General features: G+C 71.0%; 57 protein-coding genes and 1 pseudogene (1 of these 58 running past the window's edge). 32 read left to right on the top strand and 26 right to left on the bottom strand.

Translation table 11 applies throughout. The features are described from left to right. The 4 genes from ABS78_RS08325 to ABS78_RS08310 all read left to right on the top strand — a co-directional run. On the top strand, positions 1-623 hold the 3' portion of the coding sequence (locus tag ABS78_RS08325; protein ID WP_293376979.1) for a nitroreductase. Its footprint begins 40 nt before the window's first position; only the last 623 of its 663 coding nucleotides appear in the window; the start codon falls outside the window, past its left edge; the stop codon is at positions 621-623. Then, positions 620-1294 (top strand): lysoplasmalogenase, encoded by a 675-nt coding sequence (locus ABS78_RS08320; protein WP_293376976.1) that lies wholly within the window; start codon positions 620-622, stop codon positions 1292-1294. The genes ABS78_RS08325 and ABS78_RS08320 overlap by 4 nt, the downstream gene beginning before the upstream one ends. A 72-nt stretch (positions 1295-1366) precedes the next feature. Beyond that, positions 1367-1849 carry a hypothetical protein gene (locus tag ABS78_RS08315; protein WP_293376973.1) on the top strand — a complete coding sequence of 161 codons (483 nt, stop codon included), beginning with the start codon at positions 1367-1369 and terminating at the stop codon, positions 1847-1849. Between the two features lie 151 nt (positions 1850-2000). After that, complete coding sequence (locus ABS78_RS08310) at positions 2001-2948, top strand: cyclase family protein (RefSeq protein ID WP_293376970.1); 948 nt, start codon at positions 2001-2003, stop codon at positions 2946-2948. A gap of 15 nt (positions 2949-2963) precedes the next feature. On the opposite strand, the gene ABS78_RS08305 is transcribed toward ABS78_RS08310, so the two are convergent. After that, positions 2964-3728 carry a hypothetical protein gene (locus ABS78_RS08305; RefSeq protein ID WP_293376967.1) on the bottom strand — a complete coding sequence of 255 codons (765 nt, stop codon included), beginning with the start codon at positions 3726-3728 and terminating at the stop codon, positions 2964-2966. Between the two features lie 174 nt (positions 3729-3902). Here ABS78_RS08305 and ABS78_RS08300 point away from each other — a divergent pair, with 174 nt between their 5' ends. After that, positions 3903-4778, top strand: coding sequence for a dienelactone hydrolase family protein (locus ABS78_RS08300; RefSeq protein ID WP_293376964.1), 876 nt, complete (start codon positions 3903-3905; stop codon positions 4776-4778). Positions 4779-4821: 43 nt separating this feature from the next. After that, on the top strand, positions 4822-6012 hold the full coding sequence (gene glp / locus ABS78_RS08295; protein ID WP_293376961.1) for a gephyrin-like molybdotransferase Glp: 1191 nt from the start codon (positions 4822-4824) through the stop codon (positions 6010-6012). Between the two features lie 148 nt (positions 6013-6160). On the opposite strand, the gene ABS78_RS08290 is transcribed toward glp, so the two are convergent. Continuing rightward, on the bottom strand, positions 6161-7138 hold the full coding sequence (locus ABS78_RS08290) for an XdhC family protein (RefSeq protein ID WP_363082906.1): 978 nt from the start codon (positions 7136-7138) through the stop codon (positions 6161-6163). Between the two features lie 88 nt (positions 7139-7226). On the opposite strand from ABS78_RS08290, the gene ABS78_RS08285 reads away from it, so the two are divergent. Next, positions 7227-8093: a bifunctional regulator KidO gene (locus ABS78_RS08285; protein WP_293376958.1), complete on the top strand. Its 867-nt coding sequence runs from the start codon at positions 7227-7229 to the stop codon at positions 8091-8093. Between the two features lie 113 nt (positions 8094-8206). On the opposite strand, the gene ABS78_RS08280 is transcribed toward ABS78_RS08285, so the two are convergent. Continuing rightward, positions 8207-9193, bottom strand: coding sequence for a malate dehydrogenase (locus ABS78_RS08280; RefSeq protein ID WP_293376955.1), 987 nt, complete (start codon positions 9191-9193; stop codon positions 8207-8209). Between the two features lie 61 nt (positions 9194-9254). On the opposite strand from ABS78_RS08280, the gene ABS78_RS08275 reads away from it, so the two are divergent. Continuing rightward, positions 9255-9695 carry an HIT family protein gene (locus tag ABS78_RS08275; protein WP_293376953.1) on the top strand — a complete coding sequence of 147 codons (441 nt, stop codon included), beginning with the start codon at positions 9255-9257 and terminating at the stop codon, positions 9693-9695. Positions 9696-9729: 34 nt separating this feature from the next. Here the strand turns inward: ABS78_RS08275 and ABS78_RS08270 are convergent, their stop codons facing one another. The 3 genes from ABS78_RS08270 to tadA all read right to left on the bottom strand — a co-directional run bounded on the left by ABS78_RS08270 (position 9730) and on the right by tadA (position 11676). Beyond that, positions 9730-10611, bottom strand: a complete 882-nt coding sequence (locus ABS78_RS08270) for an SDR family NAD(P)-dependent oxidoreductase (protein WP_293376951.1) — start codon at positions 10609-10611, stop codon at positions 9730-9732. 110 nt (positions 10612-10721) lie between these two features. Next, positions 10722-11204, bottom strand: a complete 483-nt coding sequence (locus tag ABS78_RS08265; RefSeq protein ID WP_293376949.1) for a DUF6265 family protein — start codon at positions 11202-11204, stop codon at positions 10722-10724. Between the two features lie 4 nt (positions 11205-11208). After that, the gene (gene tadA, locus ABS78_RS08260) at positions 11209-11676 is read right to left on the bottom strand and encodes a tRNA adenosine(34) deaminase TadA (protein ID WP_293376947.1); all 468 of its coding nucleotides are present in this window, start codon (positions 11674-11676) and stop codon (positions 11209-11211) included. Between the two features lie 12 nt (positions 11677-11688). Here tadA and ABS78_RS08255 point away from each other — a divergent pair, with 12 nt between their 5' ends. Beyond that, positions 11689-13242 carry a pseudouridine synthase gene (locus tag ABS78_RS08255; protein WP_293376945.1) on the top strand — a complete coding sequence of 518 codons (1554 nt, stop codon included), beginning with the start codon at positions 11689-11691 and terminating at the stop codon, positions 13240-13242. Here ABS78_RS08255 and ABS78_RS08250 read toward each other — a convergent pair. Next, positions 13199-13828, bottom strand: a pseudogene (locus ABS78_RS08250) (enoyl-CoA hydratase/isomerase family protein); the annotation flags it as partial. The gene ABS78_RS08255 and the pseudogene ABS78_RS08250 overlap by 44 nt on opposite strands. 85 nt (positions 13829-13913) lie before the next feature. Here ABS78_RS08250 and rsmD point away from each other — a divergent pair. Continuing rightward, positions 13914-14612 (top strand): 16S rRNA (guanine(966)-N(2))-methyltransferase RsmD, encoded by a 699-nt coding sequence (gene rsmD / locus ABS78_RS08245; protein ID WP_293376943.1) that lies wholly within the window; start codon positions 13914-13916, stop codon positions 14610-14612. A gap of 763 nt (positions 14613-15375) precedes the next feature. Further along, positions 15376-16005: a hypothetical protein gene (locus ABS78_RS08240; RefSeq protein WP_293376941.1), complete on the top strand. Its 630-nt coding sequence runs from the start codon at positions 15376-15378 to the stop codon at positions 16003-16005. Between the two features lie 119 nt (positions 16006-16124). Here the strand turns inward: ABS78_RS08240 and rfbD are convergent, their stop codons facing one another. Continuing rightward, positions 16125-17006 (bottom strand): dTDP-4-dehydrorhamnose reductase, encoded by an 882-nt coding sequence (gene rfbD / locus ABS78_RS08235; RefSeq protein WP_293376939.1) that lies wholly within the window; start codon positions 17004-17006, stop codon positions 16125-16127. A 180-nt stretch (positions 17007-17186) separates the two neighbouring features. Here rfbD and ABS78_RS08230 point away from each other — a divergent pair, with 180 nt between their 5' ends. Beyond that, positions 17187-18689 carry an MATE family efflux transporter gene (locus ABS78_RS08230; RefSeq protein ID WP_293376937.1) on the top strand — a complete coding sequence of 501 codons (1503 nt, stop codon included), beginning with the start codon at positions 17187-17189 and terminating at the stop codon, positions 18687-18689. On the opposite strand, the gene ABS78_RS08225 is transcribed toward ABS78_RS08230, so the two are convergent. Continuing rightward, positions 18646-19869, bottom strand: a complete 1224-nt coding sequence (locus tag ABS78_RS08225) for a serine hydrolase domain-containing protein (protein WP_293376935.1) — start codon at positions 19867-19869, stop codon at positions 18646-18648. The genes ABS78_RS08230 and ABS78_RS08225 overlap by 44 nt on opposite strands. A 102-nt stretch (positions 19870-19971) precedes the next feature. On the opposite strand from ABS78_RS08225, the gene ABS78_RS08220 reads away from it, so the two are divergent. The 8 genes from ABS78_RS08220 (at position 19972) to ABS78_RS08185 (ending at position 29004) form a co-directional block, all read left to right on the top strand. Beyond that, complete coding sequence (locus ABS78_RS08220; protein WP_293376933.1) at positions 19972-20739, top strand: crotonase/enoyl-CoA hydratase family protein; 768 nt, start codon at positions 19972-19974, stop codon at positions 20737-20739. Positions 20740-20837: 98 nt separating this feature from the next. Next, positions 20838-22160: an acyl-CoA dehydrogenase family protein gene (locus tag ABS78_RS08215; RefSeq protein WP_293376931.1), complete on the top strand. Its 1323-nt coding sequence runs from the start codon at positions 20838-20840 to the stop codon at positions 22158-22160. Between the two features lie 62 nt (positions 22161-22222). Next, positions 22223-22513, top strand: coding sequence for a type II toxin-antitoxin system prevent-host-death family antitoxin (locus tag ABS78_RS08210; RefSeq protein WP_293376929.1), 291 nt, complete (start codon positions 22223-22225; stop codon positions 22511-22513). 113 nt (positions 22514-22626) lie between these two features. Beyond that, a complete protein-coding gene (locus ABS78_RS08205; RefSeq protein ID WP_293376927.1) occupies positions 22627-24384 on the top strand; it encodes a class I adenylate-forming enzyme family protein in 1758 nt (585 codons plus the stop codon). A 32-nt stretch (positions 24385-24416) separates the two neighbouring features. Next, complete coding sequence (locus tag ABS78_RS08200) at positions 24417-25010, top strand: NADPH-dependent FMN reductase (protein ID WP_293376925.1); 594 nt, start codon at positions 24417-24419, stop codon at positions 25008-25010. Next, positions 25007-26149 carry a 3,4-dihydroxy-2-butanone-4-phosphate synthase gene (gene ribB, locus ABS78_RS08195; protein WP_293376923.1) on the top strand — a complete coding sequence of 381 codons (1143 nt, stop codon included), beginning with the start codon at positions 25007-25009 and terminating at the stop codon, positions 26147-26149. The genes ABS78_RS08200 and ribB overlap by 4 nt, the downstream gene beginning before the upstream one ends. Before the next feature lie 163 nt (positions 26150-26312). Then, positions 26313-28097 carry a M57 family metalloprotease gene (locus tag ABS78_RS08190; protein ID WP_293376921.1) on the top strand — a complete coding sequence of 595 codons (1785 nt, stop codon included), beginning with the start codon at positions 26313-26315 and terminating at the stop codon, positions 28095-28097. 223 nt (positions 28098-28320) lie between these two features. Beyond that, positions 28321-29004: a cell cycle transcriptional regulator TrcR gene (locus tag ABS78_RS08185; protein ID WP_293376919.1), complete on the top strand. Its 684-nt coding sequence runs from the start codon at positions 28321-28323 to the stop codon at positions 29002-29004. 147 nt (positions 29005-29151) lie between these two features. On the opposite strand, the gene ABS78_RS08180 is transcribed toward ABS78_RS08185, so the two are convergent. Beyond that, positions 29152-29325: a DUF465 domain-containing protein gene (locus tag ABS78_RS08180; RefSeq protein ID WP_293376917.1), complete on the bottom strand. Its 174-nt coding sequence runs from the start codon at positions 29323-29325 to the stop codon at positions 29152-29154. Positions 29326-29448: 123 nt separating this feature from the next. Between ABS78_RS08180 and ABS78_RS08175 the strand changes: the two genes are divergently transcribed. The 3 genes from ABS78_RS08175 to ABS78_RS08165 are packed head-to-tail and all read left to right on the top strand — an operon-like array spanning position 29449 to position 30763. Beyond that, the gene (locus ABS78_RS08175; protein WP_293376915.1) at positions 29449-30060 is read left to right on the top strand and encodes a UbiX family flavin prenyltransferase; all 612 of its coding nucleotides are present in this window, start codon (positions 29449-29451) and stop codon (positions 30058-30060) included. A gap of 2 nt (positions 30061-30062) precedes the next feature. After that, a complete protein-coding gene (locus ABS78_RS08170) occupies positions 30063-30551 on the top strand; it encodes a TIGR02444 family protein (protein ID WP_293376913.1) in 489 nt (162 codons plus the stop codon). Further along, positions 30548-30763, top strand: a complete 216-nt coding sequence (locus tag ABS78_RS08165; RefSeq protein WP_293376911.1) for a DUF465 domain-containing protein — start codon at positions 30548-30550, stop codon at positions 30761-30763. The genes ABS78_RS08170 and ABS78_RS08165 overlap by 4 nt, the downstream gene beginning before the upstream one ends. A gap of 26 nt (positions 30764-30789) precedes the next feature. On the opposite strand, the gene phnE is transcribed toward ABS78_RS08165, so the two are convergent. The 3 genes from phnE to phnC are packed head-to-tail and all read right to left on the bottom strand — an operon-like array spanning position 30790 to position 33412. After that, a complete protein-coding gene (gene phnE, locus ABS78_RS08160; protein ID WP_293376909.1) occupies positions 30790-31593 on the bottom strand; it encodes a phosphonate ABC transporter, permease protein PhnE in 804 nt (267 codons plus the stop codon). Beyond that, a complete protein-coding gene (gene phnD / locus ABS78_RS08155) occupies positions 31590-32621 on the bottom strand; it encodes a phosphate/phosphite/phosphonate ABC transporter substrate-binding protein (protein ID WP_293376907.1) in 1032 nt (343 codons plus the stop codon). The genes phnE and phnD overlap by 4 nt, the downstream gene beginning before the upstream one ends. Further along, complete coding sequence (gene phnC / locus ABS78_RS08150) at positions 32618-33412, bottom strand: phosphonate ABC transporter ATP-binding protein (protein ID WP_293376905.1); 795 nt, start codon at positions 33410-33412, stop codon at positions 32618-32620. The genes phnD and phnC overlap by 4 nt, the downstream gene beginning before the upstream one ends. Before the next feature lie 329 nt (positions 33413-33741). Between phnC and ABS78_RS08145 the strand changes: the two genes are divergently transcribed. The 3 genes from ABS78_RS08145 (at position 33742) to ABS78_RS08135 (ending at position 37100) form a co-directional block, all read left to right on the top strand. Continuing rightward, positions 33742-35013, top strand: coding sequence for a type III PLP-dependent enzyme (locus ABS78_RS08145; protein WP_293376903.1), 1272 nt, complete (start codon positions 33742-33744; stop codon positions 35011-35013). A 100-nt stretch (positions 35014-35113) separates the two neighbouring features. After that, positions 35114-36166 (top strand): deoxyhypusine synthase, encoded by a 1053-nt coding sequence (locus ABS78_RS08140; RefSeq protein WP_293376901.1) that lies wholly within the window; start codon positions 35114-35116, stop codon positions 36164-36166. Positions 36167-36257: 91 nt separating this feature from the next. Next, positions 36258-37100, top strand: coding sequence for a phosphatase PAP2 family protein (locus tag ABS78_RS08135; RefSeq protein ID WP_293376899.1), 843 nt, complete (start codon positions 36258-36260; stop codon positions 37098-37100). Positions 37101-37116: 16 nt separating this feature from the next. Here the strand turns inward: ABS78_RS08135 and ABS78_RS08130 are convergent, their stop codons facing one another. After that, positions 37117-37890 carry a molybdopterin-binding protein gene (locus ABS78_RS08130; RefSeq protein ID WP_293376897.1) on the bottom strand — a complete coding sequence of 258 codons (774 nt, stop codon included), beginning with the start codon at positions 37888-37890 and terminating at the stop codon, positions 37117-37119. After that, entirely contained in the window at positions 37887-38720 is an 834-nt protein-coding gene (locus ABS78_RS08125) for a cytochrome b/b6 domain-containing protein (RefSeq protein WP_293376895.1), read from the bottom strand. The genes ABS78_RS08130 and ABS78_RS08125 overlap by 4 nt, the downstream gene beginning before the upstream one ends. 141 nt (positions 38721-38861) lie before the next feature. Between ABS78_RS08125 and ABS78_RS08120 the strand changes: the two genes are divergently transcribed. Together ABS78_RS08120 and ABS78_RS08115 are read left to right on the top strand one after the other, a co-directional pair. Then, on the top strand, positions 38862-39074 hold the full coding sequence (locus tag ABS78_RS08120; protein WP_293376893.1) for a hypothetical protein: 213 nt from the start codon (positions 38862-38864) through the stop codon (positions 39072-39074). A 51-nt stretch (positions 39075-39125) separates the two neighbouring features. Further along, positions 39126-40064 (top strand): thioesterase family protein, encoded by a 939-nt coding sequence (locus ABS78_RS08115; RefSeq protein WP_293376891.1) that lies wholly within the window; start codon positions 39126-39128, stop codon positions 40062-40064. On the opposite strand, the gene ABS78_RS08110 is transcribed toward ABS78_RS08115, so the two are convergent. After that, a complete protein-coding gene (locus ABS78_RS08110) occupies positions 40061-40303 on the bottom strand; it encodes a DUF1674 domain-containing protein (RefSeq protein WP_293376889.1) in 243 nt (80 codons plus the stop codon). The two genes, ABS78_RS08115 and ABS78_RS08110, sit on opposite strands and share 4 nt — an antisense overlap. Before the next feature lie 53 nt (positions 40304-40356). On the opposite strand from ABS78_RS08110, the gene ABS78_RS08105 reads away from it, so the two are divergent. Beyond that, positions 40357-41634, top strand: coding sequence for a transcription antitermination factor NusB (locus ABS78_RS08105; RefSeq protein ID WP_293376887.1), 1278 nt, complete (start codon positions 40357-40359; stop codon positions 41632-41634). A gap of 43 nt (positions 41635-41677) precedes the next feature. On the opposite strand, the gene ABS78_RS08100 is transcribed toward ABS78_RS08105, so the two are convergent. Continuing rightward, positions 41678-43195, bottom strand: coding sequence for an aldehyde dehydrogenase family protein (locus tag ABS78_RS08100; RefSeq protein ID WP_293377162.1), 1518 nt, complete (start codon positions 43193-43195; stop codon positions 41678-41680). A 25-nt stretch (positions 43196-43220) separates the two neighbouring features. Next, complete coding sequence (locus ABS78_RS08095; RefSeq protein WP_293376885.1) at positions 43221-44330, bottom strand: saccharopine dehydrogenase family protein; 1110 nt, start codon at positions 44328-44330, stop codon at positions 43221-43223. A gap of 124 nt (positions 44331-44454) precedes the next feature. Here ABS78_RS08095 and ABS78_RS08090 point away from each other — a divergent pair, with 124 nt between their 5' ends. Then, positions 44455-44880 carry an Lrp/AsnC family transcriptional regulator gene (locus tag ABS78_RS08090; RefSeq protein ID WP_293376883.1) on the top strand — a complete coding sequence of 142 codons (426 nt, stop codon included), beginning with the start codon at positions 44455-44457 and terminating at the stop codon, positions 44878-44880. Positions 44881-44887: 7 nt separating this feature from the next. Beyond that, on the top strand, positions 44888-45640 hold the full coding sequence (locus ABS78_RS08085) for a PIG-L family deacetylase (protein WP_293376881.1): 753 nt from the start codon (positions 44888-44890) through the stop codon (positions 45638-45640). Here the strand turns inward: ABS78_RS08085 and ABS78_RS08080 are convergent. From ABS78_RS08080 to ABS78_RS08065, 4 genes are read right to left on the bottom strand one after another with little or no spacing between them, the layout of a single operon-like run. After that, positions 45637-46806 (bottom strand): Gfo/Idh/MocA family oxidoreductase, encoded by a 1170-nt coding sequence (locus ABS78_RS08080; RefSeq protein WP_293376879.1) that lies wholly within the window; start codon positions 46804-46806, stop codon positions 45637-45639. The genes ABS78_RS08085 and ABS78_RS08080 overlap by 4 nt on opposite strands. Positions 46807-46845: 39 nt before the next feature. Further along, positions 46846-48294 (bottom strand): CehA/McbA family metallohydrolase, encoded by a 1449-nt coding sequence (locus tag ABS78_RS08075; RefSeq protein WP_293376877.1) that lies wholly within the window; start codon positions 48292-48294, stop codon positions 46846-46848. Next, the gene (locus tag ABS78_RS08070) at positions 48294-49436 is read right to left on the bottom strand and encodes a hypothetical protein (RefSeq protein ID WP_293376875.1); all 1143 of its coding nucleotides are present in this window, start codon (positions 49434-49436) and stop codon (positions 48294-48296) included. The genes ABS78_RS08075 and ABS78_RS08070 overlap by 1 nt, the downstream gene beginning before the upstream one ends. A gap of 4 nt (positions 49437-49440) precedes the next feature. Next, the gene (locus tag ABS78_RS08065; RefSeq protein WP_293376873.1) at positions 49441-49836 is read right to left on the bottom strand and encodes an OB-fold domain-containing protein; all 396 of its coding nucleotides are present in this window, start codon (positions 49834-49836) and stop codon (positions 49441-49443) included. A 231-nt stretch (positions 49837-50067) separates the two neighbouring features. Between ABS78_RS08065 and ABS78_RS08060 the strand changes: the two genes are divergently transcribed. Beyond that, the gene (locus ABS78_RS08060) at positions 50068-50649 is read left to right on the top strand and encodes a hypothetical protein (RefSeq protein ID WP_293376871.1); all 582 of its coding nucleotides are present in this window, start codon (positions 50068-50070) and stop codon (positions 50647-50649) included. A gap of 13 nt (positions 50650-50662) precedes the next feature. Here ABS78_RS08060 and ABS78_RS08055 read toward each other — a convergent pair whose 3' ends face one another. The 4 genes from ABS78_RS08055 to ABS78_RS08040 form a co-directional block, all read right to left on the bottom strand. Continuing rightward, positions 50663-51160 carry a DUF3237 domain-containing protein gene (locus tag ABS78_RS08055; protein ID WP_293376869.1) on the bottom strand — a complete coding sequence of 166 codons (498 nt, stop codon included), beginning with the start codon at positions 51158-51160 and terminating at the stop codon, positions 50663-50665. Between the two features lie 51 nt (positions 51161-51211). Next, positions 51212-51628, bottom strand: coding sequence for a Zn-ribbon domain-containing OB-fold protein (locus ABS78_RS08050; RefSeq protein WP_293376867.1), 417 nt, complete (start codon positions 51626-51628; stop codon positions 51212-51214). Between the two features lie 2 nt (positions 51629-51630). After that, positions 51631-52821, bottom strand: a complete 1191-nt coding sequence (locus ABS78_RS08045; RefSeq protein WP_293376865.1) for a thiolase domain-containing protein — start codon at positions 52819-52821, stop codon at positions 51631-51633. A 433-nt stretch (positions 52822-53254) separates the two neighbouring features. Next, positions 53255-53597, bottom strand: a 343-nt coding sequence (locus ABS78_RS08040) for a hypothetical protein (RefSeq protein WP_293376863.1), incomplete at its 5' end; no start/stop codon positions are given.

The raw sequence follows: 53597 nt of genomic DNA, 5'->3' as shown, positions 1-53597 counted from the left end.
GCGCCTACAAGCCCGACCCGGTGCCCAGGGCCGTGGTGGCCGAGATCCTGGAGCGGGCCGCCCGCGCGCCGTCCGGCGGCAACCTCCAGCCCTGGCGCGTCTACGCCCTCACCGGCGCCCCGCTCGAGGCGTTCAAGGCCGGCGTGGCGCAGAACCCCGCCGGCGAACCCATGGAATACGCCGTCTATCCGCCCGATCTATGGGACCCCTTTCGCACCCGCCGGTTCGAGAACGGGGAGCAACTCTACGCCTCCATCGGCGTCCCGCGCGAGGACAAGGCCGCCCGCCTGCGGTGGTTCGCGCGCAACGCCCAGTTCTTCGGCGCGCCGGTGGGGATCTTCTTCTGCCTGGACCGCAAGCTGGGCCCGCCCCAGTGGTCGGACCTGGGCATGTACATGCAGACGGTGATGCTGCTGGCCGTCGAGCGGGGCCTCGACACCTGCGCCCAGGAGTTCTGGGCCCGATACCCGCTGTCGGTGGCCCGGGCGACCGGCCTGCCCGAGGATCATATGGTCTTCTCCGGCCTGGCGCTGGGCTATCGCGATCCCGACCACCCCATCAACGGCTGGCGCTCCACCCGCGATCCGCTCGACGTCTGGTGCGACCTGAAGGGCTGGGAATGAGCCGTATCGTCCTCCTCGCCGCCCTCGCGGCCGGGATCACCTACGGCCTGGCCCCGGTGGCGATCGCCGCCGGCCTGTGGTCGCCGGACGTGCCCGACGCGGTCGGGGTGGCATGGAAGGGGGCTGGCGTGTCCCTGCTGGCGGTCTGGGCGGGCCTCGAGGCGCGCAACCGCGATGGCTGGATGCTGGCGGCGGTCCTGGCCTTCGGCGCCCTGGGCGACGTGCTGCTGGCGACGCATGGCCTGATCGTCGGCGCCTTCGCCTTCCTGGCGGGGCATGTGGTCGCCATCGCCCTATACACGCGCAATCGGCGGCCGGCCCTCGCCCGCGCGGACTGGATCGTCGCCGGGGCCATCGTGGCGCTCACCACGCTCGTCTCCTTCCTTCTGCCGCCCGACCGCGGGCTTGCGCCCGGCGTGGCGCTCTACGCCTTCGGCCTGTCGGCGATGGCCGCCGCCGCATGGCTCAGCCGCCTGCCGCGCGCCCTGGTCGCCGCCGGCGCCCTGATGTTCGTGGTCTCGGACCTGCTGATCTTCCTGCGCACCGGCCGGCCGGCGCTCGACATCCTGCCGATGGGTCTGGCGGTCTGGGGGCTCTACTTCGGCGGCCAGGCGCTCATCGCGGTCGGGGGCGTGCGGGGCCTGTCCCGCCGCACGGTCACCTCCCGCTAACCACGCCTCTTCAACGGGCTTTCACGACGTTCGGGCAGGGTGGGGCCGTTCCTCCCCGCCGCCCCGGATTCCATGCGCCTCACGCCCCACCGAATGATGCAAGGCCTGCGCGCGGGCGGCGCGGTGGGCGGCGTGGCGGCGGTGATCGCGCTCACCGGCCCGTTCCGCTACGGCGACCTCGGCCTGCCGTTCCCCGACCACGTGGCGCATGCGCTGCTGTTCTATGGCGTCACCCTGGCGATGCTCACCGCCCTGCCGCGTTCGCGCGCCGGCGAAGTGGCCGTCGTCGCGGTCCTGCTGGGGGCGATGAGCGAGCTGGCCCAGGCCGCTCTGGGCCGTCAGGCGTCGTGGAGCGATTTCGCGGGCGACGCGGTGGGGGTGGCCGTGGCCTATGCGCCGATCTGGGTCACCCGCCTGCGGGAGCTGGCGCGCACCCATCCGCATCTGACCTTCGCCGAGATCCGCGCCCTGGACCGTCGCGTCCCCCGCCCCATCGGCGGCCGCCCCCTCACCGAGACCGCCCCCGCCGCGCCGCAGCCCGATACGCAGGCCTAGGTCCGATCCTCCCGCGCGAGCGGCGGCCCTCTCTCCTGTCTTTGGCTCTTGGCCCTGGAATTCGGAAGGCGCCGCGCCGCCGCCTTGTCGCCCGACGGGCGATCATGACACCCTGGCGTCCACAACGAACAACGGCGAGGGAGGCGGCGTGATGGGCCGAACGGGATGGATCGCGGCGGGAACGGTTCTGGCGGCCGCGCTGACCGGCGGCGGGGCGATGGCCCACGAGACCTGGTACCCCTCGAAGTACGGCCCGGCCGACACCCTGGGGGCGGTCAACAACCTGTCGCCCGAGGGCGTGAAGCGCGCCGCCGCCCTGGTCACCACGGGCAAGGTGTACGCCCTGGGAGTCCCCACCGGGGTCTCCACTCCGGCCTATGGCGAGCGGACGTATTCCGTCGAACGGATCCCCGGCCCGACCGCTCCCCTGGCCCCGCCGGTCGGCGCGAACAAGGTCACGGCGTACGACGAGCGCGTCGTCACCAGCATGGGCATCGGCAGCCAGATGGACGGTCTGGGCCACCTGGGCATCGACCACCGCTACTACAATGGCGTTCACGCCTCGCAGGTGAACACCGACAAGGGCTTCGCCCTCGACCTCGCCCGGGTGCCGCCCATCGTCACGCGCGGCGTCCTGATCGACATGGTCAAGCACTTCGGAAAGCCGCTGGTCGCCGGCCAGGCGTTCAACCGCGCCGAGATCGAGGCGGCCATGCGCGCCCAGAAGGTGACGGTGGGCAAGGGCGACGTCGTCCTCTTCCACACCGGCTGGATGGCGGCCAAGGCCGAGAGCGACCGCGACGTCTTCCGCTCGACCGAGCCGGGCCTGGGCGAGGAAGGCGCGATCTGGCTGGCCGACCAGGGCGTCGTGGCCATCGGCGCCGACACCGTCGCCCTGGAGGCGATCCCGTTCGAGAACCCCGACCGCCCCTTCATCGTCCACCAGACCCTGCTGGCCAAGAAGGGCGTGCACGTGCTGGAGACCATCGACACCAACGCCCTGGCGGCCGACGGCGTCACCGAATTCCTGTTCGTCCTGGGCCAGCCGCGGTTCGAGGGGACGGTCCAGATCGTGATCAATCCGGTGGCGATCCGCTGAGGCCGGGACCCTGGGTCACGTCCCGTAGAAGCGTGTGAAGGCCTCCAGCGGGGCCTTCACGGCCAGCACGCGCTGAGGAAATGCGGTCCACGGGCGCTCGGGGTCCAGGGTGGCCAGGTTGGCGACGAAGGCGTCGCGGACCTCGGACCGGATGGCCTCGCGGCTGTCGATGAGCTGGCCCCAGCTCGACGTGCCGCTGAGGTGGAGGGGCCCCGGAGCCGGGGCGCGAGAGGCGGCGTATTCCGGCGGGAACAGCCGCCGGTAGGCTTCCAGGTTGTACAGCCACGAGCGGCCGACGATGTGGGTCGCCGCGGGATGCGCCTCGACGATCCGGCGCACCATGGCGGCCAGGTCGCCGCGCCGGCGCGCGATCTTGGCCGTGGCCAAGGGGCCGCCCGCAGCGTCGGTGTCGCGGTTGTAGAAATGGATCTTCACGGCGCCGGTGTCGTTCGGCGGCTCGAACGCGAAGCAGCCGAACCGTTCCTGCCCCGGCAGGGGGGTCGTCTCCTCGCGCGCCGTGCGGAAGGCGTCGCAGGTGAGCGCCAACTGAGCCTCGAGGCCGCGGGCGGCTTCGAGCGCCTGCGCGTAGGCCCGCCATTCCGGGGATGGCGGAAAGTGCAGCGGCACGCCCAGTCCGAGCCGGCGGTGGAGGTTGGTGTGCGCGCGCGCCGCTTCGCCCAGGCCCATCCCGGTCAGCTCCGCCATGCGATGCGCGAGGCGAAGCTGGGCCTCGAAATAGGGGGCGAGGCGTTCGGCTCTCGCGCCGCGATCCGGCTCCATCGCCCCTCCCCGCGTTTCTCTCGCCCGGCGCCGCTGTGGCGGCCCGACCCGCTTCATACGCCGTTCCGGCCCTCGCCGAACTGGTGTTCCCGCAAATACCGACGCAACATCCCGCCCGACCCTCGAGCCGGCCGGACCCCGATCTCGCGCCGGAACAGCGAAAGGCCCCAGATCATGTGCGACGACATCCACGAAGGCCTGATCCATGATCCCACCGTCTCGCGGCGGACATTCGGCCTCCTGTCGGCCGCCGCCGCCGGCGGGCTGGCCAGCCCCGCTCTGGGGGCCCCCGCCGTGATCGAGGGGGTCGTCGAGACCGACGTCCGGATCAGGACGCCCGACGGCCTGGCCGATGCGGCCCTGTTCCATCCGGCCGGCAAGGGCCGGTGGCCGGCGGTGCTGATCTGGTGCGACTTCCTCTCCCTGAGGCCGGTGTTCCGGGAGATGGGGCGCCGGCTGGCCTCGGCGGGCTACGTCGTCCTGGTCCCCAACTTCTACTATCGCTCGAAGACGGCGCCGGTGTTCGAGGGCGCCTTCAACTTCGCGAGCCAGGAGGACCGGGCGAAGATCGCGCCGCTGCGCGCCGCCCTGACCAACGACAAGGTCGACATGGACGCGGCCGCCTACATCGACTTCCTGGACGCCCAGCCCCAGACCGACACGGCGAAGAAGGTCGGCGTCCAGGGCTACTGCATGGGCGGGCCGTTCACCCTGCGGACCGCCGCCGTGCGGCCGGACCGGGTGGGCGCTGCGGCGACCTTCCATGCGAGCGTCCTGGTGTCGGACGCGCCAGACAGCCCGCACCTCCTGATCCCGAAGACCAAGGCGGCCTATCTGGTCGCCACCGCCGACAACGACGACAAGCAGCGCCCGCAGGAGAAGGACCGGCTCCGCGCCGCCTTCGCCGCCGCTAGTCGGCCGGCCACGGTCGAGGTCTATGCCGGCGCGGCCCACGGCTGGTGCGTCAAGGGGAGCCCCGTCTACGACGAGGCGGCCGCCGAGAAGGCCTGGGCCGAGCTGCTCGCGCTCTACAAGGCCCGTCTGGGCTAGCGTCGCGGTTCGCCGGCGGCGGCAGGACCGCTATAGGGCATCCATGAAGCTCCTCTCCGTCGAAGACGCCCGCACGCGGATGCTGGCCGAGGTCGCCGCCCTCGGGGCCGAAACCGTGCCGATCGAAGCGGCCGTGGGACGGGTGCTGGCCGAGGACGTCGCCGCTGGGCGCGATCAGCCGCCGTTCCCGGCCTCGGCGATGGACGGCTGGGCCGTGCGGGCGGCCGACACGCCCGGTCGTCTCGCGATCGTGGGCGAAAGCGCCGCTGGCCACGCCTACGGCGGCGTCGTGTCGCCGGGACAGGCCGTCCGGATCTTCACCGGCGCCCCGGTCCCCGCCGGCTGCGACGCGGTGGTGATCCAGGAGGACGCCACGGCCGCCGACGGTGTCGTGGCCGTGCCCCAGACATCCGCCGGCCATCACGTCCGCCCCGCCGGCGGTGACTTCCGGGCTGGCGAAGTGCTGCTGCGGTCCGGTGCGGGCGTCGATCCCTGGCGGCTGTCTCTGGCCGCCGCCGCTGGGCGGGCCGCGCTTTCGGTGGCCCGGCGGCCGCGGATCGCCCTGTTCTCGACGGGCGAGGAGATCGTCGAGGCGCCGGCGATCCCCGGGCCGTTCCAGATCTATGACTCCGGCTCCCGCGCGCTGGCCGCCCTGGCCGAAGGCTGGGGGGCCGAGGTTCGTCGCGCCCGGCCGGTGCGCGACGACTTCGACGCCACCGTGGCCGCCCTGCGCGACGCCGAGGGCGACCTGGTGGTGACGGTGGGGGGCGCCTCGGTGGGCGACCACGACCTCGTGCGCGGCGCGGCCGAAGCGCTGGGCCTCCGGCTCCGCGTCGCCAGCGTGGCGGTCCGACCCGGCAAGCCCACCTTCTTCGGCGTCCTGGCCGACGGGCGGCGACTGCTGGGCCTGCCCGGCAACCCCGCCTCGGCGATGGTCTGCGCCGAACTGTTCCTTCGCCCGCTGATCGCGGCGCACCAGGGCGCCGATCCCGTCCTGCCCATGCGGCGCGCGCGGCTGGAGGCGCCGCTGCCGGCCAACGGCCCGCGCGAGCACTGGATGCGCGCGCGGCTCGGCCATGCCGACGCCGGCCTCACCGCCCGGCCCTATCGCGATCAGGATTCCTCGCTGGTCGGCGTCTTCGCGGCCGCCGACGCCCTGCTGGTCCGCCCGGCCGGCGCGCCAGCGGCCGGGGCCGGTGACCTCGTGGATGTCCTGCCGCTGGCCCGCGCGTAGTCTCGCCAGCCGAAAACGAAGATCTCTTGTCCACGGGCGCACGCGGATGAGGATCGCGCGCCATCTGTGTCGATCCGTGCGTATCCGTGGACCTTGGAGGACGGGGCGCTGACGCTTCCCCACCAGGCTCCCCGACCGCGCTCGCGGATTACGACGCCTGCGCTGTCGCCGTGAGCGCGCCGGCATGGCGCAGGGCGGTGATCTCGCCGATCACCGAGACGGCCACCTCGAACGGCGCCTTGCCACCGATGTCCAGGCCGATGGGCGCGCGCAGCCGGGCGATGGCCGCGGCCGGCGTTCCGTCCAGCTCCAGCTCGGCCAGCCGGCCCGCCAGCCGCCGCCGCGCGCCGAGCAGGCCGACATAGCCGGCCTCCGAGGGCAGGGCGGCCTTCAGCGCCGCGCGGTCGGTGTCCAGGTCGTGGGTGGCCACCGCCACATAGGTCCAGGGGTCCAGGCCGATGGCCGCCAGGGCCTCGCCCGGCTCGTCGCGGCGGTAGGCGACGCCGGTCACCGGCGGCGGCGCCGAGGGACCCTTCGGCCGCACCAGGGTGGTCTCGAAGCCCGAGCGGGCGCCCAGTTCGGCGATGGCCAGCGCCGTGGGGTCGCCGCCCACGATCACCAGCCGTGGGGTCGGCTCGTAGGCGCGAACCGCGACGGCCCCCGCGAACACCGGCGCTCCGGGGGCGCAGATCCGCCGCGTCCCGTCGCTGGCGTAGACGACCGGCCGCCGCGCGGTCCAGGCGTCCAGCAGCGCGTCCAGGGCGGGATCGTCGGCCGCGATCCGCTCCAGCACGATCTCGATGCGCGCGCCGCACAGCAGCCGGATGTCGGGCCAGGGGCTGCCCTCGCCATAGACCAGGGTCCGCGGCCGGCCGTCGGCCAGGCACGCGCGGGCGTGACCCGCCACGTCGCCCTCGACGCAGCCGCCCGAGAAGTAGCCGGCGACGAGCCCGGGCGCGAAGACCATCTGGGTTCCCTCGGGCCGCGGCCCACCGCCGCCCACGGCGACCAGCGTGCCCAGGACGAACGCCTGACCCGCCGCGCGTGCGGCGGCCATCGCCGGGCGCACGTCCTCGGCCAGGCCGAACATCGGCCATTCGGGAAGATCGGGAACAGAGTCAATCACGCGTTAATCATCGGTGGGATACGGGTTCTTAGTCATCCCTGCGTCAAAATGGCCGCTCGAACGGATTTCACCAAGCACCCGGGCCTGAATGACTTCACCGCTCCAGAAACTCGGCCTCGGGACCAGCCAGTTCGGTCTCGACCAACCGCCCGGTCCCAGAGGCCGGCCGCGCGAGGCCGAGGCGCGTGACATCCTCTCGATCGCCGGACGATCCGGCCTCTCGGTGCTGGAGGTGGCGCGCCAGACCACCACCACCGACACCCTGCTGCGCGCCGCCCTGCCCCAGCCGGTGCCCTTCCGAATCACCCTGACCGCGATCCGGCCCGAACGCGGGCCCGACGCCGTCGAGGCCGAGCTCCGCGCGCAAATGACGCGGCTGGGGGTCGAGCGGGTGGACGCGGTCGTCGCGCCCTCGGCCACCGACCTGTTCTCGCCGCTGGGCCCCGCCCTGTGGGACCGCCTCAAGGCGCTCAAGGACCAGGGCCTGTGCCGGAGCATCGGCGTGCCCGTCTACGCCTCGGACGATCCGGTGGGTGTGACCCGCCGCTTCAAGCCCGACCTCGTCCAGGCGCCCGCCTCGCTGCTCGACCAGCGCCTGCTGCTCGACGGCTCGCTGGAGACGATCGCGGGAATGGGCGTCGAGGTCCACCTGCGTTCGATCTTCCTGAACGGCGTCCTCTTCCTGCCGCCCGACCGGGCGCCCAGCCATCTGAAGGCCGCCGCCGGCCGCATCTCGCGCGCGCGGCGGCTGATCGCCGAGGGTCGTTCCGATCCGCTCCAGGCCGCCCTGGGCTTCGCCCTGACCCGCCCCGAGGCCAGCCATGTCCTCGTGGGCGTCACCTCGGCCGCCGAGATGAGCGCCGTGGTGGCCGCGGCCATGAGCCCGCCGCCCGACCTCGACTGGGACGAGATGGCCATCGACGATCCCGAGGCCCTGAACTGGGCCGCCGCCTAGCCTGACGACCCGCCTCATGCAACGAGCCCGCCGCGGGTGCGACGGGCTCGGTGGTCTTCCGGGGTGCTGGAGGCCCGCCCGGCGCTCAGGCGCCGCGACAGGCCGGCGGGGCGTCAGCCCAGCATGTCCTTCACCGTGTCGCGCTCGCCGACGAGTTCGTCGTTGGTGATCTTGATCTTCGACTTCGCGAAGTCGTCCATCTCGTACGAGGTGATGACCTCGTAGGCGCCCGGCGCGGTGGTCTTCACCGGCATGCCCGCCCAGACGCCGTCGTCGAAGCCGTAGCGGCCCTCGCTGGCCACGGCCACCGAATGGATGGCGCCCGGCGTGACCAGGTCGCGGACGTGGTCGATCAGCGCGTTGGCCGCCGAGGCCGCCGAAGACTGGCCACGGGCCTCGATGATCGCCGCGCCGCGCTTGCCCACGGTGGGCAGGTACTCGTTCTCCAGCCAGGCGCGGTCGGTGATCACGTCGGTGACCGCCTTGCCGCCGATCTTGGCGTGGGTGAAGTCGGCGAACATCGTCGGGCTGTGGTTGCCATAGATGAACAGGTCCGAGACGTCGTTGATCGAGACGCCGGCCTTCTTGGCCAGTTGGGCGCGGCCGCGGTTCTCGTCCAGACGCACCATGGCGGTGAAGCGGTCGGGCGTCAGGCGCTTGGCCTGGCTGGCGGCGATCATCACGTTGGTGTTGCAGGGGTTGCCCACCACCGCCACGCGGGCGTCGTCGGCGGCCACCTTGTCGATCGACTGGCCCTGGGCGATGAAGATCTTGCCGTTGTCCTTCAGCAGGTCGGCGCGCTCCATGCCCGGACCGCGGGGCTTCGAGCCCACCAGCAGGGCCCAGTTCACGTCCTTGAAGGCCACGTCCGGGTCGCCGGTCAGCACCATGTCCTGGAGCAGCGGGAAGGCGCAGTCCTCCAGCTCCATGGCCACGCCCTTCAGCGCCTTCTGCGGGCCCTCCACCGGGATCTCCAGCAGTTGCAGGATCACCGGCTGGTCCTTGCCCAGCATCTCGCCCGAGGCGATCCGGAACAGCAGGGCGTAGCCGATGTTTCCGGCCGCGCCGGTGACCGCCACGCGGATGGGCTTCTTCGCCATGGGTGACCACTCCTCATTGTGATGTCGGCGCGGGCTCTAGCTCGTTGACGCCCGTGCGGCAATGCCGCACCCGCTTGCGGCCATGTTCGATCTGCACCCCGCCTTCCCCGCCACCTCCGAAAGCGTCGGCGACCTGGCCCTCTGCCACGTCCGCTTGCACGGCGACGCCCGCTGGCCGTGGCTGGTGCTGGTCCCGCGCGTGGCGGGCGCCACCGAGCTGGAGCACTTGTCGGGCGCCGAGCGCGGACGGCTGGTGGAGGAGATCGTCCAGGCCGGGGCGGCGACCCGCGCCGTAGGGGACGCCCTGGGGTGTCCGGTCGACAAGCTGAACGTCGGCCAGCTCGGCAACATGACGCCGCAGCTACACGTCCATGTGATCGGCCGGTGGACCGGCGATCCCGCCTGGCCCGGCCCGGTCTGGGGCCACGGGACCGCCGTCGCCTTCGACGCCGACAGCCTGGAACGCGCGCTGGCGGCGGCCCGCGCCAGCCTGGCGCTGTAGCCGCCGGCCGAACTCGCTGTCCGAACCCGTTGGCCTATCCCGCCGGGGCGAGCCGGTGCACGTTCTCCGCCACGTCGAAGAAGACCTTCGACGCGTTCTCGGCCACGTCCTGGGCGGTGTAGGGCCGGCCGGGTGTGAAGCCTTCGGTCTCCAGCATCTTGATCTCGCGGACGCCGCGCGCCGAGACGCCCAGGATCTTGCCCGAATGCTCGGCGGCCAGGTCCGAGACCATGTAGAGCACGCCGGGCGCCACGTTCTCGGGCAGGCTCAGCGGATCGGGCTCGCGCCCCTGGCGGCCGGGCAGGTCCGAGGTCATCCGGGTGTAGGCGCCGGGCGCCAGGCCCATGACGCGGATGTTGTACTTGCGTCCCTCGATGGCCATCACCCGGACCATGCCGTAGATGCCGGCCTTGGCCGCGCCGTAGTTCGTCTGGCCGAAATTCCCGTACAGCCCCGAGGTGGACGAGGTCAGCACCATCGACCCGCCGCCGTTCTCCTTCATCCACTTCCAGACCGGCAGGGCGCAGCAGTACGTGCCCTTGAGGTGGACCTTCACCACCGCGTCCCAGTCGGCCTCCGAGGTGTTGGCGAACGACTTGTCGCGCAGGATGCCGGCGTTGCAGACCAGGATGTCCACCCGGCCGAACGCGTCCAGCGCCGCCTTCAGGATGTTCTCGCCGCCCTGGACGGTCGAGACGTCGTCGCCGTTGGCCACGGCCCGGCCGCCGGCCGCGACGATGGCGTCCACCACCTTCTGCGCCGCCGAGACGTCGGCGCCCGATCCGTCCCGCGCGCCGCCCAGGTCGTTCACCACGACCGCGGCGCCTTCCTTCGCGAACAGCTTGGCGTAGGCCTCGCCCAGCCCGTTGCCCGCGCCTGTGATGATCGCGACCTTTCCGTCGAGCAGTCCCGCCATGACGTCCTCCCATACCGTTCTTTTGGCGGATCATCGGGCCGGCGGGGGCCGGTTGGCAAGGCGCCCCCCCGCGCCTTCTTTCCCCGCGCCGTCTTTCCCCCCGGGGCTCGTCACTCCGCCCGCCGGAACCGCCAGTCCTGGCTTCGGAGGCGGCCCTTCACGGTTCCCTCGATCCGCGCGCAGAGATCGTCGCCGCAGCGGCGGTAGATGACCCGCTGGGGGAAATCGTGGGCCGGGTTCTCGAAGACGGCCTCGTCCGCTGTCCCGCCCGGCTTCAGGACGAACGCCGTCGGGGGCTGGTCAGGGAGAAAGGCGGTGAACGTCGGGCCCGCCGCTTCCGTAGTGATGGTCATGTGCTCGACGAACGGCCGGCGGCCCGGCCGGTTGGCCTGGTTCGCGCCGGTCATCGTCCCGCCCAGCGGGGCCAGCCACACCTCGCGGGTCACCACACCGTCCCGCGCCTCGACCCAGCTCCCCGCCAGCCACGCGAAGGTCTCGACCGGGGCCGCCGCATCGCCGGCGCCAGGGGCAGGCTCGGCCTGGGCCGCGCCGTAGAGCAGCGACAGCGCGAGGACGGCGAGGGTGGCGCGCATCGTCTCAGGCCTCCGGCTCGGAGATCCCCGGCCGCGGCTTGCGCCGGGCGCGGAAGAAGCCGCGCAGCAGGTCGGCCGACTCCTCGGCCAGGACGCCGCCCTCGACCGCCGGACGCCAGTGGCAGGTGGGCTGCTCGAACACCCGCGGGCCGTGGACCACCGCCCCACCCTTGGGGTCGGAGGCCCCGTAGACCAGCCGGCCGATCCGCGCATGGCTGATGGCGCCGGCGCACATGGCGCACGGCTCCAGGGTGACGAACAGCTCCAGGCCCGTGAGGCGATAGTTCCCGAGTTTCTCCGCCGCCGCCCGGATGGCGACGATCTCGGCGTGGGCGGTGGGATCGTGGCCGCCGATGGGCCGGTTCGCGCCCACGGCCACCACCTCGCCGGTGGCCGGATCGACGATCACGGCGCCCACGGGCGTCTCGCCGGCCGCGGCGGCGGCTTGCGCGGCTTCGAGCGCGATGCGCATTGTCCGGCGATCATGGTCCACGATCCCCTACGAACCCAGCCGGACGATCCCGGTCAAGCCGAGACCGACGCCGAAGACGCTGGCGGCGACCCAGGTGGCGACCTTGGCGGCGAGCGCGTCGCCAAGCTTCTGGCCCGCGCGGGCGTCGGTTCCCGCCGCGACGTCGAGCGCCTGATCGCCGAGGGCCGGGTGGCCGTCAACGGCCGCGCGCTGGAGACCCCCGCGGTCAAGGTCGAGGCCGGCGACATCGTCACCGTCGACGGCGAGGTGGTGGGCGAGCCCGAGCCCGCCCGCCTGTTCCGCTATCACAAGCCTGTGGGTCTGGTGACCACCCACAAGGATCCGGCCGGCCGTCCCACGGTGTTCGCCGCCCTGCCCGAGGGCCTGCCGCGGCTGATCTCGGTGGGCCGCCTCGACCTGAACTCCGAAGGCCTGCTGCTGCTCACCAACGACGGCGAACTGGCCCGCGCCCTGGAATCGCCCGCCACCGGGATCGTGCGCCGCTACCGCGTCCGCGCCTACGGCCGCACCACCCAGGCGGCGCTGGACCGGCTCAAGGACGGCGTCACCGTCGAGGGCGTGCGCTACGGCGCCGTCGAGGCCCGGCTCGACAAGGCCAAGGAAGGCCGCGAGGGCGCGAACCTCTGGATCACCGTCACCCTGCACGAAGGCAAGAACCGCGAGGTGCGCCGGGTGCTGGAATCCATCGGGCTGAAGGTCAATCGCCTGATCCGCCTGGCCTACGGTCCCCTGGCGCTCGGCACGCTGGACGTCGGCGAGGTGGAGGAGGTGGGTCCCCGCGTGGTCCGCGAGCAGTTCGCCGCCCACATCGACCCGGCCAACCTGCCCACCGGCGAACGGCCCCAGTACCGGTCGGCCGCGAAGAAGGCCCGCCGCGCGGCCGAGGCGCCCGCCGCCCCGCAACCCGCGCCCCAGGCCAAGCCGGAGAAGAAGACCTACAAGGCCGGCTGGGCCAAGGCGAAGCCCAAGGCCCGTCCGCATCCCCCGCCCAAGCGCAAATCCTCCGCCGCGCCCCAGGCGCCGCTTCGCGATTCCACCCGCCCACGGGAGGCCGTCGCAGAACGCCCCTCCCCCTTGCGGGGAGGGGGTGGTGTGGGGGTGCGGGCCGAGCGTCGGCTTAGGTCCCGCGAGAGGGAGGTCGGCAGCGTCGAACCCGCCCGATCCGACCTTCACCTGGAAGGGCAAGGCGTTGAAGCCTCTCGCAAGGGGAATCCGGGAAATATCCGACGCCGAGCCGACACCCCCACCCCAACCCCTCCCCGCAAGGGCGAGGGGCGCACCAAAGCCGCCAGCGCTTTTCGCAACGACCCCCCTCGGCAAAGGAAGGGGGCGTCCGACGCTTTCCCCGAATCTGGTCCCGAACCTGGTGAGGAGAGGGCGCGAGGCCGAGGCGTCGGCAAGGGACCTAAATCCGCTGGATCTCCGCGGGCCGCCGCCCCAGGTCCAGGCCCGCGCGGGCCGAAGCCGTCGACATCACCTCGAGGAAAGCCCGGCGCTCGTCGGCCAGGCCCTCCCAAACCGGGCGGTCGAGGGCCGCGCGGGTGAGCCGCTTGGCGTAGGCCAGCCCCTCGGCGCCGCGCCCCTCCCATTCGGCGGCGATCTCGAGCGCGCGCGCCAGGGGATCGTCGGCCAGCTCGTGGACCAGGCCGATGGCGTGGGCCTGCTCGCCCCGGAAGGTCAGGCCGCGCAGGATGATCTCCAGCGCCTTCGCCTCGCCCACCACCCGGGGCAGCCGCTGCGTGCCGCCCCCGCCCGGAAAGATGCCGATGCGCGTCTCCGGCAGGCCGATGGCCTCCACGTCCGGCGCCGCGATCCGCAGGTCGCAGGCCAGCGCCAGCTCGAACCCTCCGCCCATGCACAGGCCGTTGATGGCGGCGACCACCGGCTTGGGCGCCTCGAAGATGGCGTCCACCAGCGCCAGGTAGCCTTCCGCCGGCCGCGCGCCCGGAGTCGGCGGCGGAGGCGGCGGGCCGTCCTTCAGCCGCTCGCCCATCGCGCCCAGTTCGTCCACGTCGTAGTGGCGGATGAACACGCCGGGCAGCCCGCCCGTGATCACCACCGACCGCACCGCCGGATCGGCCGCCAGGGGCCGGAACGCCTCCAGCATCTCCTGCGCGCCGGCCGCGGTCATCGTCCCGAACGGCGGGTTGGCGTAGGTGACGACGGCGGTCCCGCCCCGTCGCTCGACCGTCACCAGGTCGCCTGAAACCGGAGCCATGAGGTCCTCCTCGATATCGCCGCGCGCTTGCGTCTTGGCTTGCGTCTTTGCCGAAACCTTGGAACGGGAGCACCCCGGATCACAAGAGCGCCGGGTCACGGGAACCCCGGCGTCACGAGGAGTCATGGGTTTGCGCATCGTCTCGGGAGAATTCCGTGGCCGGCCGATCGTCGCGCCCGAGGGCGAGGCCACCCGCCCCACCTCGGATCGCGCGCGCCAGGCGATCTTCAACATCCTGGAGCATGCGCCCTGGTCGCCCGGCCTCCGGGATCGGCGCGTGATCGACCTGTTCGCCGGCTCGGGCGCCCTGGGCTTCGAGGCCCTGTCGCGGGGCGCCGCCTTCTGCCTGTTCGTCGAGACGGGCGAGGCGGCCCGCGGCGCCATCCGCGAGACCGTGGACGCCTTCGGCCTCTTCGGCCGCACCCGTGTCCACCGGCGCTCCGCCATCGACCTGGGCGTGCGCCCCGGCGCCGACGGGCCGGCCTTCGACCTCGCCTTCCTCGACCCGCCCTACGCCCAGGGCCTGGGCGAGCAGGCCCTGGCCCGCCTGGCCGACGGCGGCTGGCTGGCCCCCGGCGCGGTCGTGGTCTTCGAACGCGGCGCCGCCGAGCCCGCGCCCGAGGCTCCGGGCTACGAAGCCCTCGACGTCCGCGATTATGGCGCCGCGCGCGTGCATTTCCTGAGGCTCAGAATCTAAAGTTGAATTGGCTGCTGGACGAGCCAAAATCTCGGATATCTTGGCGTGGTGAAGACCGGAGCGGAAGCGGCTGGCAAGGACTCTTCCCGCTAAGACGTGGGCTGGCCGCCTTCATTGGTGGGCCACTGAGGGCGGTCCACGGACTTGTTCAGTAGCAGGCTGTGAGCCATTTGCAGTGGCTGATCTATAAGGTGGCGGAGTTGTTCAGTTTCCTCTTCCGTCGCTGTCCGGTCTCCAAGCTCATCGGCGAGCCGATCCGTGTACAGACGTGCAGTTTCGACTGTTATCCTCATTACCATGAGGCGCCTCGCCAAGGACATGGGACCAAAATTCTTGTCGAGTTCGTATACTGGGAATCGACCAAGATCTTCAATTGCTGCCGTCATGCTCAGAGACATTTGGCGAAGCGACAGTGGGAATGGCCGGAAATGCCCGGAGGTTCGGTGAAAACTCTCGATAACTTCGTATCCGTGCATTAACAGGCGTAGAGCTTCAGCCCGTAGCTGTCTGGATCGTCTCCAATTCGGAGCAAATACTGTAAGATAGGTTACGAACAAAGCCAGGAGCGTTCCGAAGAACTGAGCCCAACCGGCTAAGGCGTCGTGCGCTTCAAGCCATTGGATTATGTCGCCCATGTCCAAATCCCCTTAGAGGCTGGCGATCCTCGCCCCCGTGCTCTTGGTGTCCAGGCGAGACAGTCTGAATGACGGTGGTCCGATAGAGCGAGCTTGACAACGACGCCATATGTTCCATATTTGTTCTCATGAACGTGGAGCTGGCCAGCCAGAGGCTCGATGACCTCGCCGAGTGCGCCTACCGCCTCGGCAAGGCGTTCGCGGCCGAGGCCGAGCAGGCCGAGGCGGTCTCGCGGAAGGTCGAGTTCTACCACCTCTTCAATCGCTGCTTCGCCTCGGTGCGCCTCAGCATCGCGCTCCAGCTCCGACTGCGCCGCGAGGCGGCTCGGGGCGAAGCGCCGGTCCTGGCCGAAGCCGCCCGCCAGAGGGTCGAGCCGACCCTCGAACGTGAATCCCCAGATCATGATCGGCCAGATCATGACCGGCCCGAACGGGACCCGCCCGAAGTCGAGACCGAGCGGGAGCGCGACCGCGAGACCGTCAGCTTCCCCGTGCTCCTGCGCACGCTTCATCGCGTCGCCGCCGACGCCTCGGCCCTTCCCGGCCCGCCGCCTGCCGAACTTCCTGCGCTGCGCGAGCTTCTCGCCCGGATCGCGGACCACCCGCCCGCCGGGGGCGAGTCGGAAACCCCTCGGGAAGCCGCCTCGGCGCTCACGACCCTGGCGCGAAGACCCGGTTCTGGGCCGCCCCAACACCCCGATCCCCAACGACCCGGTGCTCAACGTCCAGGCGCCCGTCGCGCCACCGGACCGCCGTAGTCTCCAGGCGCCTCCCCGGCGCACGGCGTCGCGGGGTCCAGCCCCAGCCACGAATCCACACGAAAAACACGGACGGCGTCGGCGCCGGCCGCCGGAGTTGTGACGCCGCCAGGCGCGACCTACCCCTTCAGCTCCGCGACGATATCGGCCAGCGCCGCCTGCCACGGCCGGGGCGTGACGCCGTACACCCGCTCGAGCCGGCCCAGGTCCATCGTCGCCCGCAGGGGTCGGCGGGCCGGGGTGACGTAGTCGGCGGTGCGCTGCCCGCCCACCTCGGGCGCCGCGTCGCCCAGCGCCTGGGCGAAGATCTCCACCGCGAAGTCGCGCCAGGTCACTTCGCCCGTGTTGGCGAAATGGACGGTCCCGAACAGCGGGTCGCCGGCGGGCGCCGCGGCCAGCCGCGGCGCGAGGTCCAGGATGAAGCCCGCCAGATCCGCCGCCGAGGTGGGTCGGCCGGCCTGGTCGTCCACCACCTTCAGCGGGTTCCCCGCCGCGGCCACGCGCAGCATGGTCTTCACGAAGTTCTTGCCGTGGGGCGAGACCACCCAGGACGTGCGGATGTTGAGCGACCGGGCATTGGCCGCCGTCACGGCCTTCTCGCCCTCCAGCTTGGTGGCGCCGTAGGCGTTGAGCGGGTTCGTCGGCGCGTCCTCGGCGTAGGGGGCGCCGCCGTCGCCGTCGAAGACGTAGTCGGTCGAGACGTTGATCGTCGCCGCGCCGACCTCGGCCGCCGCCGCCGCGATCGCGCCGGGCGTGAGCGCGTTCACCGTCCGCGCCAGGTCGCCCTCGGTCTCGGCCAGGTCCACGGCGGTGTAGGCGGCGGCGATGACCACCACGTCCGGGCGTTGCGCCCGCACCTGGGCGGCGGCGGCCTCCGGATCGGCGAGGTCGGCTTCGGCGCGGCCCAGGGCGGTGACGGCGACATCGTGTCCCGGCGCCCGGCGCAGCAGCTCCACGCCGAGCTGGCCGGTGGTTCCGAACTGGAGGATCTTCAGGGTCATGCGGCTTCCTTAGCGCGAAAGCCGGCCGCCTCAAGCCGTCGTGAAGTCGCCACGTGACCGTCCGCCGCGCTTGAACCTGCCCGGCGCGCGCCCTTAGAAGCCTCGGTGCGGGCCGGTCGGGCCGGGCGAGCGGGGGCGAAGGTGGACAGTCCGGGGGAAGCGGCGCGTGGACCCGGCGGCATGGCCGGCGGCCGCAAGGTCCCGGACCTGACCACCGGCCCGATCGGCAGGACTCTGGTCCTGTTCGCCCTGCCGGTTATGGCGACCAACATCCTCCATTCGGTGAACGGTTCGGCCAACGCCATCTGGGTCAGCCACATCCTGGGCGAGGCGGCGCTGACCGCCACGGTCAACGCCAACCAGATCATGTTCCTCATGCTGGGTGCGGTGTTCGGCCTGTCGATGGCCTCGAACATCATGATCGGCCAGGCCGTAGGCGCCCGGAACGAGGCCCAGGCCAAGAAGGTGATCGGAACCTCCACCGCCTTCTTCGTGGTCGTGTCGCTCAGCGTCGGACTGCTGGGCGTCTGGCTGACGCCGCACATCCTGGACGCGATGGGCACGCCGGCCGCCGCGCGCCGCGACGCCATCGCCTATCTGCGGGTGATCTTCTCGGCCATGCCGTTCATGTACTTCTTCTCGTACGTGATGATGGCCCAGCGCGGCGTGGGCGACAGCCGCACCCCGTTCTACTTCTCGATCCTGATGGTGGCGCTGGACATCGTCCTGAACCCCCTGCTGATCACCGGCTACGGGCCGTTCCCCCGGCTGGGGATCGCCGGCTCGGCCACCGCCACGCTGATCGCCCAGACGATCACCCTCCTGGCGATGATCGTCCACCTCTACCGCCGCAAGTCCATTCTGGTCCTGCGCCCCGGCGAGTTCAGGCTGCTGATCCCCGACCTGCCCATCATCCGCGGCCTGGTGTTCAAGGGCGTGCCCATGAGCTTCCAGATGATGGTCACGTCGCTGGCGGCGGTGACCATGATGAGCCTGGTCAACCGCCACGGCGTCGAGACCTCGGCGGCCTACGGCGCGGCGGCCCAGCTCTGGACCTATGTGCAGATGCCGGCCATGGCCCTCGGCGCCGCTGTCTCGTCGATGGCCGCCCAGAACGTCGGCGCGGGCCGCATGGACCGGGTGGAGCAGATCGCCCGGTCCGGCTCGCTGTGCGCGCTCCTGTTCACGGCTGTGCCCGTGGTGCTGATCTACATCGCCGACCCGTGGGTGCTGCGCGCCTTCCTGCCCGGCGACAGCCCCTCGCTGCCCATCGCGATCCACATCAACTCGATCGTGCTGTGGGGCTTCATCCCCTTCGGCATCGCCTTCATCTTCTCGGGCGTCGTGCGGGCGACCGGGGCGGTGTGGCCGCCCCTGCTGGCCATGGTCATCTCGCTCTGGGTGGTGCGGGTGCCCCTGGCGACGGCGCTGGAGCCGCACATGGGCGCCGAGGCGATCTGGATCAGCTTCCCCATCGGCTCGGGCGTCACCCTGCTCCTGGCGGCCGGCTACTACGTCTGGGGCGGCTGGCGGACGTCGCGGATGCTGCCCACCACGCCGCCCGCCACCGACGAACCCGACACCGGGTTCGGCCAGCCGATGATCGAGGAGGCCGAGGCCCTGGCCGACGCCGCCGAGGCTAGCCGTAGGTCTCCATCAGCGCCGAATAGACCAGGGTCCTGAGTTCGCGCCGGACCGGATAGGTGGACGACGGCAACAGCTGGGTCATGAACACCGCCGTCACCTGCTCGACGGGATCGACCCAGAACGCGGTCGACGCCGCGCCGCCCCAGTAGAACTCGCCCAGGCTGCACGGGACCAGCGTCTGGGGCGGGTCGAACACCACCGCGAAGCCCAGGCCGAAGCCGACGCCGGCGTTGGTGCTCTCCGAGAACAGCGAGCGGGACACCTGGGTCAGGTCGGCCCCGCCCGGCAGGTGGTTCGACGCCATCAGCTCGATGGTCTTGGGCGCCAGGATGCGCGCGCCGTCCAGTTCGCCGCCGTTCAGCAGCATGGTGGCGAAGCGCATGTAGTCGGCGGCCGTCCCCACCAGCCCGCCGCCGCCCGAGAGCAGGGCGGGCGGCGCCAGGTAGGGGCTCTTCTGCGGGTCGTCCTGAAGCTTCATCCGGCCGCCGGGCGCGGCGTTGTAGCAGGCGGCGAACCGGCTCCGCTGGTCGTCGCGGACGTGGAAGCCGGTGTCGGCCATCTTCAGGGGCTCGAAGATGCGCTCCCGATAGACCTCGTCCAGGGGCTTGCCGGCCAGCTTCTGCACCAGGTAGCCGCAGACGTCGGTGGAGACCGAGTAGTTCCAGGCCTCGCCCGGCGAGAACTCCAGCGGCTGCTTCGCCAGCATCTGGATCATGGCCTCCAGGTCGTGACCGGCGTGCGCCTCCTCCAGCTTCAGCTTGCGATAGGCCGCGTCCACGTTCGTCCGGTTCTGGAAGCCGTAGGTCAGCCCCGAGGTGTGGCGCAGCAGGTCGACCACCTGCATGGGCCGCGCCGGCGGCGTGGTCAGGTAGGGGTCGGCCCCGGCCGAGAACACGCCCATCCCCTTCCACTCGGGGATGTGCCGCTCGACGGGATCGTCCAGGGCGATGGCGCCCTCCTCCACGAACTGCATCAGCGCCACCGAGGTGACCGGCTTGGTCATGGAGTAGATGCGGAAGACCGTGTCCTCGGCGAGGGGGGTCCCCCGCTCGACGTCCTGGTGGCCCAGCAGGGTCTGGTGGACCACCTCGCCGTCGCGGGCGAGCAGGAACTGGGCGCAGGGCATCCGGCCGGGGCCGACGTACCTCTCCTCCAGGAACCGGTCGATCCGCTGCAGTCGCTCCTTCGAGAACCCGTGCTGCTTGGCCTTGCCCATGCGTCTCTCCCGGCTTCGCCCGTCCTTGATCCGCCCGCATTTGGTCTTGCCTTCCGGGCGGTCGCAAGCGCCAGCATCGCCGCCTCGTCAGGGAGATCCGCCATGCCCAACGTCAGCTACGAGACCGACGGCCGGACGGCCGTCGTCACGATCGAGCGCCCCGAGCGCCGCAACGCCGTGGACGGCCCCACCGCGCGCGAGCTCTACGACGCCTTCAAGGCCTTCGACGCCGACGACGGCCTGGACGTGGCGGTGCTGACCGGCCAGGGCGGCGTCTTCTGCGCCGGGGCCGACCTCAAGGGCGTCGCCGCGGGCCGGGGCAATCCGGTGAAGCCGGACGGCGACGTGGGGCCGATGGGCTGCACCCGCCTGAGGCTCGGCAAGCCGGTGATCGCCGCGATCGAGGGCCATGCGGTGGCCGGCGGCTTGGAGGTGGCGTGCTGGGCCGACCTCAGGGTCGCGGCGGAAGGCGCGGTCTTCGGCGTCTTCTGCCGCCGCTTCGGGGTGCCGCTGATCGACCTGGGCGCGGTGCGCCTGCCCCGGCTGATCGGCCAGTCGCGGGCGATGGACATGATCCTCACCGGCCGTCCGGTCGATGCGCAGGAGGCGCTGGCGATGGGGCTCGCCAACCGCGTCGTCCCCAATGGCGAGGCCCTGGCCGCCGCCCTGGAGCTGGCGCGCCAGCTCGGCGCCTTTCCCCAGCTCTGCCTGCGCAACGACCGCCGGCTGGCGCTGGCCCAGTGGTCCCTCGACTGGGACGAGGCCACGGCGTTCGAATACGAGGTCGGCATGGAGACCCTGCGCAGCGGCTCGGCGGCGGAGGGCGCGGCCCGCTTCACCGCCGGCCAGGGACGCGGCGGCGCGTTCTGAAGCCCGGCCAGCGAGCGTTTGATCTCGCGCGCCGCCGAGGATAGCATACCCGGAATACGAAAAACCGCAGCGCGTCGCGCCGCCTGGGAGAAACGTCGATGGCCTGGGATTTCGAGACCGATCCCGAGTTCCAGAAGAAGCTCGACTGGATCGAGGACTTCATGCGCGACGAGGTGGAGCCGGTGTCGCACCTCGGCATGGCGGCCTATTCGTCGCTCGGGCGCGAGACGTTCATCAAGCCGCTGCAGCAGAAGGTCAGGGACCAGGGCCTGTGGGCCTGCCACCTCGGCCCCGAGCTGGGCGGCCAGGGCTTCGGCCAGCTCAAGCTGGCGCTCATGAACGAGAAGCTGGGCCGCAACGGCCTGGCCCCGTCGGTCTTCGGCTGCCAGGCGCCCGACAGCGGCAACGCCGAGATCATCGCCCACTACGGCACCGAGGCGCAGAAGGAACGCTACCTCTGGCCGCTGCTGAACGGCGAGATCCGCTCGGCCTTCTCCATGAGCGAGCCCACCGGCGGGTCCGACCCGCTCACCTTCCAGACCCGCGCCGTGCTGGACGGGAACGAGTGGGTCATCAACGGCGAGAAGTGGTTCTCGACCAACGCCCAGTATTCCAAGGTCCTGGTGCTCTACGCCATCACCGATCCCGATGCGAAGGACCCCTACCGGCGCACCTCGATCTTCCTGGTCCCCACCGACACGCCCGGCGTCGAGATCATCCGCAACGTCGCCGTGGGCGCCGGCGGCCAGATCGGCGGCGGCAACGAGGGCTATGTCCGCTACAAGGACGTGCGCCTGCCCTACGACGCCCTGCTGGGCGACCGGGGCGCGGCGTTCGTGATCGCCCAGGTGCGCCTGGGCGGCGGGCGCGTCCACCACGCCATGCGCACGGTCGGCGCCTGCCGCCACGCCCTGGACCTGATGTGCCGCCGGGCCGTCAGCCGCACGACGCGTGACGGCCGCCTGGCCGACCTCCAGATGGTGCAGGAACAGATCGCCGAGAGCTGGATCGCGGTCGAGAGCTTCCGCCTGCTGGTCCTGCGCACGGCCTGGCTGATCGACAAGCACAAGGACTACAACAAGGTCCGCAAGGACATCGCCGCGATCAAGGTGGCCATGCCCAAGGTCTACCACGACGTGGCGACCAAGGCGGCGCACCTGCACGGCGCCCTGGGCGTCTCGAACGAGATGCCCTTCATGCACATGGTCAATTCCAGCCTGGTGATGGGCATCGCCGACGGCCCGACCGAGGTCCACAAGGTGACGCTCGCGAAGCAGATCCTGAAGGACTACACGCCCGACAACGACCTCTTCCCCAGCTACCATATCCCGAAGCTCCGCGAGGCGGCCGAGACGCGCTTCGCCGCCGAGCTGGGCGAGATCCGCCGACACTACGCCGCTCGGCGGGCGGAACAGGCGTGAGGCTTGCCGCGCGCCGTGCTCCGACCTACTTCTGCACCATGTAACTGGTCCAAGAGGATCGGATGCGTGTCTCTGTCTCCCAAGCCAAGGGTCAACTCCTGGAGCTGGTTCGGCGCGCGGAGAAAGGCGAGGACATCGAACTGACCCGGAGGGGCAGGCGGTGGCGCGGTTCGTCGCCGTTCGGCGGCGTGAGCTGTCGCGGGAGGATCGCCGGCGAATTCTCGCGAAGGCGATGCAGGACGGTCGAGCGCGTACCGGCGCCGGGCCGCCTACGAGCGATGGGCCGCCTACGAGCGATGGGGAAAGGGCTTCCACCCCGCCAACCTGAACTACGGCGATTGTTTCGCCTATGAAGCGGCCCAGAGATACGACTGTCCGCTGCTGTTCGTAGGCCGGGATTTTTCGCAGACCGACATCAAGAGCGCCCTGTAGAACGACGCAGGGTCAGGGAGTTAAACCGAACCACATGACCGACTCTTCGAACACTTGGCCCGTGATGTCCGTCGCCGAGGCGCACGCGAAGCTGACCGGGCCCGGCGCTCCGTTCGAGATCGAAGAGAAGGTGATCCGCGGCGTGCCCACGAAGACGTGGAAGAACGCGCCGCCGACGCTGCGCGACGTGTTTATCAACGGCCAGCGGTTCAAGGACCGCGAGTTCCTGGTCTACGAGGACGACCGGGCCACGTTCGACAGTTTCGGCCGCGCCACCCTCAAGCTGGCGCATCAGCTCCTGGCCGACGGGGTGAAGAAGGGCGACCGCGTCGCCGTCATCATGCGCAACCTGCCGGAATGGCCCGTCGCCTTCTGGGCCGGCCAGCTCGTGGGGGCCATCGTCACGCCGCTGAACGCCTGGTGGACCGGCCCCGAGCTGGAATACGGCCTGGCCGACTCCGGGACCAAGGTCGCGCTGGTCGACGACGAGCGTCTGGATCGCATCGCCGAGTTCCTGGACAAGCTGCCCGACCTCGAGAAGGTCTACGTCGCCCGCCACGCCGGCGCCGACCTGCCGGCAAGGACGCAGCGGCTGGAGGACGTGATCGGCCGGGTCAACGACTGGGGCGCCCTGCCCGAGCTGGCTCTGCCCGACGTTCCGCTGGCGCCCGAGGACGACGCCACCATCCTCTACACCTCTGGGACCACGGGGCGGCCCAAGGGCGCTCTGGGCACCCACCGCAATATGACCTCGAACATCGGGGCCGGCGGAATCTCGGCGGCCCGCAACTTCCTGCGCGCCGGCCAGCCGCTGCCCGAGATGGACGCCACCAAGCTGCCGCAGCGGGTCTCGCTGCTGGTGGTGCCCATGTTCCACGCCACGGGGCTTTCGGCGACGGTGGGGCCGTCGATGAACGCGGGCGGCAAGCTCGTGCTGATGCGCCGCTGGGACGCCGAGCCGGCGATGCGTCTGATCGAGCGCGAGAAGGTCAACGCCACGGGCGGGGTGCCCACCATCGCCTGGCAGCTCATCGAGCATCCGGCGCGGGCGAAATACGACCTGTCGTCGTTGGTGACGGTCAGTTACGGGGGCGCGCCGTCGGCGCCCGAGCTGGTGCGGCGGATCGCCGAGACCTTCCCCGGCTCCCAGCCCGGCAACGGCTGGGGCATGACCGAGACCACGGCCACCTTCACCAGCCATCTCGGCAAGGACTACGAGAACCGCCCCGATAGCGCCGGTCCTGCGGCGCCGGTCGGAGAGATGCACGTGCGCGATCCGGCCGATGGCGAGACGATCCTGCCCGCCGGCGCCGTCGGCGAGCTGTGGGTGAAAGGCCCGCAGGTGGTGAAGCTCTACTGGAACAAGCCCGAGGCCACGGCCGAGACCTTCCGGGACGGCTGGCTCCGCACCGGCGACCTGGCGCGGATCGACGAGGAAGGCTTCCTCTTCATCATCGACCGGGCCAAGGACATGCTGATCCGCGGCGGCGAGAACATCTACTGCGTCGAGGTCGAGAACGTCCTCTACGATCACCCCGACGTCATGGACGCCGCCCTCGTGGGCATCCCGCACAAGACGCTGGGCGAGGAGCCCGGAGCCGTGGTCCACCTCAAGCCGGGCGGCACGGCCGACGAGGCCGAGCTGCGCCAGTGGGTCCGCGAGCGCCTCGCGGCGTTCAAGGTCCCGGTGAAGGTGGCGTTCTGGCCCGAGACCCTGCCGCGCAACGCCAACGGCAAGATCCTCAAGACCGAGCTGAAGAAGGTGTTCGCCACGGAAGCCGAAGACGCGTGACTCCCCCGGGGTCGGCGCGCTAGCGCTAGGGCATGACAAGGAAACCCCTCATCGTCGGGCTGGGCGGCACCGTCCGGGCCGGCTCGTCCACCGAGAAGGCGCTGATCTGCGCGCTGAAGGCGGCCGAGGCGAAGGGGGCCGAGACCAGGCTCCTGGGCGGGGCCTTCCTGTCGGGCCTGCCGATCTTCGACCCGCGCCCGGGCGAGACCAACACGGCCCAGCAGGAGCTGGCCGAGGCGATTCGCGCCGCCGACGGCGTGATCGTGGCCAGCCCCGGCTATCACGGCTCGATCTCGGGCGTGATCAAGAACGCGCTCGACACCCTCGAGCTGACGCGGGGCGACGCCGAGCCCTATCTGTCGCACAAGCCGGTGGGTACGATCATCACCGCCGATGGCTGGCAGGCGGCCGGCACCACCTTGATGGCGCTGCGGGCGATCATACATGCCTTGCGAGGGTGGCCGACGCCGTTCGGCGCAGCCCTCAATGCGGGAACCGGCCTGTTCGACCCGGCCGGAAACTGCAACGACGAGAAAGACGCCTGGCAGCTCGCCACCGTCGCCGAGCAGGTGATGGAGTTCGCCCGGATGAGAGCCAGCACCCCATTGAAGGCCGCAGTACGATGAAGCGTCCCTATCTCGTTCCGCCGACCGGCTCCGAGGACGATCCGGTGAAGGGCGCGATCAGCCCGATCGAGGACATCATCGAGGACGCCCGCAACGGGCGGCCCTACATCCTGGTCGACGCCGAGGATCGCGAGAACGAAGGCGACGTCATCATCCCGGCCCAGTTCGCGACGCCGGAACAGATCAACTTCATGGCCAAGCACGCCCGCGGCCTGATCTGCCTGTCGATCACCGGCGAGCGGGCCCGGCAGCTCCGCCTGCCGCCGATGGCGCACGAGAACGCCTCCGGCCACGGCACCGCCTTCACCGTCTCGATCGAGGCGCGCGAGGGGGTGACCACCGGCATCTCGGCCCACGATCGGGCTCATACGATCGCGGTGGCGGTCGACCCGACCAAGGGCGTGGACGACATCGTCTCGCCGGGCCACGTGTTTCCGCTGGTGGCCCGGGACGGCGGGGTGCTGGTCCGCGCCGGCCATACCGAGGCGGCCGTCGATATCAGCCGCATGGCGGGCCTCAATCCCGCCGGCGTGATCTGCGAGATCATGAAGGACGACGGGTCGATGGCCCGGCTGCCCGACCTGGTCGCCTTCGCGCAACTGCACGGCCTGAAGATCGGCACGATCGCCGATCTGATCGCCTACCGCCGCCGCACCGAACGCCAGGTGGAGCGCGTTCTGGAGACCCCGTTCGAGAGCGCCTTCGGCGGTCGCTTCCGCATGGTGATCTACCGCAACTCCATCGATCAGACCGAGCATGTGGTGCTGACCCGCGGCAAGATCGACCCCGAGAAGCCCACCCTGGTGCGCATGCACCGCGTGGACCTGGCCACCGACATGCTGGGCGCGGTCGAGGCGCGCCGCGAATATGTGCCGCGCGCGCTCAAGGCCCTGGCCGAGCACGACGGCGCCGGCGTCGCCGTCTTCATCCGCGACTCGAACCCGCACTGGCTGTCGGAGCGCTACGGACAACCCCAGGCCGATCACTCCGCCAACGTCCTGCGCGACTATGGCATCGGCGCCCAGATCCTCCTCGACCTGGGCGTCCGCGACATACTCCTGATGAGTTCGTCGCAGACGGTGCTGCCGGCGTCGGCGGGCTACGGGCTGAAGATCGTGGGGCGTGTCCCGCTGCCCTGACCGACCGTCCCGGCGCTGCGAATATCGGTGCCGCGCAAATCCGGATGCGTCCGCCAGCCGTAACTCGACGGCGGGGGTCGTTGCGTGGTTCCGCGTTGTGCGGATTCACCTCGTCCCTTAAGGATTCGAGTGGGATGGGTCACGGTAGGGTGCGACACAGACCATGAACCCAGGTCCCGACTTCTCCTCCGAGGCTCTGAACGCCCGTCCGTTCATGGACGCCGGCGCTGCGCCTTGCGGCTGTCCGCTCTGCCTGGGGATCGCCGCCGTCGTGGAGACGGGCGAACCGTTCGGCCAGTCCTATCTCAACGCCGACGAACGCGGTCAGGGCGCCATCGGCGGCAAGGTCAGCTTCTCCACGGATCGCGCCGGCCTCCAGATGGTGGGGTTCAATCCCGTCACCTTCGCGCCCGAGCCCGGCTGGGGCGGCGTCGCGGGGCAGGCCTACACGGTGACCTACGCCTTCCGCTCCACCGCGCCCACGACCATGCCCAGCGACACCGAGGGGTTCCAGCGGTTCAACGCGATGCAGATCCAGTGGGCCGAGCAGGCGCTTCAGGCCTGGGCCGACGTCGCCAACATCCGCTTCCAGCGCGTCGGCAGCGGGACCGAGGGCGAGGAGGCCTATTCCAACAGCGCCTCGATCCTCTTCGCCAACTTCACGTCGGGCCAGGGCGGCTCGGCGGGCTTTGCGAACTTTCCCGGCAACCCGTCGTCGGCCAGCACGGCGGGCGATGTCTGGATCGCCATCGCGCGGAGCACCAACGCCACCCCGGTGGCGGGCAACTACGGCGCGCACGTTCTGGTCCACGAGATCGGCCATGCGATCGGGCTGATGCATCCCGGCGACTACAACGCCGATGAAGACACCACCATCACCTACGCCCAGCACGCCGAGTACTACGAGGACACCCGCCAGTACTCGGTGATGAGCTATTTTTCCGAGGCCAACACGGGTGCGGCCTACGGCGGCCGCTACGCCGCCGCGCCTCAGCTCGACGACATCCGGGCGGCGCAGTACGAATACGGCCCGAACATGAGCACCCGGACGGGCGACACCGTCTACGGGTTCAACTCGAACGCCGGCCGCGACTGGTTCGTGGCCACGAACAGCTCGACCCGCCTCATCTTCGCGGTCTGGGACGCGGGCGGGAACGACACCTTCGACTTCTCCGGCTACAGCCAGAACCAGCTCATCGATCTGCGGGAAGGGCATTTCTCGAACGTCGGCGCGCTGATCGGCAACGTGGCCATCGCCCAGGGCGCCAAGATCGAGAACGCCATCGGCGGCCTGGGCGCCGACACCATCATCGGCAACGCCCTGAACAACCTGATCCAGGGCGGAGCCGGAGCGGATCGGATTCTGGGCGGGGCGGGCCACGACACGATCCAGGGCGGTTCGGGCAGCGGCTATCTGCGCGGCGAGGACGGCAACGACTCCATCGTCGGCGGTTCCGCCTTCGACGACATCCACGGCAACATGGGCGACGACACGGCGTCGGGCGGCGACGGCGACGACTGGGTCGTGGGGGGCAAGGACAACGATGTGCTCTACGGCGACGCCGGGAACGACATCGTCTACGGCAACCTCGGCGACGACACCTGTTTCGGCGGCGCCGGCGACGACATCGTCCGCGGCGGCCAGGGGAACGACAGCCTGTCGGGCGGCGCCGGGAACGATTTCCTGTCCGGCGACCGGGGCGACGACACCATCGTGGGGGGCGCGGGCGCCGACATCTTCCACTTCTTCGCCGAGGCGGGGATGGACCGGGTGCTGGATTTCAACGCCGCCGAGGGCGACAGGGTGAACCTCCTTCCGGGGACGGCCTACACCGTGGCCCAGGTGGGCGCCGACACCGTCATTTCCATCGTCGGGACGGTCGACCGGATGGTGCTGGTGAACGTCCAGCTCGACACCCTGCCCGCGGGCTGGATCTTCGGGGCCTGATCGGGGGCCTGATCGGGCGCCTGATCTGGGCGCGAATCCTCGCGGCTACGACGGGATGCGCCCCGGCGAGTGAACAATCCCGTTTCCAGGCCGCCGTATCCGGCCTATATGGGACTTTCCAACCGCCCGGCCGAAAGGCCGGGCGCCTTCGTTTCCGGGGCTCCGGAATCCGGTCCGCCTTTTCGGCCTCCGGTCCTTCCGGCCCAGTCCAAGGTTGCAGACCATGACCCAGATCCTGATGCCCAAGGCGACCGCCGTCTGGCTGGTGGACAACACCTCGCTCACCTTCGACCAGATCGCCGACTTCTGCGGTCTCCATCCCCTGGAGGTGAAGGGCATCGCCGACGGCGAGGTCGCGCGCGACATCCGCGGCGCCGACCCGATCGCGAACGGCCAGCTCAACCGCGACGAGCTGGACGCGGCCGAGAAGAACCCCGCCTACCGGATGAAGGTCCAGAAGAGCCGCCACGCCGAACTCCTGAAGCCGGTGAAGAAGGCGCCGCGCTATACGCCGGTGTCCCGTCGCCAGGACCGCCCCGACGCCATCGCCTGGTTCGTCCGCAACCACCCGGAAGTGCCCGACAGCCAGGTCGCGCGCCTGCTGGGCACCACCAAGGCCACCATCGACCAGGTGCGCGATCGCACGCACTGGAATTCGCCTAACATCAAGCCGGTGGACCCGGTGACCCTGGGTCTCGCCACCCAGCTCGAACTCGACGCGGTCGTCCGGAAGGCGGCCGACAAGAAGGCCAAGGACGACGCGCGCCGCGGGATCGTCGAGCCCGAGGGCGACACCCTGCGTCCGGCGTCTGAAACCGGCGCGGCCCAGGGCGCGGACCAGGACGATCCCGAGCCCGAGACCGCCTATGTCGAGGACGCGGGTTCCGACGACGAGGACGAAGCCTGATCGTCCCCTCCGCCCCGTGACGCGGGGTGGGCGGCCTCAGCGGCCAGGTCGCAGGCATGCAGAACCGCTGTGAGACCAGGATGACTCCCGGGTCTCACGCGGCCATCGCTTCTGGCCGACCTCCCCTGCGAGGGAGGTCGCGGCGGATCAGTGCAGCCGGCCGCGAAGCGTTTCGATCTCTTCCTTCAGCCTGAGCTTCTGTCGCTTGAGTTCCTTGAGTTTGAGGTCGTCGGCGTAGGGCCTGCGCATCTCGTCCTGGATCGCCTGTTCCAGGGACTGGTGACGGGATCCGAGTTCGCGGATCCGGGCATCTAGCGCCATATCGAGAGCCTCCTCTCAGTTGACCGGCGTTCGAGTGAACACCCGCTTCCCGCGGCTGTCAGATCACATATGTTTGCACGCGGTCCCGCTGGAACCGGGGATCCTGTCGGAGACGCTGAAGGCATGGACGCAACGCGCAGGCCGCGGCTGATCGTGGGCGTCTCGGGCGCGTCGGGCGCGGTCTATGGCCTCAGGGCCCTGGACGCCTGCCGGGACCTGGGAGTCGAGAGCCACCTTGTCCTGAGCCGCTCGGCCGCCCTGACCCTGGCCCAGGAGACGGAAGCGACCCTGGCCGACGCCCACGCCCGCGCCGACGTGGTCCACAAGGCCGGCGACGTCGGCGCCGCCATCGCCTCGGGCTCGTTCCACGCCCTGGGCATGATCGTGGCGCCCTGCTCCATCCGCACCATGAGCGAGATCGCGACGGGCGTGACCGCATCGCTTCTGACCCGCGCCGCCGACGTGACGCTCAAGGAGCGCCGCCCGCTGGTGCTGATGGTGCGCGAGACGCCGCTGCACCTGGGCCATCTGCGCACCCTGGTCCGGCTGGCCGAGATGGGGGCGGTGATCGCGCCGCCCGTCCCGGCCTTCTATGCGAAGCCACGCACCCTGGAGGAGGTGGTCGATCAGTCGGTGGGACGGGCGCTGGACCTGTTCGGCCTGGCCTGGACGCCCGTGCGGCGTTGGGGTCACGACATCGGCCCGACCGGTCCCGACAGCGCCGAGGAGACCTGAAGATGCCGATCTGGACCCCATCGATCTGGGACTGGGCGCTGGCCGCCTATGCGCTTCCGGGCGTGCCCGAGGCCTGCCTCGCCCTCCAGGACGAGCACGGCCAGAACACCTCGCTCCTGCTCTGGGCCGTCTACGCCGAAGCGCGCGACCCGGCGATGCTGGCGCGCGGGGCCGAGGCGGCGCGGGCGTGGGATGCGACGGCGCTGAAGCCACTGCGCGAGGTGCGGCGGGCGCTGAAGCCCGCCCTGCCGCCCTTTCCCGACGGCGCCCGCCAGGCTCTGCGCGAGGAGGTGAAGGGGCTCGAACTGGCCGCCGAACGCCTGTTGCTGGAGACCCTGGCCGGGCTCTGCGGCGCGCCCAGGCGCGCTTCGGGCGGCGCACCTGCGCTGGAGGCCCTGGAAGCGGCGTCCCAGGCGTGGGACAAGCCCGCGCCGCCGGCCGCCCTGGCCGCGCTGGCCGCCGCGCTGGCGCAGGATCCGCGTTCCGCATGATCGACTACACGACCTTCACCGAAGAGGCGCTGGAAGCCCGGCTCGCCGAAATGCGCCAGGATCACGCCGACCTGGACGCCGCCATCCAGGCCCTCGCGGCCAGCCCGGTGCCCGACCTGATCGTGATCGGGCGCCTGAAACGCAAGAAGCTGGCGCTGAAGGACGAGATCGCCCGGGTCGAGGACATGCTCAACCCGGACATCATCGCCTGACGGCGGGCCGGTCGCCGGACCGCCGTTCAGAGCAGGCGGGTGCGGATCGCCTGGCTCAGCATGTCGATCAGGCTCACGGCCACGATGATCACCACGACGATGGCGGCGGTGTTCGAGTAGGCGAAGGCGTTCAGGCTGTCGAACAGCACCTGGCCGATGCCGCCGGCGCCGATCAGGCCCAGCACCGTGGCGCTGCGGCTGTTGGATTCGAAGCGGTAGAGCGCATAGCTGGTCCACAGCGGCGCCACCTGGGGGATCACGCCCCACACCACCTCGTGCAGCTTGGCGCCGCCGGTGGCGCGGACGCCCTCGACCGGGCCCTTGTCGATGGATTCCACGGCCTCGGAGAACAGCTTCGCCAGCACCCCGGTGGTGCCGATGGCCAGGGCCATGACGCCGGCCAGGGGGCCGGGGCCCACGGCCACCAGGAAGATCATCCCGATGACGAGGTCCGGCACCGAGCGCACGATGTCGAGGAAGCGGCGGACCGGAAGCTGGATGAAGGCCGGCGTGATGTTGCGAGAGGCGAGCAGGCCCAGCGGCGTGGCGGCGACGATCGCCAGCGTCGTGCCCCAGAGCGCCATCTGGATGGTCAGCCACATCTTCGAGACGTAGAGCCGCCATTCGGTGAAGTCGGGGGTCAGGAACCCGCGTCCCAGCTCCTGCATGTTGGCCGAGTTCTGGAAGAGCAGCGGCAGCTTGCTCAGCTCGGCGGGGCCGAACGCGATCGCCAGCAGGACGATCAGACCGCCCCACAGGATCAGGTCGGGCGCCCGCTGCGACAGCGAACGCCTCGGCGGCGGCGGAACGGCGGCGGCCGGATCCGTCACGGGGCGGCCACGGGCGCGGCCACGGGGGCGACGGCGCGCGAGCGGGCGGCTTCGGCGCTGATCCTGTCGAACTCGGCCTGGGCCCTGTCGATGCGCGTCTTGTCGCCGGAACGCTTGGCCGCCGCCAGCGCCTCGCTGGCCTCCATCTCGCGGACGGGATCGAGGTACGAGTTGTCGGCGGGCCGGAAGCCGCCGTAGGCCAGCCCCTTCAGCACCTCGCGCTGCTTCTCGGCCTTGGCGTCGGTTCCGGTGCCGTAGGTCAGGAAGAACTGGCGGATCTTCTCCTTGAGCGCCGGGTCGAGGTCGCGGCGCACGACGATCGAGCTTTCGGGCAGCGGCGGCGATTCCCAGATGGTCTCGACCTTGGCCGCCAGTTCGGGGCTCTGCCGCGCGAAGAACAGCATGCCGACCGAGTTGTTCGTCGCCACGTCCACCACGCCGTTCGCCACCGAGAAGGCGTTGGCCTGGTGGCTGGCCGACCGCACCGACTTGAAGCAGCGGTTCGGGTCGATCCCGCGGGGCGTGAACAGATAGGTCATCGGGGCCAGCGTGCCCGACGTCGACTGGGTGTCGCCCAGGCCGAACGACAGGCTGCGGTCGCACTTCAGGATCTTGTCGACCGTCAGGCCCGAGCCTTTGCGCACGATGATGACGGACTTGTACGTCGCCTCGCCGCCCGCATCGACGACCCGTCCCAGCACCTCGGCGTCGGACCGTCGGATCGCCTGCAGCGCGGGCGAGGCGGAGAACCAGCCGACCTGCACCTGCTTGAAGCGCATCGCCTCGACCAGCGAGGTGTAGTTGGTGGCGAAATAGGGCTTCACCTTGACGCCGATCGCCTCGGACATGTCGGTGAGCAGCGGCGTCCAGAGCGGCTCCATCGAGGTCTGGTTCTCGGCCGACAGGATCGAGAAGGTCAGTTCCTTCAGCGGCGCGTCGGGATCGGCTTTCTCGGCCGGCTGGCCGCAGCCGGCGAGGGCCAGGGCCGCGCCGAAGGCCGCGGCGGAGATGAGGGTGCGGCGGATCATGTGGGCGCTCCTTCCCAGAAGACGTCCTCGAATTCGGGGCCGTAGATGTCGATGAGCTGGTCGCGCTTCAGGCCGTCGGAAGGGCCGTCATAGACGACCTGTCCGGCCTTCAGCGCCACGACGCGGTCGCAGTAGCGCAGGGCGTAGTCCACCTGGTGCAGGGTGACGACCACGGTGAGGCCGTCGTTGCGGTTCAGCTCGCGCAGGATCTCCATCACCCGCCGGGCCGAGACCGGGTCGAGCGAGGCCACCGGCTCGTCGGCCAGGATGATCTTGGCCTTCTGGACCAGGGCGCGGGCGATGGCGCCCCGCTGTTGCTGGCCGCCCGAGAGGGTGTTCGCGCGCTGGGCGGCGTAGTCGGCGACGCCGAAACGGTGCAGCGCGGCCATGACCGCCTGCCGGGTTTCGGCCGGCCACAGGCCTAGCGCCCCACGCCAGGCGGGAATGCGGCCCAACGAGCCCAGGGCCACGTTCGAGAACAGCGACAGCCGCCCGACCAGGTTGAACTGCTGGAAGATCATGCCGATCCGCGTGCGCGTCTTTCGCACGCCCGGGTCGATCTTCCCGTCTTTCTGGATGGGGCCGCCGAACGCGACGATCTCGCCCGGCCCGGCGTCGATGGTCTGAAGCGCGCTGATCGAGCGCAGGAGCGTGGACTTCCCGGAACCCGACGGGCCGATGAGGGCGATCATCTCGCCTTTACGGGCGTCCAACGAGACCCCGTCGAGGGCCCGGCGCTGGCCGAAGGTCTTGGAGACGTTCCGTATCGACAGAACGGCGGCGTCGGACATGAGAGAGGTCGGAGCTTTCCCGTGATACGCCGGCTACATGGCACGGGTACGCGCGTCCGGTCCAGCGCGCTCGCCGAGGAAGTCGCGCTCCGCCTGCGGAACGGTCGTCGAACGGGCGCCTGCCGCCCCATGCGGCCCGCCACCCCCAGCGCCCTCACCGGCCGCGACGGTCCGTCACGCGCCGCCGCATGTCGCGGAACGGACGACAGACGAACCCTTTACATCTCCCGCCAAAGACCCTATTTGCGCGCCTTCCGGCGGACCCGATGTCCTCAAAAAGCGCTGCTAACGCCGGTCTGGGTTCAACAATCCGTTGGGGGTTGCGTGCGGTGCATACGTACCATACGCCCCTGGACCTGGTCCGCGAGCGGTCCCCGGAGCGTCCTGTCGCCTTTGCGCGGCCGGACGTGGTGGCCGTAGCGGCGCGCTGGTTCCAGGACAATTTTCGAGGCGACGTCTTCTACGCCGTAAAGGCGAACCCTTCGCCGTGGGTCATCGAGACCCTGGTGAAGGCCGGCGTCCAATCCTTCGATGTGGCTTCGATCCGCGAGATCGAGCTGGTGGCCGCGTACGCCCCGGGCGCGCGCATGGCCTTCATGCATCCGGTGAAGAGCCGCAAGGCGATCTCCGAGGCGTACCATCGCTTCGGCGTGAAGACCTTCGCCCTGGATACGCATGAGGAGCTGGCCAAGATCCTCGAGGCGACCGACGGCGCCCCCGACCTGACCCTGATCGTCCGCCTGGCGGTCAGCGCCGAGGGCGCGTCGTACTCGCTCGCCGGCAAGTTCGGCGTCGAGCCGCACGAGGCGCCGTCGCTGCTGCTGGCCGCGCGCCGCGCGACCCAGGGCAAGATGGGCGTCAGCTTCCACGTCGGCAGCCAGTGCATGCGGCCCACCGCCTATCAGGCGGCGATGGCCCAGGCCCAGCGCGCCATCGTGCGCGCCGGCGTCATGGTCGACATCGTGGACGTGGGCGGCGGCTTCCCGTCGATCTACCCGGGCATGATCCCGCCGGACATGATCGACTACGTCGACTCCATCCAGCGCGGCTTCGCCGAGATGAGCGTGCACGAGGAGACGGAACTCTGGTGCGAGCCGGGGCGCGCCCTGGTGGCCGAGGCCTCGTCGATCCTCACCAAGGTCGAGCTGAAGAAGGGCGACGCCGTGTACCTCAACGACGGCAGCTACGGCACGCTGTTCGATGCGGCGCACATGAAGTGGCCGTTCCCGGTGAAGCTGTACCGCGGCGAGGGCGCCGAGGCGCATGAGGTGGGCGGGCCGCTGAAGCCCTTCCGCTTCTATGGGCCCACGTGCGACTCGATCGACCACATGCCCGGCCCGTTCTGGCTGCCCGAGGACATCCGCGAAGGCGACTATGTCGAGATCGGCATGCTGGGCGCCTACGGCGTGGCCATGACGACCAGCTTCAACGGCTTCGGCGACGCCGAGATCGTCGAGGTCGGGGACGCGCCGATGGCCTCGATGTTCGGCCTGGCCGGCCGCGTGATCCGCACGCCCCGAGAGGAGCGCGAGGACGAACGCAAGGTCGTCCGGCTGTCGCGGCCCAAGGGCGCCGCCGGCAAGAAACGCCGCAGGCGCTAAGACGGACACATTGGTGCTATAGGCGCGGCCGGTCGCTCCGTCCCGGTCGCGCCTTTTCTATTCGCGACGGGCTTTCACCCTCAGAAGGGAACTTCGGAAGATGAACGCTCCGGCGAACTCCAACCGCAAGGCCGAACTGCTGGCCAACACCGTCGAGCATGTGGCGATCGACCAGTACGACGCCCGGCCCGTCATCGACGCCATGCGCAAGATGAGCTTCACCAGCCGCGACACCGCGCGCGCCGCCGACATCTGGTCGATGTCGCTGGAAGACGCCGACTGCTCGACCTGGCTCACCCTGGCCGGCTCGACCTCGGCCGGCGGGTGCATGCACATCTACCGCGACATGGTGAAGTACGGGATGATCGACGCCATCGTCGCCACCGGCGCCTCGATCGTCGACATGGATTTCTTCGAGGCCCTGGGCTTCAAGCACTACCAGGCGGACTCCACGGTCGACGACCGCGAGCTGCGCGAGATGTACATCGACCGCATCTACGACACCTACATCGACGAGGAAGAGCTCCAGAACTGCGACGGCACGATCTACGAGATCTGCGAGCTGCTGGAGCCGCGCCCCTATTCGAGCCGCGAGTTCATCCACGAGATGGGCAAGTGGCTGGCCGCCGGCAACGCCAAGAAGCCCGACAGCCTGATCGAGGTGGCGTACCGCGAGGGCGTGCCGATCTTCTGCCCGGCGTTCGTGGACTCCTCGGCCGGCTTCGGCCTCGTGAAGCATCAGGTCGAGCGGATGAAGGCGGGAAAGCCCTACCTGACCATCGACGCCGTGGCCGACTTCCGCGAGTTGACCGAGATCAAGCTGAAGGCCGGCGCCACGGGCCTGTTCATGGTGGGCGGCGGCGTGCCCAAGAACTTCGCCCAGGACACCGTCGTCTGCGCCGAGATCCTCGGCCACGAGGTGGACATGCACAAGTACGCCGTCCAGATCACGGTGGCCGATGTGCGCGACGGGGCCTGCTCGTCCTCGACGCTCAAGGAGGCCTGCTCGTGGGGCAAGGTGGACGTCACCTGGGAGCAGATGGTGTTCGCCGAAGCCACGACGGTGGTGCCGCTGATCGCCTCGGACGCCTGGCACCGCGGCGCCCACAAGAACCGGAAGAAGCGCCGCTGGGCCGATCTCTTCCAGAAGTAGTCAGAGCGGCCGGGGACCTCCCCGGCCGTTTCGTTTCGCGCCGACGGGCGCCATGATCGCCGCCAAATCACAAGGCCGGAGGGAACGACGTATGCGGGGATGGATGACGGGGGCCGCCGCCTTGGCGGTTGCGGCGACGGCAGGCCTGGCGCTGGCCCAGCAGACGGGCGCGACGACTTCGGGCCAGACGACCCAGACGGCGAACCAGGCTCAGGCCGCGGCGCCGGCGGCGCCTCGCGGCTATCTGACGACCGTGCCCGATCCCGCCGTGATCCTGCGGCCCTCGCCCACGGAAGCCGACCCCCGGGACCTGGAGGACAAGCGGGTCTACGAGGCCGCGCGCAAGCTCGAAGGCGGGCCGCGCTGGGCGATGGCCCAGGCCGACGTGCCCTATGGGATCGCCGACCAGATCGGCGGGTTCTCCTGCGCGGTCGGCGCGACGCTCACCCCCCAGACGGCCCCGAAGCTGGCCGCGATGGTGGCCAGGACCTCGATCGACGTGGGTCGCCTGAACGGCCCCGCCAAGGCGCTGTACAACCGGGTCCGGCCGTATCAGCGCTGGGGCGGGACGATCTGCTCGGCGCGCACTCCCAGCCTGGACAACAGCTACGACTATCCTTCGGGCCACGCCCAGCTCGGCTGGACGAACGCGCTCGTTCTGGCCGAAGCGGTTCCCGACCGGGCCAGCCAGATCCTGGCCCGTGGCCGCGCCTTCGCCGAGAGCCGGGCCGTCTGCGGCGTCCACACGCTCAGCGCCGTCGAGGCCGGGATGCTGCTGGCCTCGGCCCAGGTCGCCGCCGCCCACGGCGAGCCCGCCTTCAAGGCCGATCTCGAGGCGGTCCGGGCGGAAATCGCCGCGCTGCGGGCGAGCGGGCCGAAGCCGGACGCCGCGGCCTGCGCGGCCCAGGCGCCCCTGAACACCTCGGTGTTCTGAGCCCCGCCGGACGCCGCTACACGCCCGCGTACCACTCGTAGCCGCGGTCGGGCCAGAAGCCGCCCTGGCCGCGGCCGATGCGGTCGAGGGAGGCCACCGCTTCGATACGCATCACGTACTTGGCGTGCTTGTAGCCGAGCTGGCGCTCCACCCGCAGGCGCAGGGGCGCGCCGTGGCGCACCGGCAGGGTGGCGTCGTTCATCCGGTAGGCCAGGATGGTCTGCGGATGATAGGCGTCGACCAGGTCGATGCTCTCGTAGTAGCCGCCCGCACCGTCGGTGGCGAAGGGGTCGAGGGTGTCGGCGCAGTGGAACACGATGTAGCGCGCCTCGGGTTTCACGCCGGCCCGGTCGAGCAGCGCCGAGAGCCGGGCGCCGGTCCATTTGCCGATGGAGGACCAGCCCTCGACGCAGTCGTGGCGGGTGATCTGGGTGCGTGAAGGCAGCGCGCGCACCTCGGCCAGACTCAGCGCCAGGGGCCGCTCGACCAGCCCGTCCACCACCAGCCGGTAGCCGGCGAAATTCTCCGCCAGCAGGGCCAGGTAGCCCGGATCCTGCGGGCGCAAGGTGCCGTTGGCGCGGAAGTCGGTCGAGATGTGCTCCGGCCCGAACTCCTTCGCCAGCGCGTTGCGGTCGGTGATCAGGCGGTGGGCGCCCTGGGTCCATTGCTCGGCGACGCGCAGGACACCGGTGAAGCCCGGGCTGCGGGTCAGCCGGTCGCAGCCCGCCAGCCACAGGGCGCCGAGGCCCGCGCCGGCCGCCTTCAGCCATCCGCGGCGATGGAGGCTCATCGGGGCGGCTCCCCAGGCTGGATGGCGTAGCGGCCGGTGATCATCGCGCGCAGATTGTTCCACAGTCCCGAGGCCACGACCATCGCGACGTGGACGACCACGAACAGGGCGATCAGCCCGGCCGACAGGAAGTGGAATGTCCGCGCCGACTGTCGCCCGCCGAACAGGTCGGTGAGCCAGGGCGCCGCCGCGTTGAAGCCGGGCGACATGCAGAGCCCCGTCAGCAGCATGGCGGGCAGAAGGACCAGGATCACCGCCAGGTAGGCCAGCTTCTGGATCGCATTGTAGCGGCGCGCCGCCTCGCCCTTCGGGAACCGCAGGCGGGCGTGGTCCAGGATTTCCCGCGCCAGGCGTCCGGGCCGAAGCTGGTCGCGGGTCGGCAGCAGGTCGCGCTTCAGCCGGCCGCTCAGCACCGTCCAGGCGAGATAGACGAGGCCGTTGGCCACGAACAGCCAGGCGAAGAAGAAGTGCCAGCGGCGCCCCGCGGCCAGGTCGCGCCAGCTCGGGATGGTGGCCCAGGCGGGGAAGCCGCGCGGCTCGCGCGCGCCCTCGCGCCCCGACCAGCCGAACAGGCCCGTGGTGTCGAAGCGCAGCGATCCGATCGTGGTGATCCCCCGCGCCTCGTCGCCGATCTCCGCCTTCGTCATGGCGATCCACGGGGACTCGAAGGTCGAGGCTTGGCCCCAGTAGAGGGCGGGGTGGGCGTTGAAGATCTGGAGGCCGCTCATCAGGAGCACGGCCACGAACACCACGTTCAGCGCGTGCGTGATGCGGGTCACGATACCGTGCCGCTTCACCAGAACCGTCCTGGGCCGGTTGGGCCTGGCCATCGGGATCGAACGCGCCTCCGTGCCGCTGTCGTATGCGTCGCTCCGACCGTCGGAGCGGCGGACCGCGGAACGATACTCCGCCTCGGGGCGCTTTGTCCGACAGGACGAACACAGGCCACAACCCCAATCGGGAGCTCGATCATGGGCGCGGAACGCCGACCGGAAGACAAGATCCAGAGCCAGGGCCGCAAGGACAACGCGGCCCAGCACCTCAACAACGCGCCCGACAGTCCGGGCCCCGAGCGCTATCCGTCGGTGAACCGCGACGATTCCGTGGATCCGGGCCCCGCGCGCCGCACCTCTCCCGGCCCCGACAATCCCCAGCCTCGGCAGGGGGCCGGCGACGGGCGCTAGACGACGTCAGAAGGGCGGTGGATCGGTTCGCGCCAACTCCCTAAGCTTCCCGTGGATTTGCAGACGGGGTGCGGCGTGGCGGAGGTCGAGGTCTGGCGGGGTGGTGTCGCCACCTGGGAATGCGACGCCATGGGTCACCTCAACGTGGGGCACTACGTCGCCAAGTCGATGGAGGCGCTGGCCGGCATGGCCGCCGAGCTGGGCATGGCCGGGGCCTTTTCGCCCGCCGCCGCCGCTACGCTGGTCGTCCGCGAGCAGCACATCCGTTTTCTGCGCGAGGCCCGGCCGGGCGCGCCGCTCGCCATGACGGGCGGGGTGCTGGAGATGGGTGAGGCGGAGGCCCGCCTGCTCTTTCTGCTGCGCCACCAGGACGGCGCGCTCGCCGCCGCTTTCCAGACCCGCGTGGCGCATGTGACCGCGCGCGACGTCCAGGCCTTTCCCTGGTCCGACCGCATCCGCCGGCGTGCGGCCGAACTCTCGGTCGAAGTCCCGGAGGGCGCGGGGCCGCGCTCCATCGGGCTGGCCGAGGTGCGGACCCAGGCGGGCCTCGACCGCGCGCAGGCGCTGGGCCTGAAACGGACCGGCCTGGGCGCCGTGCTGGCGGCCGACTGCGACGCCTTCGGGCGGATGCGCACCGAGGGGTTCATGGCGCGGCTGTCGGACGCGGTCCCCCACGTCTTCGCCGGCCGCCGGCCCGGGACGGGCGAGGGACGGCCGAACGTGGGCGGCGCCGCCGTGGAATACCGGCTGGTCCACCACGCCTGGCCGCGGGTCGGCGACCGGGTCGAGATCCGGTCCGGCTCGGCGGGCGGCGACGCCCGCATCCGGCGGCTGGTGCACTGGATGCTGGACCCGGACACCGGCCGGCCCTGGGGCAGCGCCGAGGCCATCGCCGTCTCGTTCGACCTTTCGACCCGCAAGCTGATCGTTCTCTCCGACGAGGAACTCGCCCGCGTAGAGGCCGATACGATCCCGGGGCTCGCCCTTTAGAAGTCCACCGCCAGACCCTTGCGCTCCCAGTCGCCGAAGCGGGTGGGTTCCGGACCCTTGGGGCCGCCGTCTTCCTCGACGCGTTCGGTAGCCTCGGCCTCGGCGGCGTGGCGGGCGGCGGCTTCCTCAAGGGCGCGGCGGGCGGCGGGGCTCAGCGTCTTGCCGGGCGCTGCATTCGGCGGCGCGGCGGCGGAGGGCGCGGCTTCTGGGAGCGCGGCGTCGGGGGGCTGGTCGTCCATGCCCTTGATCTAAGCCCTTGCGCCCGGCGCTCCAAGCGGGCACGCCCCGCGCCGTGAGCGAAGCCCTCGATATCCGCGGCCTCCCGGCCCGCGCCGCCGCCCTCGACCTCCTGACCGCCGCCCTCTCGCGACGGGCCGGCCTGGACGAGGGACTGAACCACCCCACCCTGGCGGCGCTCGCGCCCCGCGACCGCGCCTTCGCCCGCGCGTTGGCGATGGCGACGCTGCGGCGGCTGGGTCCCATCGACACGGTGCTCCAGGCCCGGCTGAAGAAGCCGCCGCCCGAGCGGATCGTGAACGTTCTGCGGCTGGGCGCGGCTCAGCTCCTGGCGCTGAAGGTTCCGCCGCACGCGGCCGTGGGCGCCACGGTGGACCTGGCGGCGGCCCAGAAGGGCGGCGCCGCCTTCAAGGGCCTGGTCAACGCCGTCCTGCGCGGCCTCACCCGTGAGCCGGTCGAGCTGGACGATCCCGACCTCCTCGCGCCGCAATGGCTCCTGGCCCGATGGCGGGCCGCCTATGGCGAGGCCGATGCGCGCGCCGTCGCCGCCGCCATCGCCGCCGAGCCGGCCACCGACGTGACGCCGAAGGCCGCCGATCCCGACCTCGCCGCCCTGCTGGACGCCGAGACCCTGCCCGGCGGCGGCCTGCGCGTCGGGCTGAAGGGCGAGGTCTCGGGCTGGCCCGGATTCTCCGAAGGCGGCTGGTGGGTGCAGGACGCCTCGGCGGCGATCCCGGCGCGCCTGCTCGACGTCCGGCCGGGCGAGAGCGCGCTCGACCTGTGCGCCGCCCCGGGCGGCAAGACGCTGCAACTGGCCGCCGCGGGCGCCAAGGTGACCGCGGTCGACCGTTCGGCCGGGCGCCTGAAGCGGGTGGGCGAGAACCTGGCCCGCACGGGCCTGGCGGCCGAAACCGTCGTCGCCGACGCCGCGGAATGGAAGGACGGCCGGAGTTTCGACGCCGTGCTGCTGGACGCGCCGTGTTCGGCCACGGGCACCTTCCGGCGCCACCCCGACGTGCTGTGGGTGGCGAGCCCCGCCGATATTCCCAAGCTGGCCGCCGTCCAGGCCCGCCTGCTGGACAGCGCCGCGCGGCGGGTGAGGCCCGGCGGTCGCCTGATCTATTGCGTCTGTTCGCTGGAGCCCGAGGAGGGCGAGGCCCAGGTGGCGGCGTTCCTGGCCCGCACGCCCGGTTTCGACCTGGATCCCATGGCGCCCAACGAAGGCGGCGCGCCCGAGGCCAGCCTGCGGCCGGACGGGACCCTGCGCATCCTGCCCCACCATCTGCCGGACGGGACCGACGGCTTCTACGTGGCGCGGCTGCGCAGGGCGTAGCGTCCCTGCGCGCTGACAGACGGCCCGGTCACACACGAAGCGGTCACACGTCGAACGTCACGCCCTGGGCCAGGGGCAGGGTGCGGCCGTAGTTCACGGTGTTGGTGGCCCGGCGCATGTAGGCCTTCCAGGAGTCCGAGCCCGCCTCGCGGCCGCCGCCGGTCTCCTTCTCGCCGCCGAACGCACCGCCGATCTCGGCGCCGGACGGCCCGATGTTGACGTTGGCGATCCCGCAGTCCGAGCCCCGGGCCGAGACGAACAGCTCGGCCTCGCGCAGGTCGTTGGTGAAGATCGAGGACGACAGCCCCTGGGGGACGTCGTTCTGGCGCGCGATGGCGTCCTCCAGGTCGCGGTAGCGCATGACGTAGAGGATGGGTGCGAAGGTCTCGCGCTTCACGACCTCGGTCTGGTCGCCGATCTCCACCAGGGCGGGGCGGGCATAGTGGGCTTCGCCCATCGGCACGCGCTCGCCGCCAGTGACGGCGCCGCCCGCCGCGCGCGCGTCGGCCAGCGCCGCCTGCATCAGCTCGAAGGCGGCGGCGTCGATGAGCGGCCCCACCAGCACGCCCGGCGCCCGCGGATCGCCGACCTTCACGCTGGCGTAGGCGGCCTTGAGGCGTGGGACGAAGGCCTCGTAGACGTCCTCGTGGACGAAGAGCCGGCGGAGCGTGGTGCAGCGCTGGCCCGCCGTGCCCATGGCGGCGAAGGCGACGCCGCGTAGCGCCAGGTCCAGGTCGGCCGAAGGCGCGACGATGGCGGCGTTGTTGCCGCCCAGTTCCAGCAGCGCGCGCGCGAAGCGGCGGGCCAGGCGGGGGCCGACCGCGCGGCCCATGGCGGTGGAGCCCGTGGCGCTGACCAGCGGGACCTTCGGGTGATCGACCAGGGCCTCGCCCGCCTCGCGGCCGCCGATCACGACCGACGACAGGCCGGCCGGCGCGTCGCCGAACGCCACGCAGGCGCGCTCGAACAGGGCCTGGACGGCGAGCGCCGTGAGCGGCGCCTTCTCGGACGGCTTCCAGACGCAGGCGTCCCCGCAGACCAGGGCGAGCGCGGCGTTCCACGACCAGACGGCGACGGGGAAGTTGAAGGCCGAGATGATCCCCACCACGCCCAGCGGATGCCAGGTCTCCATCATCCGGTGGTCGGGGCGCTCGGTGGCGAGGGTCAGGCCGTGGAGCTGTCGCGACAGGCCGACGGCGAAGTCGCAGATGTCGATCATCTCCTGGACCTCCCCCAGGGCCTCGGACGTGACCTTGCCGGCCTCGAGCGTGACCAGGGCGGCGAGGTCCGTCTTGGCGATACGCAGTTCTTCGCCGAACAGGCGCACCAGCTCGCCGCGCCGCGGCGCCGGGATCGACCGCCAGGCCAGGAAGGCCGCGTGCGCGGTCTCGACCGCCCTGGCGACGTCGGCGGCGTCCGCGTCGTGGACCCGCGCCATCGTCTCGCCGGTGACGGGCGAGCGCACGGCCCGGCCGCCGCCGGTCCGCAGGGCTTCGGCGACGCCCAGGCGGGCCAGGAGATCGCCGGCTTCGGCCGCGGCGGAGGGTGTCTGGGTCTGCATGCTCACAGGCGTATCAGGTTTCCGGCTATTCGGCGGCGGCCGGGGCGGCCACGTCGTGCGGGGCGTAGACGCGGCCAAAGCGGTTGGCGAGGAAGGCCCCCAGCGGGATGTCCTCCTGGCGCACGAAGCCCGACTGCGGCAGGCGGCCCTCGGTCAACAGGTCGAGCACCGCGCAGATGGCGCCGGCGGTCGTCACCTGGATGGCGCTCCGGATCTCGCCGCCAACGGCCTGCGCGTAGACCTTGTTGACGTAGGTCTCCTGGACGAGATGGCCCTGCTTCATCCCCGAGACGGTGACGAACACGATCACCACGTCCTGGAGCGTGGACGGGACGGAGTTCTCCAGGATGTCCTTCAGCACCTCGCGCCGGTTGCGCAGGTTCAGGTCGTGCAGCAACGCCTTCATGATCGCCGCGTGGCCGGGATAGCGGATGGTCTTGTAGTTGAGGTTGCGCACCCGGCCGTCCAGCGTGTGGCAGAGCGTGCCCAGGCCGCCCGAGGTGTTGAAGGCCTCGTAGGTCACGCCGTCGAGGGCGAAGGCCTCGCACGCCTCCAGCGCCGGAGTCTCGCGCAGGCGGCCGTCCACGATGGCCTCGCAGGGTTCGCAGTACTCGTTGATCACGCCGTCGGTGGACCAGGTGAGATTGTAGTTGAGGGCGTTCGACGGGTAGCGCGGCAGTGCGCCCACGCGCAGGCGCACGTCGTGGAGCTGGTCGAAATGCTGGATCAGGTCCCAGGCGGCGATGGTGATGAAGCCGGGGGCCAGACCGCACTGGGGGATGAAGGCGCAGGGCGCGCCATCGGCCAGTTCTCGTACGATGCGGCTCGAAGCCACGTCCTCGGTCAGGTCCAGGTAGTGGGCGTTCGCCGCCCGGGCGGCGCGGGCGACCGCGGTGGTCAGGTGATAGGGCGCGCAGTTGACCACCGCGAAGGCGCCGGAGATCTGCGCGGAGAGGGCTTGTGGGTCGCCAACCGGCATGGCCGCCCCCGTGATCCGTGGCCGCCCTGCGCCGGCTTCGGCCAGCGTGTCGGGGTCGCGGTCGACCAGCAGCACCTCGTCGTCGCCGGTGTCGGCGAGCAGGCCCGCGACGGTGGCTCCGATCTTTCCGGCTCCGATCACACAGACCTTGCGCATGCGCTGACCTCCCGAGGGCGTCGTGGAAGATTCGCGCGCGGCGCCGCCGCTTTCAATTGGCGCACCGTCGATCTGAGGGCCTATTCACGTCGGATCGACGAACTCATTGTACGGAACGCCGAACATGGACGACCTGGACGAGCACCTGCTGGCCAAGCTGCGCGACGATGCCCGGGCGCCGGTGGCGGAACTGGCGCGGGCGCTGGGCCTGTCGCGGACCACGGTGCAGACCCGGCTCCAGAAGCTGGAACGCAGCGGCGTCATCGCGGGCTACGCCGTCCGGCTGGCGCCGGCCTATGAGCAAGGCCGGGTCCATGCCTTCGTCATGCTGACGGTCGAGCCCAAGCAGGCGGCGGCGGTGATCGCGGCGCTCCACCGGATGCCGGGTGTGCGGCGGTTACAGTCTGTGAGTGGTCCGTTCGATATGATCGCCGCCGTGGAGGCGCAGGGTGTGGCCGAGATGGACGCCGTCATCGACGGGATCGGCGCCGTGAAGGGGGTGGAGCGCACCAACACCGCCCTGGTCCTGTCCACCAAGTTCGACCGCTGAGGGACCCATGGCCACGATCCTCGCCGTTCACGCCCATCCCGACGACCTGGACATCCTGGCCGGCGGCACGCTGGCGCACCTGTCGGCGCTGGGCCATCGCGTGGTCGTCGCCACCGCCACCGCCGGGGAAGGGGGCTCGGCCGATCATGGGCCGCAGGAGACCGGCCGCCTTCGCCGGGCCGAGGCCGCCGCCGCAGCGGCGCACATCGGGGCCGACTACCGGTGCCTGGGCCTGCCCGATCTGGGGGTCTTCAACGACGATCCCTCGCGGCGGGCGGTGACGGAACTGCTGCGCGATGTGAGGCCCGACGTCGTGATCGCCGCCGCGCCCGCGGACTACCATCCCGACCACGAGGCGATCAGCGCCCTGGCCCGCGACGCCTGTTTCGCCGCGCCGGTGGCCAACTACCGCACCGGTGGCGCGGCGCCCCTGGCGGGCATCCCCACGCTCTACTTCACCGACGCCATCGGCGGCCGGGACCGCGACGGCGCCCCGCTGCCCCGCGACTTCGGCGTGGACATCACCCGCCTGATGCCGACCAAGGCCCTGATGGTCGCCGAGCATCGCAGCCAGGTGGCCTGGGTGCGCAAGCAGCATGGCGTCTCGGACTTCCTGGCCGACATGGAGGCTTGGAGCCGCCGCGTGGGACAGGATTTCGGCGTGGGCTACGCCGAGGGGTTCCGGCAGTACAGCCACACCCCCTATCCGCGGCAGCCGGTGCTGCAGCAGATGGTCGGGCCGCTGCTGATCAATCCCTAACCGGCGCGCGCGGCGTCGTAGGCCGCCCACAGCGGGGCGCAGTCCACGAGGCGCGCCTCGTCCATCGCCTGGTCGATGGCCATGACCGTGACCCCGGCCTCGAGGGATTCGAACGGCGTCACGGGGAACGCCGCCTGGCCGGCGAGGGCGGCGGCCAGGTCGCGGGCCATGGCCTGGTCGGCGCCGTTGTGGGCATCGGCGGTCCGCTCGCCGAACTCGATCCGCTCGGGCTTGCCGCGGAACAGGGCGCGCCGGACCATCAACCGGTTCCTCACGAGGTCGGCGATCAGCGTGCCCTCGGTCCCGGCCACGTACCAGCGGCGCTCGGCCAGGGCGGTGTGGCTGTTGGCGTGGAACGACAGGCGCACGCCGTTCGCATACTCCACCAGCGCCACCTGGTGGTCGGTGACGTCCATGTCCGAGGCGAAGGCGTCGGGCGCGCCCGACCAGCCGGCGTCGCGCAGGGCGTAGGCGGGCGAGCCGTCCTCATAGATCCGGGGCGGCGCGGGGCGGTCGGGGGTGAAGATGCGCCGGCCCCCGAAGCTGGCCACGCGGGCGGGGCGCGCGCCGGCGATGCGGCCGAAGATGTCGAAGTCGTGGACCACCTTGTCCAGCAGATACGAGCCGCCCCATTCGCGCCGGCGACGCCAGTTGCGCGCCAGGTAGCCGCCGTGCTCGGGCGGCAGGTGCTCGGTGGCGTCGATCGAGACCACCTGGCCCAGTTCGCCGGCGTCGATCCTGCGCAGCACCTCGCGCACGATCGGCAGCGACCGCATGACCAGTCCCACATAGACGGGCGGCGCGTCCGGCCGCGCCAGCCGGCGCGCGAGGTCGGCCGTCTCCTCCGGCGTGCGCACCAGTGGCTTCTCCGCGAAGATGGGCAGGCCTGTCTCCAGCGCGGCCGTCAGATGCGCGGCGTGCAGGTGGTTGGGCGCGCCCAGCATGAGCAGGTCCAGCGGCCCCTCGGCCAGCAGCGCGGCGAGGTCCGGGACGGCGCGGCCCATCGAGACGCCCGCAGCGGCGAGGATCGGTTCGCCTACGGGCGCCGGGTCCACATGGCCGCGGAGATCCAGGGCCCAGCCCACCTCCTTCATGGCGGCGAGGACGTGGGCGATGCGCTGGCCGAGGCCGACGACGCCGATGCGGCACGTGGTCATGGCCGGCATCTGAGCAGCTTCGCCGCAGAGGCGCCAGGACTGCGTGCTTTAGTCCTCGAGGTAGACCGGGTTTCCGATCAGCCAGAGCTTTCCGTCCGGTCCTCGGACGTCGGCGCGGAGCCAGTGCGGCCGACCGTCGGCGGCGACGGCCACGTGGACTTTCTGGTCCGCCTCGACGATCGCGATGGGTGGCAGGACCCGCATCGCTGGATCGCCGCGGAACTCGACCCGGCCGCCGGCGGCGCCCGTCACGCGGACCGAAAGGGTCACGTCTTCGCCCGCCCGGGCCGGGAGGGCGCCGCCCATGCCCACGGTGCGGCCGCCCAGGCTGGCCGTCATCTCGAGCCGCCGGTCCGTCGACCCCTGGACATCGATGAACGCCCGGCCTGCCCGGAGCGCCGCGAGGATCGCCGGCTGGGACAGGTCCTCGGCGTGAACGACCGTGGTCGGCGTTCCCACCGCCGCGGCCTTGCCCGGCGGCGAGCGGGCGTCGTGGTTGTCGGAGCCGCCGATGGCGGTGATCCGCCGGCCTTCGTTCAGGCGCGCCTCCCAGAAGGGCAGGCCCGACAGCGGACCCTCGGCGATCGCCCCGTTCACGGCCTCCACCGCGGCGATGCGCGCAAAGTCGACGGGCGCGGTCCAGCCGCAGCCCATGCAGATCTCGCCGGACGGCAGGCCGGGATGGTTGATCGCCGCCAGGCCGCCGGCGCGCTCCACCTGATCCAGGATGGCGCCGACGTCGGGCGCGCGGGGGCCGCCGAGCTGGAAGTCCAGCGGCGCGGTCACGCCGAAGACGTTCATGTGACCCTGGAAGGTGGTGATCTCCCGGCCCGGGATCAGCAGAAGCCGGTCGAAGTGGGGCTGGGCTTCGGCCAGGGCCTGATGGTGGCTGGTGGTGTTGTGCTCGGTGACCGCCACGAAATCGAGGCCACGGGCGGCGGCCGCCTCCAGGGTGAGGTGCAGCGGGCAGGGCGCGCGGGCGCCCGCCTGGGTGGCGCAGCTTCCATCGGAATGGCCGGTGTGCAGGTGCAGGTCGCCGCGATACCAGCCGGGGCCGGGGCGCAGCGGCGCCTCGGCGAAGCCGCGGAAGACGGGACTGTCGTCCAGCGTGATCGTCGCCACGTACTCGGCGCGGGCGTCCTGGCGCAGGTTGGGAACCCCAAGGATCAGCCGCCACTCGCCGGCCGGCAGCGGGCCGGGCAGGTAGGACGGGGTGGCCCAGGTCTCGGTCAGGGTGAAGCGGGCTTTGTTCCCGCCGCTCCAGCCGCGGAAGCGGTCGGGATCGCGAAGGCCGAGGTCGACGACGGTCTTCTGGTCCTTGCCGGTATGGTCGAACGCGACGGTGACCGCCGTGGTCCCGGGCGGCACGCGGAACGGAACCTCGCGGTAGGTCTGGTGGTCGGCGCCGGTGAGCACGCCGCGCAGCGTCAGGGTCTCGGCGAACGCGGGCGCGGCCAGCAGCGTCAGCGCCGCCGCCAGCCACGCCCGGCCGCGCACTACGGCGCCTCGTTCGAGAAGATGATCGTCCCCGAGGCCGCGAACATGCCGCCGACCCCGTGGCTGACGCTGATCTTCGCGCCCGGCACCTGGGCGGGGGCGATCCCGCGCATCTGCCTTACGCTCTCCTGCAGGGCGTACATGCCGTACATGCCCGAGTGCATGTACGAGAGGCCGCCACCGTTGGTGTTCAGCGGCAGCTTGCCTCCAATCGCGGTGTTCCGCTCCCGGATGAAGGCCGCGGCTTCGCCGGGCTTCACGAAGCCCAGGTCCTCGAGGCCGTAGAGCGGCAGGTGGGCGAAGGCGTCGTAGATCATCAGGTGGTCCACGTCGGCGTGGGAGATCCCGGCCGTCTCGAACGCCTTCTTCCCCGACACCTTGAAGGCGGTGGAGGAGGTGAAGTCGTACATCTGCGAGACCATCGGCGTCTCGACACTCTCGCCCGTGCCGAGGACGTAGACCGGCTTCTGCGGGAAGTCCTTCGCGCGGTCGGCCGAGGTCAGGATCAGGGCGCCGCCGCCGTCGGTGACCAGGCAGCACATCAGCTTGGTGAAGGGCCAGGCGATCATGTCGGCGTTGAGCACGTCATCGATCGTGATCGGGTCCTTGAAGCTGGCGCGCGGGTTCTTGGCCGCCCACTCGCGCTGGATCACCGCCACCTGGGCCAGGTCCTCGACCGACAGGCCATAGGTCTTGAGGTAGCGGAGCACCGGCACGGTGAACATGGTGGGCGGGCCCGCCGGACCGAAGGGCATCTCGAACTGGCCCGAGAGACTTGCGGGCGAGCGCGGGAAGCCGCCGGCGCCGACGCGGGACCGACCGCTCTCGCCGTGGGTGATCAGGATGGTCTTGGCCAGCCCCGCGTTGATCGCCGCCGCCGCATGACGGACGTGCAGCATGAACGAGCAGCCGCCCACCTGGGTGCCGTCGGCATAGGTGGGGACGATGCCCAGGTAGTGGGCCAGTTCCACCGGGCTGATCCCGGCGGTGGCGACGCCGTCGATGTCGGCGGGCGTCAGGCCGGCGTCGGCCATGGCGTTCAGCGCGGCGTCGGCGTGCAGGCCGATCACGGAGACGTCCGGAATCTTGCCCATCTTCGTGGTCTCGGCGGCGCCGACCACGGCCACGGATTTCGGTTTCATGCGCCTAAGCTCCCGCCGGCTTGAAGAACGGAAGCGCGATGGTGTCGCTCATCTTCTCGAAGACGACCTCCAGGGGCATGTCCAGTTGCAGGGCCTCGGGGGTCTGGGGGCAGCCCACGATGTTGGTCATCATGGTGGGGCCTTCCTCCAGCTTCACCACGGCGATGGCGTAGGGCTCGGTCCCCATGTCGGGGCGCGGGCGCTGGTTGATGACGTACGACCAGAGCACGGCCTTGCCGCTGGCCCTGAACACCTCGACGTCGCGCGAGCCGGTCTTGGGGCAGAACGGCCGCGGCGGGAAATAGGCCTCGCCCGTCTGGCGGTTGCGCTGGAGGAGGAGTTCGCCGCGCAGGGCGCCCTCCCAGAAGTGGCTGGTCTCCGGAGTGGGCTCCGGCAGCATGCGTGGTGGCATCCCTGAAATCCGTCCCTTCGAAAATATGGTCTGTTCTGTCCGCAAATCAGCGGTGCGCCAGCAAAGACGACCGGACGGCGATTGTCACGCGGCGGTTGGCGCGGAGACGGCCGAACATTGCGAAACCCAAATCTTGCCGCCAGCCGGGCTTGAAGGTGGTCCGGCAGAAGGGCTCCACGTCGCCGCCCGCCGGCGGCCCCCGATGACCAGGAGCCCCCCATGTCCCGTCAGCCCGACCAGTATGTCTTCACCTTCGGCGCGGGCGGCGTCGTGACCTCGGTCGCCGAGGTCAAGAAGAACGGCCGGCTCGAGTACGAGAAGATCGAGAAGGGCGAGTCCTATCGCCTCATCGACGGCTTCGTGGTGAAGACCGAGATCGACGGGCGCGAGCAGGAGTGGACCGTCTATGGCGACGCCGACGGCGACGGGCGCTGGATCGAGCTGGCCGAGGGCGACGGTCCCTTCAACCCTGCGATCCTGACGCGGTTCGGCGGCGGCGAGGGCTCGACCCCCGGCGTGCAGGACCCGATCCCGCCGCTGCTGGTGTTCGACGACGACGCCTATGTCTTCACGTTCGACGCCGCGGGCCGGGTGACCGGCGTGTTCGAGGTCGAGCGCGACGGCCGGCTGGAGCGCGAGGACATCGACCGGGACGAGAGCTACGTCCTGATCGGCGGCAACGTGGTGAAGACCGAGTGGGACGACGGCCGGCTGGAGGTCACCGTCTACTCCGACCTCGACGGCGACGGCGTCTGGACGGCCGAGGCGCCGGTCCAGCTCACCTGGGCCGGCCTCTGGTGAACCGGGCCCCGGTTCAGGGGATCTCGTAGATGAAGTGGCGGACGCCCCCCGTGAGGCGTTCGCCCACCCCCACCGCGAGCACGGCGTTGAGCCAGGCGTAGCGGGGATCGGAGGTCTCGAAGACGGGGGCGATCCGGAGGCGGTACCGGCCGGGATCGACGTCGGGCTGGGCCGGGTCGCGGAAGGCGGCGCCCACGTCCGGCGGCACCCAGGTGCGCCCGGTGTAGGTCATGTAGATCAGCGCGCCGTCGTCGGTGCGCCAGATGCAGCGGGCGTCGAAGGTGCCGGTGGCCGCGCCGTCCTCGCCGACGCCGGCGGTGGACCAGTTGCCGCCGCCCGGCAGGATCTCGCCCTTGAGGCGAGGCCCCTCGAAGCGGCCGCCGGTGATGTAGCCGATGCGCCGGGTGGTCCACGGCGAAGCGCCCAGATCCATGATGCCGCCCACTTCGAAGCGGGCGCAGCACAACGGCCGGCCCTGGAGCGACCGGTCGCCGAAATCGAACTCGGACATCTCTTCCTCCCCTTTATGGCCGCGCCGGTCTCGCGCCGGCGATACGACCCTTTAAGCCGGGACGAAAACCGGGACAGGCGGCCCGCCCTCGGTGTCCTGGAACTTCACCTTCACCCGCAGGCCGATCTTCAGATCCTCGGGCGCCACGTCGAGGAAGTTGGTCAGCATGTTCGGCCCCTCGTCCAGGGTGACGTAGCCGATGGCGTAGGGGCCGGTCGGCGAGCGCCGCATGACCGAGTAGGTGTAGACCTCGCCCTGGCCGGACCCTTCCTCCCAGACCGTGCGGTCGGAGTGGCAGAACGGGCAGATCGTGCGGGGATACCAGTGCGCCTCGCCGCAGGCCTGGCAGCGCTTGATCAGGAACCGGCCCTCGGCGGCCGCGTCGAAGAACGGCTTGGATTCGAGGGTGACGGCGGGGGCCGGGAGCGGCCGGGTCATCGGCTCACGAGCCGTTTGGGGTTCGGACATGCTCAGCCCTCCCGTTCCATGATGAGTGTCGCCGCGCCGTGGCGGACGCCCAGCGAACCGCCGGTGCCGTGGGCCAACGCCAGGTCGCAGTTGGCCACCTGGACCTTGGGATGGGCCTCGCCCCGGAGCTGGCGGACCGCCTCGATGATCTTGGTGATGCCGCCGCGGTTGGTGGGGTGGTTGTTGCAGAGGCCGCCGCCGTCGGTGTTGAACGGCAGCTTGCCGACGCCCGAGATCAGGTTTCCGTCGGCCACGAACTTCCCGCCCTCGCCCTTGGCGCAGAAGCCCAGGTCCTCGAGCTGCATCAGGACGGTGATGGTGAAGCTGTCGTAGATCGAGGCGTACTTGATGTCGGCGGGCGTCACGCCGGCTTCCCCGAACGCCTTCGGCCCCGACCAGACCGCGCCCGAATGGGTCAGGTCCAGCTTGCCGCCCAGCTGCACCTTGGGCGCCTCGGCCGCGCCCAGCAGCTTCACCTTGGGTCGCTTCAGGCTGCGCGCCACCTCGGGCGAGGTGACGATCACCGCGCCGCCGCCGTCGGTCACCACGCAGCAGTCCAGGAGGTGCAGCGGGTCGGCGATCATCCGGCTCGACACCACCTCCTCGACGGTGACCACGTTCTTCAGGAAGGCGTGCTCGTTCCACTGGGCGTGATGGCTGGCGGCCACCTTGATCCAGGCGAGCTGTTCCGACGTGGTGCCGTACTCGTACATGTGGCGCATGGCGCACATGCCGTAGGTGTTGTGGGTCGAGCCGCCGTAGATGCTCTCGAAACCCGCCTCGGGCGCGCCGTCGCTCAGGCCCTGCGGCGGCCGCCCGCCGCCGGCCGCGCCGGGCCGGTTCCCCCCGTTCCGCGGCCGCCCGGCCAGGGTGACGAGGGCGACGCTGCACTTGCCCGCCGCGATCGCCTGGGCGGCGTGGTTCACGTGCACCAGATAGGACGAGCCGCCGGTCTCGGTGGTGTCCATGTGGCGGACGTTCCGCAGGCCCATGTAGTCGATCATCGACATGGCCCCGAAGCCCGGCGCGTCGCCGGCGCAGAAGTAGGCGTCCACGTCGTCGAACGACAGGCCCGCATCCTCCAGCGCCCCCTTGGCGCTCTCGGCGTGGAGCTGGGCGGTGGTCTTGTCGGGGGCGTCGCGGGTGGGGTGCTCGTAGGCCCCCATCACATAGGCCTTGCCCTTGATCGTCATGGCTCCCCCGGGAACGGTGCGAAAGACCGGTATGGGCTTAGCCCCCGGGCGGGCGTCCGGCAATCGCACCTAGGGTCAGGGACGTGCGGACGGGGGCCTGTCGGTCTCCGGGTCTGTTTGGAACCACGGAAGACACGGAAAACACGGAAGGGGCCGCAAGCGGCCTGAGCCTCCGCGTGAGCGGAGGCTCGGTCATGGGGTCGCGGGCTTTTCCGAGGTTCCGAGCATGCAGGGGCGCCGCTTCGCGGCCTTGGGGAGCCGGGCGCCCTTCCGTGTTTTCCGTGTTTTCCGTGGTTCGAAGACGGCGGGATCGGCGCGCTTCGCGCGGTCCACGGATGCGCACGGAGACGCACGGATAGGGGGCGTCGGCGCCCTCCGTGTGGATCGGTGTGTATCCGTGGACCGAATTTTGGGTGGTGGCGCGCCGGCGCGGTCAGCTGGAGTTGGCCCAGGGGGTTCGGGGGCGGCCCTGGTCGTCCAGGGGCCAGGCCCCGCGGTCGGACGGGGGATCGGGTCGGGGTTCGGGGTGGAAGACCTCGCGGGCCTCGCCCTCGATGAGGTCGTCGGCTGAGCCGTCCTCGTCCTCGTCGTCGAGGTCCATGAGGGTGCGGGCGCGGTGGATGAGGGTGTCCAGGTCCTCGGTGAGGAAGTCGGGTCGTTCGGTCCAGTCCCAGGCCTCGGCGTGGAAGCGTTCGGCGAGGTCTTCGCGCTCGGCGGGATCGCAGCCGGCGTCGTCGGCGGCCTCGCGGACGGCTTCGGCCAGGATGTCGAAGCGG

The organism is Phenylobacterium sp. SCN 70-31 (genome assembly GCF_001724605.1).
Lineage (GTDB): Bacteria > Pseudomonadota > Alphaproteobacteria > Caulobacterales > Caulobacteraceae > Phenylobacterium.
This window is presented reverse-complemented; position numbering and strand designations above follow the sequence as displayed.

Coding starts and splice junctions, on each gene's coding strand:
- ABS78_RS08320 (WP_293376976.1), top strand. CDS start 620: ATGAGCCGTATCGTCCTCCTCGCCGCCCTCGCGGCCGGGATCACCTAC.
- ABS78_RS08315 (WP_293376973.1), top strand. CDS start 1,367: ATGCGCCTCACGCCCCACCGAATGATGCAAGGCCTGCGCGCGGGCGGC.
- ABS78_RS08310 (WP_293376970.1), top strand. CDS start 2,001: ATGGGCCGAACGGGATGGATCGCGGCGGGAACGGTTCTGGCGGCCGCG.
- ABS78_RS08305 (WP_293376967.1), bottom strand. CDS start 3,728: ATGGAGCCGGATCGCGGCGCGAGAGCCGAACGCCTCGCCCCCTATTTC.
- ABS78_RS08300 (WP_293376964.1), top strand. CDS start 3,903: ATGTGCGACGACATCCACGAAGGCCTGATCCATGATCCCACCGTCTCG.
- glp (WP_293376961.1), top strand. CDS start 4,822: ATGAAGCTCCTCTCCGTCGAAGACGCCCGCACGCGGATGCTGGCCGAG.
- ABS78_RS08285 (WP_293376958.1), top strand. CDS start 7,227: ATGACTTCACCGCTCCAGAAACTCGGCCTCGGGACCAGCCAGTTCGGT.
- ABS78_RS08280 (WP_293376955.1), bottom strand. CDS start 9,193: ATGGCGAAGAAGCCCATCCGCGTGGCGGTCACCGGCGCGGCCGGAAAC.
- ABS78_RS08275 (WP_293376953.1), top strand. CDS start 9,255: ATGCCGCACCCGCTTGCGGCCATGTTCGATCTGCACCCCGCCTTCCCC.
- ABS78_RS08270 (WP_293376951.1), bottom strand. CDS start 10,611: ATGGCGGGACTGCTCGACGGAAAGGTCGCGATCATCACAGGCGCGGGC.
- ABS78_RS08265 (WP_293376949.1), bottom strand. CDS start 11,204: ATGCGCGCCACCCTCGCCGTCCTCGCGCTGTCGCTGCTCTACGGCGCG.
- tadA (WP_293376947.1), bottom strand. CDS start 11,676: ATGCGCATCGCGCTCGAAGCCGCGCAAGCCGCCGCCGCGGCCGGCGAG.
- ABS78_RS08255 (WP_293376945.1), top strand. CDS start 11,689: ATGGTCCACGATCCCCTACGAACCCAGCCGGACGATCCCGGTCAAGCC.
- rsmD (WP_293376943.1), top strand. CDS start 13,914: ATGAGGTCCTCCTCGATATCGCCGCGCGCTTGCGTCTTGGCTTGCGTC.
- ABS78_RS08240 (WP_293376941.1), top strand. CDS start 15,376: ATGAACGTGGAGCTGGCCAGCCAGAGGCTCGATGACCTCGCCGAGTGC.
- rfbD (WP_293376939.1), bottom strand. CDS start 17,006: ATGACCCTGAAGATCCTCCAGTTCGGAACCACCGGCCAGCTCGGCGTG.
- ABS78_RS08230 (WP_293376937.1), top strand. CDS start 17,187: ATGGCCGGCGGCCGCAAGGTCCCGGACCTGACCACCGGCCCGATCGGC.
- ABS78_RS08225 (WP_293376935.1), bottom strand. CDS start 19,869: ATGGGCAAGGCCAAGCAGCACGGGTTCTCGAAGGAGCGACTGCAGCGG.
- ABS78_RS08220 (WP_293376933.1), top strand. CDS start 19,972: ATGCCCAACGTCAGCTACGAGACCGACGGCCGGACGGCCGTCGTCACG.
- ABS78_RS08215 (WP_293376931.1), top strand. CDS start 20,838: ATGGCCTGGGATTTCGAGACCGATCCCGAGTTCCAGAAGAAGCTCGAC.
- ABS78_RS08210 (WP_293376929.1), top strand. CDS start 22,223: ATGCGTGTCTCTGTCTCCCAAGCCAAGGGTCAACTCCTGGAGCTGGTT.
- ABS78_RS08205 (WP_293376927.1), top strand. CDS start 22,627: ATGACCGACTCTTCGAACACTTGGCCCGTGATGTCCGTCGCCGAGGCG.
- ABS78_RS08200 (WP_293376925.1), top strand. CDS start 24,417: ATGACAAGGAAACCCCTCATCGTCGGGCTGGGCGGCACCGTCCGGGCC.
- ribB (WP_293376923.1), top strand. CDS start 25,007: ATGAAGCGTCCCTATCTCGTTCCGCCGACCGGCTCCGAGGACGATCCG.
- ABS78_RS08190 (WP_293376921.1), top strand. CDS start 26,313: ATGAACCCAGGTCCCGACTTCTCCTCCGAGGCTCTGAACGCCCGTCCG.
- ABS78_RS08185 (WP_293376919.1), top strand. CDS start 28,321: ATGACCCAGATCCTGATGCCCAAGGCGACCGCCGTCTGGCTGGTGGAC.
- ABS78_RS08180 (WP_293376917.1), bottom strand. CDS start 29,325: ATGGCGCTAGATGCCCGGATCCGCGAACTCGGATCCCGTCACCAGTCC.
- ABS78_RS08175 (WP_293376915.1), top strand. CDS start 29,449: ATGGACGCAACGCGCAGGCCGCGGCTGATCGTGGGCGTCTCGGGCGCG.
- ABS78_RS08170 (WP_293376913.1), top strand. CDS start 30,063: ATGCCGATCTGGACCCCATCGATCTGGGACTGGGCGCTGGCCGCCTAT.
- ABS78_RS08165 (WP_293376911.1), top strand. CDS start 30,548: ATGATCGACTACACGACCTTCACCGAAGAGGCGCTGGAAGCCCGGCTC.
- phnD (WP_293376907.1), bottom strand. CDS start 32,621: ATGATCCGCCGCACCCTCATCTCCGCCGCGGCCTTCGGCGCGGCCCTG.
- phnC (WP_293376905.1), bottom strand. CDS start 33,412: ATGTCCGACGCCGCCGTTCTGTCGATACGGAACGTCTCCAAGACCTTC.
- ABS78_RS08140 (WP_293376901.1), top strand. CDS start 35,114: ATGAACGCTCCGGCGAACTCCAACCGCAAGGCCGAACTGCTGGCCAAC.
- ABS78_RS08135 (WP_293376899.1), top strand. CDS start 36,258: ATGCGGGGATGGATGACGGGGGCCGCCGCCTTGGCGGTTGCGGCGACG.
- ABS78_RS08130 (WP_293376897.1), bottom strand. CDS start 37,890: ATGAGCCTCCATCGCCGCGGATGGCTGAAGGCGGCCGGCGCGGGCCTC.
- ABS78_RS08125 (WP_293376895.1), bottom strand. CDS start 38,720: ATGGCCAGGCCCAACCGGCCCAGGACGGTTCTGGTGAAGCGGCACGGT.
- ABS78_RS08120 (WP_293376893.1), top strand. CDS start 38,862: ATGGGCGCGGAACGCCGACCGGAAGACAAGATCCAGAGCCAGGGCCGC.
- ABS78_RS08110 (WP_293376889.1), bottom strand. CDS start 40,303: ATGGACGACCAGCCCCCCGACGCCGCGCTCCCAGAAGCCGCGCCCTCC.
- ABS78_RS08100 (WP_293377162.1), bottom strand. CDS start 43,195: ATGCAGACCCAGACACCCTCCGCCGCGGCCGAAGCCGGCGATCTCCTG.
- ABS78_RS08095 (WP_293376885.1), bottom strand. CDS start 44,330: ATGCGCAAGGTCTGTGTGATCGGAGCCGGAAAGATCGGAGCCACCGTC.
- ABS78_RS08090 (WP_293376883.1), top strand. CDS start 44,455: ATGGACGACCTGGACGAGCACCTGCTGGCCAAGCTGCGCGACGATGCC.
- ABS78_RS08085 (WP_293376881.1), top strand. CDS start 44,888: ATGGCCACGATCCTCGCCGTTCACGCCCATCCCGACGACCTGGACATC.
- ABS78_RS08080 (WP_293376879.1), bottom strand. CDS start 46,806: ATGCCGGCCATGACCACGTGCCGCATCGGCGTCGTCGGCCTCGGCCAG.
- ABS78_RS08070 (WP_293376875.1), bottom strand. CDS start 49,436: ATGAAACCGAAATCCGTGGCCGTGGTCGGCGCCGCCGAGACCACGAAG.
- ABS78_RS08065 (WP_293376873.1), bottom strand. CDS start 49,836: ATGCTGCCGGAGCCCACTCCGGAGACCAGCCACTTCTGGGAGGGCGCC.
- ABS78_RS08060 (WP_293376871.1), top strand. CDS start 50,068: ATGTCCCGTCAGCCCGACCAGTATGTCTTCACCTTCGGCGCGGGCGGC.
- ABS78_RS08055 (WP_293376869.1), bottom strand. CDS start 51,160: ATGTCCGAGTTCGATTTCGGCGACCGGTCGCTCCAGGGCCGGCCGTTG.
- ABS78_RS08050 (WP_293376867.1), bottom strand. CDS start 51,628: ATGTCCGAACCCCAAACGGCTCGTGAGCCGATGACCCGGCCGCTCCCG.
- ABS78_RS08045 (WP_293376865.1), bottom strand. CDS start 52,821: ATGACGATCAAGGGCAAGGCCTATGTGATGGGGGCCTACGAGCACCCC.